The organism is Arthrobacter sp. 'calajunan', from assembly GCF_046940185.1.
Classification (GTDB): Bacteria; Actinomycetota; Actinomycetes; order Actinomycetales; family Micrococcaceae; genus Glutamicibacter; species Glutamicibacter soli.
Genome location: NZ_JBKZDY010000002.1, coordinates 397,877 through 453,892 on the forward strand (window position 1 = coordinate 397,877; position 56,016 = coordinate 453,892).

At 64.3% G+C, this 56,016-nt stretch carries 55 protein-coding genes, 1 tRNA gene, 1 pseudogene and 1 riboswitch (2 of these 58 only partly in view); of the genes and pseudogenes, 21 read left to right on the forward strand and 36 right to left on the reverse strand.

What is annotated here, in order from left to right; genetic code table 11:
- The 4 genes from RF641_RS04355 to RF641_RS04370 all read right to left on the reverse strand — a co-directional run.
- Window positions 1–1,105 carry the 5' portion of an AI-2E family transporter gene (locus tag RF641_RS04355; RefSeq protein ID WP_424572583.1) on the reverse strand. The gene continues 212 nt to the left of window position 1, outside the view, so the window shows 1,105 of its 1,317 coding nt (coding positions 1–1,105); the start codon lies at window positions 1,103–1,105; its stop codon lies beyond the left edge, outside the window.
- 115 nt (window positions 1,106–1,220) lie between these two features.
- Window positions 1,221–2,039, reverse strand: a complete 819-nt coding sequence (locus RF641_RS04360; protein ID WP_047118433.1) for a Bax inhibitor-1/YccA family protein — start codon at window positions 2,037–2,039, stop codon at window positions 1,221–1,223.
- 234 nt (window positions 2,040–2,273) lie between these two features.
- Window positions 2,274–2,358 (reverse strand) — tRNA-Leu (locus tag RF641_RS04365).
- 116 nt (window positions 2,359–2,474) lie between these two features.
- Window positions 2,475–3,842, reverse strand: coding sequence for an NAD(P)/FAD-dependent oxidoreductase (locus RF641_RS04370; protein ID WP_047118429.1), 1,368 nt, complete (start codon window positions 3,840–3,842; stop codon window positions 2,475–2,477).
- A 250-nt stretch (window positions 3,843–4,092) separates the two neighbouring features.
- On the opposite strand from RF641_RS04370, the gene RF641_RS04375 reads away from it, so the two are divergent.
- Window positions 4,093–4,428, forward strand: coding sequence for a hypothetical protein (locus RF641_RS04375; RefSeq protein WP_424572584.1), 336 nt, complete (start codon window positions 4,093–4,095; stop codon window positions 4,426–4,428).
- A gap of 43 nt (window positions 4,429–4,471) precedes the next feature.
- Here the strand turns inward: RF641_RS04375 and RF641_RS04380 are convergent, their stop codons facing one another.
- The 6 genes from RF641_RS04380 to RF641_RS04405 all read right to left on the reverse strand — a co-directional run bounded on the left by RF641_RS04380 (window position 4,472) and on the right by RF641_RS04405 (window position 10,762).
- The gene (locus tag RF641_RS04380; RefSeq protein ID WP_424572663.1) at window positions 4,472–5,857 is read right to left on the reverse strand and encodes a S8 family serine peptidase; all 1,386 of its coding nucleotides are present in this window, start codon (window positions 5,855–5,857) and stop codon (window positions 4,472–4,474) included.
- 154 nt (window positions 5,858–6,011) lie between these two features.
- A complete protein-coding gene (locus RF641_RS04385) occupies window positions 6,012–6,944 on the reverse strand; it encodes a Ppx/GppA phosphatase family protein (protein ID WP_047118427.1) in 933 nt (310 codons plus the stop codon).
- Window positions 6,944–7,642, reverse strand: a complete 699-nt coding sequence (locus RF641_RS04390; protein ID WP_161447893.1) for a DUF501 domain-containing protein — start codon at window positions 7,640–7,642, stop codon at window positions 6,944–6,946. Before RF641_RS04390 ends, RF641_RS04385 begins: the two co-directional genes overlap by 1 nt.
- Window positions 7,643–7,665: 23 nt before the next feature.
- A complete protein-coding gene (locus RF641_RS04395; RefSeq protein ID WP_424572585.1) occupies window positions 7,666–8,568 on the reverse strand; it encodes an FtsB family cell division protein in 903 nt (300 codons plus the stop codon).
- 124 nt (window positions 8,569–8,692) lie between these two features.
- Entirely contained in the window at window positions 8,693–9,973 is a 1,281-nt protein-coding gene (eno, locus tag RF641_RS04400; RefSeq protein WP_053797492.1) for a phosphopyruvate hydratase, read from the reverse strand.
- Window positions 9,974–10,063: 90 nt separating this feature from the next.
- Entirely contained in the window at window positions 10,064–10,762 is a 699-nt protein-coding gene (locus RF641_RS04405) for a MazG nucleotide pyrophosphohydrolase domain-containing protein (RefSeq protein ID WP_047118424.1), read from the reverse strand.
- 121 nt (window positions 10,763–10,883) lie between these two features.
- Here RF641_RS04405 and RF641_RS04410 point away from each other — a divergent pair, with 121 nt between their 5' ends.
- Window positions 10,884–12,374 carry an aldehyde dehydrogenase family protein gene (locus tag RF641_RS04410; RefSeq protein WP_424572586.1) on the forward strand — a complete coding sequence of 497 codons (1,491 nt, stop codon included), beginning with the start codon at window positions 10,884–10,886 and terminating at the stop codon, window positions 12,372–12,374.
- Window positions 12,375–12,480: 106 nt separating this feature from the next.
- Here RF641_RS04410 and RF641_RS04415 read toward each other — a convergent pair whose 3' ends face one another.
- From RF641_RS04415 to RF641_RS04465, 11 genes are all read right to left on the reverse strand, one after another.
- Entirely contained in the window at window positions 12,481–13,689 is a 1,209-nt protein-coding gene (locus tag RF641_RS04415; protein WP_047118422.1) for an adenosine deaminase, read from the reverse strand.
- A gap of 91 nt (window positions 13,690–13,780) precedes the next feature.
- On the reverse strand, window positions 13,781–14,470 hold the full coding sequence (locus RF641_RS04420) for a DedA family protein (RefSeq protein ID WP_047118421.1): 690 nt from the start codon (window positions 14,468–14,470) through the stop codon (window positions 13,781–13,783).
- Window positions 14,471–14,716: 246 nt separating this feature from the next.
- Window positions 14,717–16,030, reverse strand: coding sequence for a thymidine phosphorylase (locus RF641_RS04425; RefSeq protein ID WP_424572587.1), 1,314 nt, complete (start codon window positions 16,028–16,030; stop codon window positions 14,717–14,719).
- Between the two features lie 28 nt (window positions 16,031–16,058).
- A complete protein-coding gene (locus RF641_RS04430) occupies window positions 16,059–16,469 on the reverse strand; it encodes a cytidine deaminase (RefSeq protein ID WP_047118419.1) in 411 nt (136 codons plus the stop codon).
- Window positions 16,470–16,478: 9 nt separating this feature from the next.
- On the reverse strand, window positions 16,479–17,753 hold the full coding sequence (locus RF641_RS04435) for an ABC transporter permease (RefSeq protein WP_424572588.1): 1,275 nt from the start codon (window positions 17,751–17,753) through the stop codon (window positions 16,479–16,481).
- Window positions 17,750–18,958: an ABC transporter permease gene (locus tag RF641_RS04440; RefSeq protein ID WP_047118417.1), complete on the reverse strand. Its 1,209-nt coding sequence runs from the start codon at window positions 18,956–18,958 to the stop codon at window positions 17,750–17,752. The genes RF641_RS04435 and RF641_RS04440 overlap by 4 nt, the downstream gene beginning before the upstream one ends.
- Window positions 18,955–20,502, reverse strand: coding sequence for an ABC transporter ATP-binding protein (locus RF641_RS04445; RefSeq protein WP_424572589.1), 1,548 nt, complete (start codon window positions 20,500–20,502; stop codon window positions 18,955–18,957). The genes RF641_RS04440 and RF641_RS04445 overlap by 4 nt, the downstream gene beginning before the upstream one ends.
- A gap of 116 nt (window positions 20,503–20,618) precedes the next feature.
- On the reverse strand, window positions 20,619–21,707 hold the full coding sequence (locus tag RF641_RS04450; RefSeq protein ID WP_424572590.1) for a BMP family lipoprotein: 1,089 nt from the start codon (window positions 21,705–21,707) through the stop codon (window positions 20,619–20,621).
- Window positions 21,708–21,987: 280 nt separating this feature from the next.
- Window positions 21,988–23,193, reverse strand: coding sequence for an amidohydrolase (locus RF641_RS04455; protein WP_047118414.1), 1,206 nt, complete (start codon window positions 23,191–23,193; stop codon window positions 21,988–21,990).
- 133 nt (window positions 23,194–23,326) lie between these two features.
- Complete coding sequence (gene betT, locus RF641_RS04460) at window positions 23,327–25,459, reverse strand: choline BCCT transporter BetT (RefSeq protein WP_053797485.1); 2,133 nt, start codon at window positions 25,457–25,459, stop codon at window positions 23,327–23,329.
- Window positions 25,460–25,638: 179 nt separating this feature from the next.
- Window positions 25,639–26,754 carry a mannose-1-phosphate guanylyltransferase gene (locus tag RF641_RS04465; protein WP_113606804.1) on the reverse strand — a complete coding sequence of 372 codons (1,116 nt, stop codon included), beginning with the start codon at window positions 26,752–26,754 and terminating at the stop codon, window positions 25,639–25,641.
- A 278-nt stretch (window positions 26,755–27,032) separates the two neighbouring features.
- Here RF641_RS04465 and sdhC point away from each other — a divergent pair, with 278 nt between their 5' ends.
- From sdhC to RF641_RS04485, 4 genes are all read left to right on the forward strand, one after another.
- Entirely contained in the window at window positions 27,033–27,413 is a 381-nt protein-coding gene (gene sdhC, locus RF641_RS04470; protein ID WP_082123805.1) for a succinate dehydrogenase, cytochrome b556 subunit, read from the forward strand.
- A 3-nt stretch (window positions 27,414–27,416) separates the two neighbouring features.
- Window positions 27,417–27,860 (forward strand): succinate dehydrogenase hydrophobic membrane anchor subunit, encoded by a 444-nt coding sequence (locus RF641_RS04475; RefSeq protein ID WP_047118410.1) that lies wholly within the window; start codon window positions 27,417–27,419, stop codon window positions 27,858–27,860.
- 71 nt (window positions 27,861–27,931) lie between these two features.
- Complete coding sequence (gene sdhA, locus RF641_RS04480) at window positions 27,932–29,719, forward strand: succinate dehydrogenase flavoprotein subunit (protein WP_047118409.1); 1,788 nt, start codon at window positions 27,932–27,934, stop codon at window positions 29,717–29,719.
- Complete coding sequence (locus RF641_RS04485) at window positions 29,719–30,501, forward strand: succinate dehydrogenase iron-sulfur subunit (RefSeq protein ID WP_047118408.1); 783 nt, start codon at window positions 29,719–29,721, stop codon at window positions 30,499–30,501. The genes sdhA and RF641_RS04485 overlap by 1 nt, the downstream gene beginning before the upstream one ends.
- A 258-nt stretch (window positions 30,502–30,759) precedes the next feature.
- Here the strand turns inward: RF641_RS04485 and RF641_RS04490 are convergent, their stop codons facing one another.
- The 6 genes from RF641_RS04490 to RF641_RS04515 form a co-directional block, all read right to left on the reverse strand.
- Window positions 30,760–31,278 (reverse strand): 2'-5' RNA ligase family protein, encoded by a 519-nt coding sequence (locus RF641_RS04490; RefSeq protein ID WP_424572591.1) that lies wholly within the window; start codon window positions 31,276–31,278, stop codon window positions 30,760–30,762.
- A gap of 1 nt (window position 31,279) precedes the next feature.
- Window positions 31,280–32,290, reverse strand: coding sequence for a tryptophan--tRNA ligase (trpS, locus tag RF641_RS04495; RefSeq protein ID WP_424572592.1), 1,011 nt, complete (start codon window positions 32,288–32,290; stop codon window positions 31,280–31,282).
- A gap of 9 nt (window positions 32,291–32,299) precedes the next feature.
- Window positions 32,300–33,136, reverse strand: a complete 837-nt coding sequence (locus RF641_RS04500) for an exodeoxyribonuclease III (RefSeq protein WP_424572593.1) — start codon at window positions 33,134–33,136, stop codon at window positions 32,300–32,302.
- 139 nt (window positions 33,137–33,275) lie between these two features.
- Entirely contained in the window at window positions 33,276–33,719 is a 444-nt protein-coding gene (locus tag RF641_RS04505; protein ID WP_424572594.1) for an NUDIX hydrolase, read from the reverse strand.
- A gap of 51 nt (window positions 33,720–33,770) precedes the next feature.
- Entirely contained in the window at window positions 33,771–34,268 is a 498-nt protein-coding gene (locus RF641_RS04510; protein WP_047118404.1) for a hypothetical protein, read from the reverse strand.
- A 68-nt stretch (window positions 34,269–34,336) separates the two neighbouring features.
- Window positions 34,337–35,137: a GAP family protein gene (locus RF641_RS04515; RefSeq protein WP_424572595.1), complete on the reverse strand. Its 801-nt coding sequence runs from the start codon at window positions 35,135–35,137 to the stop codon at window positions 34,337–34,339.
- Between the two features lie 110 nt (window positions 35,138–35,247).
- Here RF641_RS04515 and RF641_RS04520 point away from each other — a divergent pair, with 110 nt between their 5' ends.
- Both RF641_RS04520 and RF641_RS04525 read left to right on the forward strand, forming a co-directional pair.
- Complete coding sequence (locus RF641_RS04520) at window positions 35,248–36,429, forward strand: sensor histidine kinase (protein ID WP_424572596.1); 1,182 nt, start codon at window positions 35,248–35,250, stop codon at window positions 36,427–36,429.
- Window positions 36,410–37,027, forward strand: a complete 618-nt coding sequence (locus RF641_RS04525; RefSeq protein ID WP_424572597.1) for a response regulator — start codon at window positions 36,410–36,412, stop codon at window positions 37,025–37,027. The genes RF641_RS04520 and RF641_RS04525 overlap by 20 nt, the downstream gene beginning before the upstream one ends.
- A gap of 33 nt (window positions 37,028–37,060) precedes the next feature.
- Here the strand turns inward: RF641_RS04525 and RF641_RS04530 are convergent, their stop codons facing one another.
- Window positions 37,061–37,417, reverse strand: a complete 357-nt coding sequence (locus tag RF641_RS04530; protein ID WP_053797469.1) for a VOC family protein — start codon at window positions 37,415–37,417, stop codon at window positions 37,061–37,063.
- Window positions 37,418–37,466: 49 nt separating this feature from the next.
- On the reverse strand, window positions 37,467–38,384 hold the full coding sequence (locus RF641_RS04535) for a LysR family transcriptional regulator (RefSeq protein WP_424572598.1): 918 nt from the start codon (window positions 38,382–38,384) through the stop codon (window positions 37,467–37,469).
- A 99-nt stretch (window positions 38,385–38,483) separates the two neighbouring features.
- Between RF641_RS04535 and RF641_RS04540 the strand changes: the two genes are divergently transcribed.
- Both RF641_RS04540 and RF641_RS04545 read left to right on the forward strand, forming a co-directional pair.
- On the forward strand, window positions 38,484–39,851 hold the full coding sequence (locus RF641_RS04540; protein WP_424572599.1) for an MFS transporter: 1,368 nt from the start codon (window positions 38,484–38,486) through the stop codon (window positions 39,849–39,851).
- Window positions 39,852–40,275: 424 nt separating this feature from the next.
- Window positions 40,276–40,536, forward strand: coding sequence for a GlsB/YeaQ/YmgE family stress response membrane protein (locus tag RF641_RS04545; protein WP_053797467.1), 261 nt, complete (start codon window positions 40,276–40,278; stop codon window positions 40,534–40,536).
- Between the two features lie 113 nt (window positions 40,537–40,649).
- Here the strand turns inward: RF641_RS04545 and RF641_RS04550 are convergent, their stop codons facing one another.
- Window positions 40,650–40,940, reverse strand: a complete 291-nt coding sequence (locus tag RF641_RS04550) for a hypothetical protein (RefSeq protein WP_146955906.1) — start codon at window positions 40,938–40,940, stop codon at window positions 40,650–40,652.
- Between the two features lie 216 nt (window positions 40,941–41,156).
- Window positions 41,157–41,615: a MarR family winged helix-turn-helix transcriptional regulator gene (locus RF641_RS04555; RefSeq protein WP_424572600.1), complete on the reverse strand. Its 459-nt coding sequence runs from the start codon at window positions 41,613–41,615 to the stop codon at window positions 41,157–41,159.
- 303 nt (window positions 41,616–41,918) lie between these two features.
- Here RF641_RS04555 and RF641_RS04560 point away from each other — a divergent pair, with 303 nt between their 5' ends.
- The 3 genes from RF641_RS04560 to RF641_RS04570 all read left to right on the forward strand — a co-directional run bounded on the left by RF641_RS04560 (window position 41,919) and on the right by RF641_RS04570 (window position 44,291).
- Complete coding sequence (locus tag RF641_RS04560; protein WP_424572601.1) at window positions 41,919–42,380, forward strand: hypothetical protein; 462 nt, start codon at window positions 41,919–41,921, stop codon at window positions 42,378–42,380.
- Between the two features lie 237 nt (window positions 42,381–42,617).
- Window positions 42,618–42,956, forward strand: a complete 339-nt coding sequence (locus RF641_RS04565; RefSeq protein ID WP_424572602.1) for a hypothetical protein — start codon at window positions 42,618–42,620, stop codon at window positions 42,954–42,956.
- 948 nt (window positions 42,957–43,904) lie between these two features.
- A complete protein-coding gene (locus RF641_RS04570; protein WP_424572603.1) occupies window positions 43,905–44,291 on the forward strand; it encodes a hypothetical protein in 387 nt (128 codons plus the stop codon).
- Window positions 44,292–44,794: 503 nt separating this feature from the next.
- Here RF641_RS04570 and RF641_RS04575 read toward each other — a convergent pair.
- Both RF641_RS04575 and RF641_RS04580 read right to left on the reverse strand, forming a co-directional pair.
- Window positions 44,795–44,926: pseudogene (locus tag RF641_RS04575) on the reverse strand (bifunctional methylenetetrahydrofolate dehydrogenase/methenyltetrahydrofolate cyclohydrolase); the annotation flags it as partial.
- Window positions 44,927–44,987: 61 nt separating this feature from the next.
- On the reverse strand, window positions 44,988–45,908 hold the full coding sequence (locus RF641_RS04580) for a LysR substrate-binding domain-containing protein (RefSeq protein WP_424572604.1): 921 nt from the start codon (window positions 45,906–45,908) through the stop codon (window positions 44,988–44,990).
- Between the two features lie 111 nt (window positions 45,909–46,019).
- Here RF641_RS04580 and RF641_RS04585 point away from each other — a divergent pair, with 111 nt between their 5' ends.
- The 4 genes from RF641_RS04585 (at window position 46,020) to RF641_RS04600 (ending at window position 50,349) form a co-directional block, all read left to right on the forward strand.
- A complete protein-coding gene (locus RF641_RS04585; protein WP_424572605.1) occupies window positions 46,020–47,282 on the forward strand; it encodes a cytochrome P450 in 1,263 nt (420 codons plus the stop codon).
- A gap of 23 nt (window positions 47,283–47,305) precedes the next feature.
- A complete protein-coding gene (locus RF641_RS04590) occupies window positions 47,306–47,629 on the forward strand; it encodes a 2Fe-2S iron-sulfur cluster-binding protein (protein WP_424572606.1) in 324 nt (107 codons plus the stop codon).
- A 2-nt stretch (window positions 47,630–47,631) separates the two neighbouring features.
- Window positions 47,632–48,864, forward strand: a complete 1,233-nt coding sequence (locus tag RF641_RS04595) for an NAD(P)/FAD-dependent oxidoreductase (RefSeq protein WP_424572607.1) — start codon at window positions 47,632–47,634, stop codon at window positions 48,862–48,864.
- An 87-nt stretch (window positions 48,865–48,951) separates the two neighbouring features.
- Window positions 48,952–50,349 carry an MFS transporter gene (locus tag RF641_RS04600; protein ID WP_052772260.1) on the forward strand — a complete coding sequence of 466 codons (1,398 nt, stop codon included), beginning with the start codon at window positions 48,952–48,954 and terminating at the stop codon, window positions 50,347–50,349.
- Between the two features lie 90 nt (window positions 50,350–50,439).
- Here the strand turns inward: RF641_RS04600 and RF641_RS04605 are convergent, their stop codons facing one another.
- Window positions 50,440–51,300, reverse strand: a complete 861-nt coding sequence (locus tag RF641_RS04605; protein ID WP_424572608.1) for a bifunctional methylenetetrahydrofolate dehydrogenase/methenyltetrahydrofolate cyclohydrolase — start codon at window positions 51,298–51,300, stop codon at window positions 50,440–50,442.
- 40 nt (window positions 51,301–51,340) lie between these two features.
- Window positions 51,341–51,417: riboswitch (ZMP/ZTP riboswitch) on the reverse strand.
- Between the two features lie 90 nt (window positions 51,418–51,507).
- Between RF641_RS04605 and RF641_RS04610 the strand changes: the two genes are divergently transcribed.
- The 4 genes from RF641_RS04610 to RF641_RS04625 all read left to right on the forward strand — a co-directional run bounded on the left by RF641_RS04610 (window position 51,508) and on the right by RF641_RS04625 (window position 54,794).
- Window positions 51,508–52,560 carry a flavin-containing monooxygenase gene (locus RF641_RS04610; protein ID WP_424572609.1) on the forward strand — a complete coding sequence of 351 codons (1,053 nt, stop codon included), beginning with the start codon at window positions 51,508–51,510 and terminating at the stop codon, window positions 52,558–52,560.
- A 230-nt stretch (window positions 52,561–52,790) separates the two neighbouring features.
- On the forward strand, window positions 52,791–53,315 hold the full coding sequence (locus RF641_RS04615) for a hypothetical protein (protein ID WP_424572610.1): 525 nt from the start codon (window positions 52,791–52,793) through the stop codon (window positions 53,313–53,315).
- Window positions 53,316–53,393: 78 nt separating this feature from the next.
- Window positions 53,394–54,236, forward strand: coding sequence for a formyltetrahydrofolate deformylase (purU, locus tag RF641_RS04620; protein WP_424572611.1), 843 nt, complete (start codon window positions 53,394–53,396; stop codon window positions 54,234–54,236).
- A 39-nt stretch (window positions 54,237–54,275) separates the two neighbouring features.
- A complete protein-coding gene (locus RF641_RS04625; protein WP_424572612.1) occupies window positions 54,276–54,794 on the forward strand; it encodes a gamma carbonic anhydrase family protein in 519 nt (172 codons plus the stop codon).
- A gap of 20 nt (window positions 54,795–54,814) precedes the next feature.
- On the opposite strand, the gene RF641_RS04630 is transcribed toward RF641_RS04625, so the two are convergent.
- Both RF641_RS04630 and RF641_RS04635 read right to left on the reverse strand, forming a co-directional pair.
- Complete coding sequence (locus RF641_RS04630) at window positions 54,815–55,672, reverse strand: GyrI-like domain-containing protein (RefSeq protein WP_424572613.1); 858 nt, start codon at window positions 55,670–55,672, stop codon at window positions 54,815–54,817.
- A gap of 268 nt (window positions 55,673–55,940) precedes the next feature.
- Window positions 55,941–56,016, reverse strand: partial view of a DUF4259 domain-containing protein gene (locus RF641_RS04635; protein ID WP_424572614.1) — the 3' portion only. Its footprint extends 341 nt past the window's final position; the window shows 76 of its 417 coding nt (coding positions 342–417); the start codon falls outside the window, past its right edge; its stop codon occupies window positions 55,941–55,943.

A 56,016-nucleotide genomic window follows, 5' to 3' on the forward strand; every position in this document is an offset into this window, starting at 1 on the left:
CCAGCAGCGGCACGGCGAACAGGGCTCCGGCGATATTCGCCACCATGGTGCCTCCGGCCACGGACAGCACCACGGCCAGCGGGTGCAGGCTCACGGCCTTGCCCATGATCAGCGGCTGCAGGATGTGCGATTCAGCCTGCTGCACCAGCAGCACGATAGCCAGCATGATCAACGCATTGACCCAGCCGTTGGAGACCAGCGCGAGCAGCACGGCCAGTGCTCCGGTGACCAGCGCGCCGACCACCGGGATGAAAGAGCCGATGAACACCAGCACGCCCAGCGGCAGGGCCAGCGGGACACCCAGGAAGAATGCGCCGAAGCCGATGCCCAGCGCGTCGATCAGCGCCACCAGCATCTGCACCCGCACGTAGCGCACCAGCGAGGACCAGCCCCGGGTCAGCGCCCCGTCCATGGCGGGCCTGGCGCGGCGCGGCAGCAGGTTGATCAGGAACAGCCCAACCCTGCGCCCGTCCAGCAGCAGGAAGATCAGGCAGAAGAGCGTCAGCAGGACCCCGGTGAGGATCTGGCCCAGCGCCGAGCCCCAGCTGATGGCTTCGCTCAGGATGTTGCTTGCGTTGCCGCGCAGCTCGGTGAGGGCGTCGTCCAGCACGGTTTGCAGGTCGTCATTGGTCAGCTGCAGGGGACCGTTGAACAGCCAGTCCTGGATCTGCTGGATGCCGGTCAGCGCTTGCGTCCACAGGTCGGCGAACCCGGCGCCAAGGCGCTGGCCCGCGATCGAAAGACCGGCCGTCACCAAGGCCAAGAAGCCGATCAGCGTGATGCCCACGGCCAAGCCGTGGGGCACCGCGAGATTGGCGTGCAGGATCTTGACGACCGGCGACAGCAGACTGGTCAAGAGCGCGGCAACCATGACGGAGATCAGCAGCAGCGAGACCTTGGACAGCAGCCAGAAGACCACCCCCAGCGCGGCGACGATGATCAGCAGGCGCCAGGCCCAGCTCGCCGCCAGGCGCACCCCGTACGGCAGGTCCTCGGCCGTGCGCAGGTCCAGCGACTCGACGGGGACCACGGCGGGCTGGGCGGACTTCAGGGTCGGCAGGTTGCCTCGCAGACGGCGCAGACGCTCTAACCGATTACTTTTCATGTCCCTACGCTACCGCGCCGAGTGCACGCCGATGGATTCCATGTCCAAATTGTGACAAAAAACAAGGACCAGTACCCGATATGGGCACTGGTCCTCGAAATCTAATTCAATATGGCTACTCGTCGCCACGCAGGATTGCCAGAATGCGCAGAATCTCGGTGTAAAGCCAAACCAAGGTCACCGTCAGACCGAAGGCGCCGCGCCAAGCCATGATGGCCGGGGCACCCTGCTTGGACAGTTCCTCGATCATGGTGAAGTCCGAAACCAGCGCGTAGGTGGCCAGCAGGATCGCCAGCACGCCGATGATCAGGCCCAGCGCCCCGCCGCCGGCGCTGCGCAGGCCGAACATGCCGTCGACGACGCCGGTGAGCATGAGCACCATGTTCAGCAGCGAGAAGACGACCATGCCGATCATGGCGACCATGAACATCTTGTTCAGCTTCGGGGTCATGCGGTACTTGCCCGAGCGGTACAGGGCCAGGGTCACGCCGGCTACGGCGAAGGTGGCGACCACTGCCTGGATGGCAACGCCTGGGTACAGACCGTCGAGGAACTGCGACAGGCCACCGAGGAACAGGCCTTCGGCTGCCGCGTAGAGGAGGATCAGCGCCGGGGAAGGCTTCTTCTTGAAGGCGTTGACCAAGCCGAGGACGAAACCGACCAGGGCGCCGGGAAGCATCAGGGCAGGAACCACCCAGCCAATGGCCGCGCCGATCACCACAAGGCCGAGGGTGAAAATGGTCTTGTTGATGGTGTCGCCGATGGTCATGCGACCCATGTCGGCGCTGGTGGCGGCCGGCTGCTGGTACATGTTGTCCAGCTGCTCGGCGCTCAGGTTGGCGGTGTCACGGAATCCAACCGGAGCACCGGGCTTGGTGGCCCATGCGTCGGCCTGGTTCTTCGAACCAAAGATTGGGTTGCCGCTCAAGATTATTCCCCCGTAGGTTGTCTGGTCAGTAGGCAGGCAGTACGAAATATTGCTGTTCTTAACAGTATTGATAATTGCTGTGAATCTGCTCAGTCAAAGGGATGATTTCAGCCTTTGGAGACCGAAATTTCTACTCCATGAGCGAAAATACCGGATTGGGCCGCGGGACGGCCGCAGAGGCTGCGCTTGGATGCACTAAAGCTCCGGCCGCCCTTGCGGGAAGTCCGGAGCTTTCAAATGTGGTGCCCCCAGTGGGACTCGAACCCACAAGCCTTGCGGCAGCTGATTTTAAGTCAGCCGTGTATGCCAATTCCACCATAGGGGCAGGACTCTAAAATCCTACGCGATCGATTCGGGAAACGGGAAATTGCCCGGCACGCAGGTTGGGGACCGCCTGCAAGGCGATCCCCAACCCGTGATTCGATCATCGGCCGCGAAGTGCTACTTCTTCGGCTTGGCGGTTTCCTCGAAGGCGGTGCGCGGTGCTTCGAGGTTGTTCAGCTGCAGCGCGTCGCGGGTGAAGAACCAGGCAACCATCCAGTCGCCGACCACGCGGAACTTGCGCTCGAAGGTCGGCATGGCCATGCCGTGGTAGCCGCGGTGGGCCATCCATGCCGGCCAGCCCTTGAGCTTGATGCCGACGACCTTGGCAACACCCTTGTTCTTGCCGAAGCCTGCCACGGCGCCGAGGTTCTTGTGCTTGTATTCCTTGATGCGGCCAACGCCGTAGCGGGCTGCGTACAGGTTCTTTGCCAGCAGCTTGGCCTGGCGCACGGCGTGCTGCGCGTTCGGCACGCAGGTGCCGTCCGGCAAGCCGCCGGTGACGTCCTTGACTGCCGAAACGTCGCCGGCTGCCCAGGCGCCTTCCAGCGCATCGCCATTCGCGTCCTTGATGCGCAGGTCGGTGCGGGTCTCGATGCGGCCGCGCTGCTCGATCGGGAAATCGGTGGAGCGGACCATCGGGTTGGCCATGACGCCGGCGCACCAGATCAGGGTGTCCGAGTAGAAGGCGTCGGCCGGGGACTTGTCGGCCATGTTGATCAGCTGCAGGTAGCCATCGGTGGCGTCGGCCAGCGAGGTGTTCAGCAGGACCTCGATGCCGCGGCTGCGCAGGTGCTCGACAACCCATTCGGCCTGCTCGGCGGTCACTTCAGGCATGATGCGGCCCATGGCCTCGACCAGCACGAAGCGGACTTCGCTCTGCTGCACGCGGTCGTTCAGGCTAACCAGGTGGCGTGCCATGTCCTCGAGCTCGGCGATGGTCTCGATGCCGGCGAAGCCGCCGCCGACCACCACGAAGGTCAGGGCGCGCTTGCGGGCTTCAGGATCAGTCATGTTCGAAGCCGACTCGATGCGCTCGGCAACCTTGTTGCGCAGCGCGATGGCCTCTTCGATGGTCTTCAGGCCGATGCCCTGCTCGGCCAGGCCGGTGATCGGGAAGGTGCGGGTGACCGCACCGGCAGACATCACGACATCGGTGTATTCAAGTTCGTACTCTTCGCCGTTGACCGGAGCAATGACGGCCTTCTTGCTGGCGTGGTCGATGCTCAGCACGCGGCCGTTGATCAGCTCGGAGTGCTTGAGGTGCTGACGGTGAGAGACCACGACGTGGCGCGGTTCGATCTGGCCGCCTGCAACTTCCGGCAGGAACGGCTGGTAGGTCATATATGGGTTCGGGTCGACCACGGTGACGATGCCGCCGTGGGACTTAACCTTCTTCTGCAGATTCATCGCAACGTACAGGCCAACATAGCCACCGCCAACGACGAGAATGCGAGGACGCTTCTGGGAGCTTTCGATGATCGACATACTGTCGATTCTACGCGGATTTTCGGAGTTAGTGAAAATATTCACTAACTAAATACGTATGTTTAATCACGTAACCGTCGCGCGTCCGGACACGGTGAGGAGCATTCGCCATGGCAGCCGGTGATCAGGGTTCGGACTCCGTGTTTTTCGCGGCTGTTTCACTGCCCGAAAGCGCCGTCCCGGCAAGCTGGCGGACGGCACGCTGTGGGGCCGCCAAGCCGAGGCGCGGCGGAGGTGCAATGGTTGGGGCATGCGCGTATTCCGAAGGTTCCTGGTTTGGCTGGCGGCCCTGCTGACGCTGCTGGGAGCTGCCGCCAGCGTGATCATGTTCCTCCAGCCCTGGCGCAGCTGCCCGGAGATCGATGACAGTTCCGCCGGCTGCCCCGCCACCGAAAGCGACCTCGCGCTGCTGGGGCTGGCAGTTGCCGCAATGCTGATCGGGCTCGTCCTCTGGATCGCCGCCGTTCCCCGGCACCAGAGGATCACCGGTGAATTCGCGGCGCCTTTCGGGGCGCTTCCGGCGTCACCGGCCCCGGGTGCCCCGCCCGTTTCTTCCAAACTGCATTCCGCGGACGAAAAGCAATGAAGAGGCAAATGACCCGGCGTCCTTGCGGACACCGGGTCATCATCTACTTCTCGTCCTCGGGAATATCGTCGAACAGGTCGCGTCCCTCATTGGGCTTGCCGACCGGCAGGTCGCTGAGCTTGGCCGAGTGCACATGGGCTGTCAAGGCCTGCTTCCGGGCCCTGGAGCCGACCTGCACACCGCCGATGACCAGCACCAGCAGCAGGATCAGCGATCCGCCGATGACCAGCACCGGCTGCAGCGCCGGGGTCGAGGTGTCCGGGGCGATCGGTTCCGGAGCCGCCACCTGCTTCAGGTCCGACTTCTCCTTGGAAACGCCCGGGTCGGGCACGTCCGAGGCCTGGTCGCTATTGCGGCGGTGCACCCGGATCCATTCGGCGATGGTGCCCAGCGGATTCTCGCTGACCGCCGGGACGTCCGCATTCACCGCGGCGTTCGCATCGATGATGCCGTAGCCGTAGAGGTTGTCGACCCCGTCGGCACCGGTGTCCTTGGCGGTCTTCAGGATGCGGTTGATGACCTGCTCCGCGGGCATGTCCGGGTACTTGGAGCGGATCAACGCCGCCACGCCCGCCACGAGCGGCGCCGCGCCGGAGGTGCCCGACCAGCGGGCGTAGCCGTTGTCCGGCAGCCCGCCGACCAGCTTCTCCGCCGGGGCCGCCACGCCGATGGAGATGCCCTCCGTGGAGGAGTCCTGCGAGGCCTTGCCGTTCTCGTCGACGCCCGCGACGGTCAGCACCCCCGGGATCGTGGCCGGCGCGCCGACCTGGTTCATGCCGCCGGAGCGGTTGCCTGCGGCGGCCACGACAACCACGTCGCGCTCCTCGGCGTACTTGAATGCTTCGTCCCAGCTTTCGGGCCAGGCCGGGCTGGTGGAGCCCAGGGACATGTTGATGACCTTGGCTCCGGAGTCCACGGCGTACTTCACCGCCTTGGGGATCTGCTGCTCCACGGAAATGCCCGACGGGTTGCCGTCGCCCATCCACAGCGACACGGACAGCAGCTCGGCCTTGGGCGCCACGCCGAGCACCCCGTCCTTGCCGCCGGTCAGTGCCGGGACCCTTTCGTATTCGGGTTCCTCCGGGACGTCCTTGTCATCTTCCTCGGCGGTCTTCTTGGCCTGTTCCCAAGCCGACTTCAACCGCTGGTTCTCTGAGGTGACCCGGTCGATTTCCCCCTGGTTGTTGCCGCGGCCGGCCAGCAGGGTGGCCACCAGGGTGCCGTGCTCGCTCATCACGCCGATGGGCTTATCGCCCTTGGCACCCCCGGCCCCGGACATGTCGGCGCCGCCCACCACGGCTCCCTTCAGGTCGCGGTGGCTCGTGTCGATGCCGGTGTCGATGACGGCGACCTTCACGCCCTCGCCCTTGGTTTCCTTCTGCGCCTCGGTAACTCCCAGCGACTTCAGCCAATATTCGGCGTTGCGCATGTCGTCGGCCTGCGCCACGGAGCTGGGCAGCAGGAACGCGAAGGCCAGCAGGGTCGCGAGCAGGGCCGAAACGGCGGTGCGCGCGCCGGCCGGGCGGCCGGAACGTACTGGTTGTTTCAAGGTCATCTCCTGCCCTGTCTTGCCTGCGGTGTAATCAAGCGCGCTGCGCGGCAGAGGCCGCGATGCCGTCGAGGATGTCGTGCTCCGAGGCGACCAGCAGCATCTCGCGGTGTCCGCTGGCGCGCTCAAGGTAGTCCAGGATGCGCTCGACGATGACCGCCCCGGCCTGGATGACGTCCACGCGGCCCGGATGCATGAAGCCCAGCGCCTGGCGCTGCTCGCGGGTGTAGGAGAGCATCGAGGCGGTGGCCTGGCGCATCTGGGCGAAACTCAGCTCGGCTCCGTGGATGGCCGCGGAATCGTACTGCCTCAGCCCCAGCGCCTGCGCGGTGAGGGTGGTGCAGGTGCCTGCGACCATGATCACCGCGTCGACCTGGCTCACGTCCACCACGCCGTCCAGGGTCTGCAGGGTCGAATCCAGGAATTCCAGGCTCTGTCGCGAGCGCAGCCCATCGAGGTGGAAGCGTTCGGTCACGCGCACGCAGCCCATGTCCAGGCTTGCGGCCGCGAGCGGACCGCTCTGGTCGCCCAGCACGAACTCGGTGGATCCGCCGCCCAGGTCGATGACCAGCACCTGCCCGGGTTTGCCGGCGCGCACCGAGGCGGCTCCGGCGAAGGACAGCTGGGCCTCCTCCTGGCCGCTGATGACCTCCGGCTCGACGCCGAGGATCGAGGTGATCTTGCTGGTGAACAGCTCGCGGTTCGAGGCGTCGCGGGCGGCGGAGGTGGCCGCGAAGCGGATGGCCTGGACCTGGTGCTCGTCGCACAGCTTCTTGTATTCCTTGACCGCCGCGAAGGTGCGCTCCAGGGCTTCGGGGGCGAAGGCGCCGGTGGCGTCCACTCCCTGGCCCAGGCGCACGACGCGCATGGTGCGCACCACGTCGCGCAGCTCGCTGCCATCCGCGGCGACGTCGGCGATCAGCAGGCGGATGGAGTTGGTCCCACAGTCGATACCGGCGACGCGCATCACTTCTGCTCCCCGGCGTTCTGCGCGGCCTCGCGGGCCGCGCGCTTCGCGGCGCGTTCGGCGCGCTTGACGGCCGGGTCGACCTTTTCCTGGGTCTTCACGTGGCGCGAACGGTCCTGGCTGGGGGCCTGGCCCTCGGTGTCCCAGGCGCCCACGCAGAAGCACTTGTCCTTGGTCCACCATGGCGCGATGGCTTCCAGCGCCTCGTCGCCCAGCGGGTTCACGCCCTCGCCGGCGGCCAGCGAATGGCCCACCAGCACGTGCAGGCACTTCACGCGCGTCGGCATGCCGCCGGCCGAGACGCCGGCGATCTCCGGCACCGCCCCGGTGCCCGAACGCTCGCCGATGGCGTCGCGGTTGGCCAGGTAGGAGTCGTGGGCCGCGGCGTAGGCGGAGGCCAGCGGCGCCTCGGCGGCCAGGCGATCGTTCATCTCGTTCATCAGCCCGGCGGCTTCCAGCCGCGACACGGCGGAGGTGATCACCGGGTGGGTCAGGTAGTAGGTCGTCGGGAACGGAATGCCCGAGGAAAGCCGCGGCGCGGTGGTGGCGACCAGCGGGTTGCCGCACACGCAGCGTGCACCGATTTCCACCACATCCCGCACCGGACGGTTCAGCTGGCGGCTGAGGGTGTCCAAGTCCTGCTCGCTGGGTACTCGTCCGGCGGCGTCCAGGGCTTCGCGGATGGGCTGTTCAGTCACGTTTCGTCTCTTTGCGTCGTCGGTCAGTCTGTTGCGGAACGGGTGATCGAGTCGATGAGCGCATCGACCCAGGGCAGTTCCTGGCGCACTTCGTAGGTGCTGCCGTTGCCGGATTCGGCGCTCTGGTCTTCGGGCTTCTCGCCAACAACCATGTAGAGCTTCTCACCGGGCATCACCAAGTTTATCCGCTCGCGGGCCTGCTGCTTGATATACAGCGGGTCATCCCACCGGGCAATCTCCGCTTTCAGCTCGTCGCGCTGCGCTTCCATCGCCGCGATGGAAGCGCGCAGCTCGTTGATCTGCGCCATCTGGGTGCGGTAGTAGTTCACCGTGGGAACCAGCATGACCGCGAAGAAGGCGAAGACCACGATCAGCGCGGCGATGCGTCCGGAGAAGCGGTGGGCTGCCACCGGTTCGCCCTGCTGGACCGGCGCCTGCGGCTCGGGCTTCTGGCCCGGCTTGCGGCGCACTGCCATGGAGAACTTGGCCCGGTCTTCGCGGCGCCGCTCGTTCTGCTTTTCCTTGGCGCGCTCGCGCAACGGACGCTTGGAACCCTCGGGGTGGGCGGCGCGCTGGGAGGCAGGGGCGCCCGGTTCCTCGGGTTTGGCGCGGCGGCCGGCCGGTGCTGCCGGTTTGCCGGCGGCAGGCTTGGCGGCCGAAGGCTTGGAGCTGCCGGGCTTGGAGCCACCCGGCGTCGAATGGGACTGCGTGGACCGCGAGGGGCTGGGAAGCTTGCGGACCTTCGGCGCGGACGCGGGGCGTTCGGTGTCCCGCACGATATGCAGTGCATCGGTCGCCGGTTCGGCCTCGGGGGCCGGCGCCTGGCCGGCGGCGGCCCGGTTCGCGGCCTCCGGGAATTCCAGCGGCTTGCCCTGTCCCTGGTGAGGGGTGTTCCTTCGTGGCATGCGCGGTGGTCGCTGGGCCATATTCCCCCATTCCCCAAGGTGTTCTGCAAGTGGTACATCCGTGGAAAATCCACGATATCTCCATTAAATAACGAAAAGCCCGCCGGTATCCACTACCGACGAGCTTATTCGCTTTAGCTGGTGATTAGCTGTTGAAACGCGGGAACGCGCTCTTGCCAGCGTAAACTGCCGAGGCGCCGAGGTCTTCCTCGATGCGCAGCAGCTGGTTGTACTTGGCCACGCGCTCGGAGCGGGCCGGGGCACCGGTCTTGATCTGACCTGCGTTGGTGGCCACGCAGATGTCCGCGATGGTCACGTCCTCGGTCTCGCCCGAACGGTGCGAGGTGATGGTGGTGTAGCCGGCACGCTGGGCCAGGGTGATGGCGTCCAGGGTCTCGGTCAGGGTGCCGATCTGGTTAACCTTCACCAGCAGCGAGTTGGCGGTGCCCTTTTCGATGCCGTCGGCCAGGCGCTGCGGGTTGGTCACGAACAGGTCGTCGCCCACCAGCTGCACCTTGTCGCCGATGGCGTCGGTCAGGGTCTTCCAGCCGTCCCAGTCGTTCTCGTCCAGCGGATCCTCGATGGAAACCAGCGGGAAGTCGGCAACCAGGGCTGCGTAGTAGTCGCTCATCTGGGCGGCCGTGCGAGCTTCGCCTTCGAACTGGTAGGCGCCGTTCTCGTAGAACTCGGAGGAAGCGACGTCCAGGGCCAGGGCGATGTCCTCGCCCGGGGTGTAGCCGGCGCGCTTGATGGCCTCGGTGATCAGTTCCAGTGCCGCGCGGTTGCTCGGCAGGTTCGGCGCGAAGCCACCCTCGTCGCCCAGGCCGGTGGACAGGTTCTTTTCCTTCAGCACGTCCTTGAGGTTGTGGTACACCTCGACGCCCCAGCGCAGGCCCTCGGAGAAGGACTCGGCGCCCAGCGGGGCGATCATGAATTCCTGGATGTCCACATCGGAGTCGGCGTGCGAGCCGCCGTTGAGGATGTTCATCAGCGGAACCGGCAGGACGTGGCCGTTCGGCCCGCCCAGGTACTTGAACAGCGGCAGGTTCGCGCTGACTGCGGCGGCGTTGGCCACGGCCAGCGAGACACCCAGGATGGCGTTAGCGCCGAGCTTGGACTTGTTGCTGGTGCCGTCCAGATCCAGCATTGCCTGGTCGATGGCACGCTGGTCGGTGGCGTCAAGGCCCTCCAGCTCGTCAGCGATTTCCTCGATGACGGACTCGACTGCGCCCAGTACACCCTTGCCCAGGTAGCGGCTCTTGTCACCGTCGCGGCGCTCTACTGCCTCGAACTGGCCGGTGGAGGCGCCGGATGGAACGGCGGCGCGGCCGTGCGAACCATCGGTGAGCAGGACCTCGACCTCAACGGTCGGATTGCCGCGGGAATCAAGGATTTCGCGCGCGTGAATGGCGTCAATCAATGCCATGAGTATGGACTCCTTGTAGAAAGGGGTGGTCAATGGGCTGGCCAGCCAGCGGTCGCTGAGTGACCGTTGGCGCCGTTGCCTGTCTCTAGCCTAGCGCTTTGAACCTGATTCAGGCGACGATGTTTCGTCCGCCTTCACCCCATAGCTGCGCTGCAGCTGGTCGCGGAGCACCGATTCCGCGTCCAAGCCCAGCTGTTCGGCGCGCGCCGTGAGCGCCATCAGCTCGGCGGCGAGGCTGCGTTCATCGACCACGCGGCCGCGCACCTCGGGACTGATCCGGTGTTCCCCGGCGGCCGGGGAATCCGCCCTGGTATGGCGGTCAAGCAGCTTCTGCGCCAGCGTTAACGAGGGAAGGCCGGCAGGCAGGCCGGCGTTGCGGCGCACCCGCGGGGCGCCGCCCCGCTCGGCCTGCTTGGCCGCGTCCCAGACCCGGATGATTTCATCGACGTCGCTGACGACGTCCTGGCGGACATTCCCCTGGGCATCGAAAACATGGCGATTGCGGCGCAGCAGCTTGGCGTCCAGGGTGGCTGCGACCTCCTCCAGCGTGAAGCTTTCCTGCTCCTCGGCGATGAGCGAATGCAGCAGGATCTGGAAGAACACGTCGCCCAGTTCTTCCTTGAGCGCCGGCGCGTCCCCCGCTCCGATGGCATCCAGGACCTCGTAGCTTTCCTCGATCAGGTAGGTGCGCAGCGATTCGTGGGTCAGCGCCGCAGTCCACGCGCATTTCTCGCGCAGGGTGCGCACGGTCTGGATCAGGTGGTCCATGGAAGTTCTCTCGCTGGGCATGCATTCATCCTATCCCCGCGGAATCGGCCCCTGACAGGGCCGGAACACCGCCGCCTGTAATGAGCGTTACATCCGGGCTAGCATTGCGTTAAGCCTCACCCTCCAAGCCAAAGGACTGACCATGACCGTGCAGGAAACCGAACGCCCAGCCTTCCTTGCGAAGCTGCCCTCCTCGTTGTTCATCAACGGCCAGTGGGTACAGGGCACCTCCGCCTCCACGCTGATCTCTTCCAATCCCTTCGACGATGCGGTGCTTGCCGAAATCCGCCAGGCTTCCACCGCTGACGTGGACGCCGCCTACCAGGCCGCCGCCGAGGCCCAGTCCGCATGGGCTGCCCTGCCGCCGGCCGCCCGCACCGCCGTGCTGGAAAAGGCCGCCGACTACCTGCAGGCCAACTACAAGGACATCCTGACCCTGCTCAGCGCCGAGTCGGGTTCCGCGCAGCTGAAGGCCAACATCGAGTTGGGCGGCACCATTGCCGCGATCCGCGAAGCGGCAACCTTCCCGTCCCGCGTGCACGGGAAGATCATGCCCTCGAACTTCCCCGGCAAGGAGAACCGCGTCTACCGCGAGCCGCTGGGTGTGGTCGCGGTGATCAGCCCGTGGAACTTCCCGATGCTGCTCTCCGCCCGCTCGGTGGCCCCGGCCCTCGCGCTGGGCAACACGGTGGTGCTTAAGCCCGCCTCCGACACCCCGCTCTCCGGCGCCCTCGTCCTGGCCAAGGCCTTCGAGGAAGCTGGGGCGCCGGCCGGCGTGCTGAACGTGCTGGTCGGTTCCGGCTCGGAAATCGGCGACTACTTCGTCGCCCATCCGGCCCCCTCGCTGGTGTCCTTCACCGGCTCCACCGAGGTGGGGCAGAATGTCGGCAAGATCGCGGTGACCGGCGAGCACATGAAGCGCGTGGCCCTGGAGCTCGGCGGCAATGCGCCGTTCGTGGTGCTTCAGGACGCGGACCTGGAGGAAGCGGTGAAGGCGGCGGCGCTGGGCAAGTTCCTGCACCAGGGCCAGATCTGCATGGCGATCAACCGGATCATCGTGCAGGCGCCGGTCTACGACGAGTTCGTCCAGAAGTACGCGCAGCTGGTGTCCACCCTGGGCTTCGGCGATGCGGCGGAGCGCAAGAACCTGATCGGCCCGGTCATCAACGACGCGCAGCTGGCCTCCGTCACCGCCAAGATCGAGCAGGCCCGGGCCGAGGGAGCCCGCGAGGTGCTCTCCGGGGCGATCCAGGGCCGGGTCATCCCACCGCACGTTTTCGCCGACGTGACCCCGCAGATGGAGCTGTTCCGCGAGGAGATCTTCGGACCCGTGGCGGGCATCGCCAAGGCGGACAGCGAAGAGCATGCGCTCGAATTGGCCAACGACACCCGCTACGGGCTGTCCAGCGCGGTGTTCACCCGCGACGTCGAAAAGGGCGTGCGCTTCGCCCGCGGCATCAAGGCAGGAATGACGCACATCAACGACATCCCGGTGAACGACGAGCCGCACGTGATGTTCGGCGGCGAGAAGAACTCCGGACTGGGCCGCTTCAACGGCGAGTGGGCCATCGAGGAGTTCACCACCGACCATTGGGTGGGCGTGCAGAGCACTCCCAAGAAGTACCCGTTCTAGAAATTGAACAGCTGGAAATTGAACATTTAGAGATTGAACAAGGCAGCCTGCCCGGAATGATCCGGGCAGGCTGCCTTGGTGCTGCTGTGCTCAGCAACTGGCGAGGCTAGTTTTCCTCGTAGTCCTCGTCATCGAAGTCTTCATCGTCGTCATCTTCGTCGTCGCCGTCCAGCAGGTGGTCGTAGAAGTCGTTGATGTACTCGACGAGCAGTTCGCGCATCTCCAGCGGCACGAAGGCCGCCTCAGCGGCGTTCAGGGTCAGGTCCAGCAGGTCTTCAAGGTCGTAGTCGAAGGCCTCGACCAGCAGCTCGAACTCGTCCGACAGGGTGGTGCCGGACATCAGGCGGTTGTCCGGAGAGATCGTGACGTTGAACCCGGTCTGCACCAGCAGGTCGATCGGGTGCGATTCGATGCCCTCGCCGAATTCGGCGGTAGCCCCGGTCTGCAGGTTGGAGGAAGGGCAGATTTCCAGCGGGATGCCGCGTTCGCGCACCCAGTTGGCCACCGGGCCCAGCGAGACCAGGCCGGTGTCCTCGCCGACTTCCTCGCCGTCCTCATCCACGCCGCCGAACTCGATCTCGATGTCCTCGGCCACGCGCACGCCGTGGCCCAGGCGCTGGGCGCGGCCCACCAGGATGGCGTCCTTGATGGAGTCCAGGCCCGCGGCTTCGCCCGCGTGCACGGTGGTCGGGAACAGATTCTCGGCCAGCAGGTCGAAGGCTTCCTTCATGCGCGAAGGCGGGAAGCCCTCCTCGGCGCCGGCGATGTCGAAGCCGACCACGCCGTGGCCGCGGTGGCGCAGCGCCAGCTTGGCGATCTCCACGCCGTTGTCGGCATGGCGCATGGCGATCAGCAGCTGGCCGACCTGCATCGGGTGGCCTTCGCTGTTCAGTTCTTCGCAGGCCTGGTCCAGTCCTTCCTGCACGGCGTCCACGACATCGTCCAAGCTCAGGCCCTGGCGCTGGTGCTGTTCCGGGGCGTAGCGGACTTCGGCGTAGATCACGCCGTCCTCGGCCAGGTCTTCGACGAACTCGCGGGCCACGCGGATCAGGGCCTCGCGGGTCTGCATTACTGCAAGGGTGTGCTCGAAAGTTTCCAGGTAGCGCGGCAGCGAGCCGGAATCGGCCGATTCACGGAACCAATTGCCCAAAGCCTCGGCATCGGTTGCGGGCAGCTCGTGCCCAGCCTCTGCGGCAAGCTCGATAATGGTCGACGGGCGCAGACCACCGTCGAGGTGGTCGTGCAGAGAAACTTTTGGCAGGTCCCGGAAGTCGAACTCGGGATCGTAGGCAGCATGAATCATTTCTTCAGTCACACCATTGAGCCTAGTCGCATTTCGGGCTGACTGATAGCCACCACGGCTGAAGTTCTGGACACATCTTGTCGACGGCTACCGGCCCCGGAGGTTAAATCTCCGGCTGCTCACCCGGAGGCACGGTTTGGATAGCTTTTCCCAACGTCCCGCCGCGCTTCGCGGCCAGCTGGCGCAGCTTGCGGCGGTGGACCCGCTCCAGCACCCGGCTGACGATCTTGTCGATGACGTAGCCGAGCACCACGGCGATGACCACTGAGACGCCGATGCCCAGCAGCTTGTTCTCCGAGAGCCAGTTGCCGGCCAGCGCGCCGATGCCCACGGAGTAGGCGCCCCAGGTGATGCAGCCGATGACGTCGAAAAAGGTGAAGCGGTGGTAGGAGAAGCCGGTGGCCCCGGCCGTCATGTTCACCGCGACGCGTCCCAGCGGGATGTAGCGGGCGGTGAAGATCAGCAGCGCGCCGGAGGTTTCCAGCTTGCGGGTGGCGAAGTCGAGGATCTTCTTGGCCCGGCCCTTTTGCATCCACCCGTACTGCCGGTAGCCGATGCTCCGGCCGATGCGGAAGGTGATCTGGTCACCGATGATCGCCCCGGACACGCCGATCACGAAGATCAGCAGCAGGTTGGGGCTTCCGGTGCTGATGCCCACGGCGGCCAGCGACACCAGGAAGGTTTCGGAGGGGACGACAGGGAAGACCCCGTCGATGAGGCAGAAGGCAAAGAGCAGCGGCAGGATCCACCATGCGGTGGCCGCATGCATGATCGCTTCGTTGACCAATTCCATCGGTGGGTGTATCGCTTCCTCGCTGCACGCGGTGGCTCGCTGCCGCGCTCTTAGTCCATTCTCCACCAGAATCCCGCCGGCGCGCACCCTACCAAGGTCGTGATTTGCACCGGACACTTCTCCATCCCGGGGATGAGTTGAATCTTTTAACGCCCGGAGGCTTCCTCGAGTTCCTTGGGCCCAGCGTGGCTCCGGTTTAGACGCCGACAGCCGCCCCCGTGCGGGGGCGGCTGGCGGTTTGGCAGGCTACTTCGCGGCGATGCGGTCCAGGATCAAGCGCATGTCCGGGCGGTCGCTGTCCGCGCCGATCAGGATGGAGCGCTGCACCAGTTCGATGGCGCGCTCCATCTTCTCCGGGGTGTCGGTCAGCAGCGTGGCGATCGGCTCCCCGCGGCGCACCAGAGCTCCGGGCTTGACGTGCAGCCGCACGCCGGCGCCGGCCTGCACCGCGTCCTCCTTGCGGGCGCGCCCGGCGCCCAGGGTCCAGGCGGCCAAGCCGATGTCCATGGCATCCAGCTTCAGCAGCACGCCCTCCGCCGCGGCCAGCACGGTGTGCGATTCGCGGGCCACCGGCAGCTTCGCGTCCGGGTCGCCGCCCTGCGCTAAGATCATGGCACGCCACTTGTCCATGGCGCGGCCGTCGTTCAGCGCCGCACGCACGTCCACGTCGCGGATGCCGGCGCCGGCGAGCATCTCGGTGGCCAGGGCCACGGTCAGCTCGATGACGTCTTCCGGACCGCCGCCGGCGAGCACCTCGACGGACTCCTGGACCTCGATCGCGTTGCCCGCGGTGAGCCCCAGCGGGGTGTCCATGTTGGTCAGCAGCGCCACGGTGTTCACTCCGGCGTCGGTGCCCAGGTTCACCATGGTCTCGGCCAGCTCACGGGCCATGGACTCGGTCTTCATGAACGCGCCGGAGCCCACCTTGACGTCCAGCACCAGGGTTCCGGTGCCCTCGGCGATCTTCTTGCTCATGATCGAGGAGGCGATCAGCGGAATCGCCTCCACCGTCCCGGTCACGTCGCGCAGCGCGTAGAGCTTCTTGTCCGCCGGGGCCAGCCCGGCGCCGGCGGCGCAGATGACCGCGCCAACGGTGGAGAGCTGGGCGAAGAGCTCCTCGTTGGACAGTTCCGCGCGCCAGCCCGGGATCGACTCGAGCTTGTCCAGGGTGCCGCCGGTGTGGCCCAGCCCGCGGCCGGAGAGCTGCGGGACGGCCACGCCGAAGCTGGCCACCAGCGGGGCCAGCGGCAGGGTGATCTTGTCCCCCACGCCTCCGGTCGAGTGCTTGTCGGTGGTCGCCAGGCCGCGTCCGGCCGGGTCGGCCAGGGTGGAGAAGTCCATGCGTTCGCCGGTGTTGATCATGGCGTTGGTCCAGCGGGAAATCTCCGCGCGGTGCATGCCCTGGAAGTAGATGGCCATGTTCAGCGCGGCCATCTGCTCCTCGGCGATGACGCCGCGGGTGTACGCGTCGATGGTCCAGTCGATCATCTCGTTGCTCAGCTCGCCGCCGTCACGCTTGGTGCGGATGACTTCGACGGCGCTGAATTGTTCGGCAGCCATGGGTGGGGCCTTTCGTTCTGTTCTCTGGTCAGTCGATGATGTTGTGCGGTCCGAAGGCGTCCGGCAGCAGCTGGTCCATGCCCACGATCCCGGAGGCGGTCTTGATCCTCAGGTCGGGCCCGCGATGCTCGAAGAGCAGCTGGCGGCAGCGGCCGCACGGGGTGATCAGCTCCAGCGGGCCGTCCTTGAGCTGACCGAAGCACACGAAGTAGTCCAGCGTGCCGCCGCCGGTGGCGAACAGCTCGCCGAGCATGGAGCATTCTGCGCACAGGGTCACCCCGAAAGCGGCGTTTTCGATGTTGCAGCCGGAAACCAGCCGCCCGTCGCTACTCAGCGCCGCGGCGCCGACCCGGAAATTCGAGTAGGGTGCATAGGCCTTGGACAACGCGGCCGCGGCCGCAGCTTCAAGCTGCGACCACGGCGCGGTGGTGTTATTCATGGGAACGGGTCATTCCTTCACATAGGGATCGCCCACGGCGGCGGGGCCGCGCGAGCGTCCCACCAGGCCGGCGACCGCGAAGATCGTCACCAGGTACGGCATCATGGCCATGAACTGGCTCGGCACCGGGGTGCCGATGATCGTGAGCATCACCTGCAGGTTGTCCGCGAAGCCGAAGAGCAGCGCCGCGGCGAACGCGCCAAGCGGGTTCCAGCGTCCGAAGATCACCGCGGCCAGCGCGATGAAGCCGCGGCCGCCGGAGATTTCCTTGGTGAAGGAGTCGATGGCGACCAGGGTGAAGAACGAGCCGCCGATGCCGGCGACGATGCCGCCCAGGGTCACGTTCCAGAAGCGGGTGCGGTTGACCTTGATGCCCAGGGTGTCGGCGGCCTTCGGGTGCTCGCCCACGGCGCGCACCCGCAGGCCCCAGCGGGTCTTGTACAGGCCGAACCAGACCAGGAACACGGCGATGTACATCAGGTAGCCGATCACCGACTGCTTGAACAGGATCGGGCCAATCACCGGGATGGCAGACAGGCCCGGGATCGCGATGGTCGGCAGGTGCACCGGCGAGTTATACAGCTCCGGATCCTCCTGCATCACGGTGGTGAACAGGAAGCCGGTGATGCCCGAGACCAGCACGTTCAGCACCACGCCGACGATGATCTGGTTGACCAGGTACTTGATGGAGAACAGCGCCAGCACCAGGGAGACCACCGCGCCGGCGAGGCCGGCGGCGACCAGGCCCGCGAAGGCGTTCTGCGTTACCGAGGCCACGATGGCCGCGGTGAACGCGCCGCCCAGCAGCTGGCCCTCGATGGCGATGTTGACCACGCCGGAGCGTTCGGAGAGCACTCCGGAGAGCGATCCGAAGACCAGCGGCACCGCCAGCACCACGCCGCCGGCCAGCAGGCTGGCCAGGGAGATGGAGTTGATGTTGGCGCCGGAGACGACCCAGATCAGGAACGCGAGCACAAACAGCACCGCGCCCACCGCGACGGCCCAGACCGGGAGCACCCGGCCCTTGGCCCGCAGCATCCAGGAGTAGGCGGCCAGCGCCGCCAGCAGCACGCCGATGGCGATGTTCGAGGCGCGGCCCGGGAAGACCAGGTCGGGCAGGGAGAACGCGTCTCCGGCGGAGGTGAGCGAGAAGCTCGCGGTCTGCGAGTTGCCCAGCAGGCCGAAGCTGACCAGCACGATGACTGCCAGCACGCTGAAGATGATCGGGGTCTTCTTGCTCGGAAGCACCGAGATCGCTGACGTCGAGGGAAGCGTGGCGGTCACTTGGCACCTGCCTTAATCGATTCGGTAGCGCTGGTGCGCTTCTTCTTGCGGTTCAGTCCGAAGATCGCCTTGACCAGCGGAGGAGCCGCGATGAACAGCACGATCAGCGACTGGACAACCAGCACGATGTCGATCGGGGTGCCGGTGGTGATCTGCATGTTGACCGCGCCGGCGCGGAAGGCGCCGAAGAGCAGGCCGGCGAAGAAGGTGCCCCACGGGGTGGAGCGGCCCAGCAGCGCCACGGTGATGGCGTCGAAGCCCAGCGAGCCTGCCACGCCTGCGGTGAGCACCTTCTCGGTGCCCGCCACCTGCGCCACGCCGGCGGCGCCGGCCAGCGCGCCGGCGAAGGCCATGGCCAGGATGGTGGAGCGGGCCACGTTCACGCCGGCGGTCCGCGCGGCGTCCGGGTTGTGCCCGACGGCGCGGAACTCGAAGCCGATGGTGGAACGGTTCAGCAGCCAGGCCACCCCGATGGTCAGCAAGATGGCCATCAGGAAGCCCAGGTGCAGGCGTGAGCCGGGCAGCGAGGGGAAGATCGCGTTGGCGTCCAGGATCGGGGAGATCGGGTTGGTCTCGCCCGGGCGGCGGAACGCCTCGGTGTTCATCAGGAAGTCCAGCAGGTACAGCGCCACGTAGTTGAACATGATCGTCAGGATCACTTCGTGGGCGCCGGTGCGGGCCTTGAGCAGGCCGACCAGCCCGCCCCACAGCGCGCCGCCGAGCAGGCCGAAGACGATCACCAGCAGCAGGTGGACGACCACCGGCAGGTGCCAGGCGAAGCCGACGTAGGCGGCCATGGTGGCGCCGATGATCAGCTGGCCCTGGGCGCCGATGTTGAACATGCCGGCGCGGAAGGCCAGTGCCACGCCCAGGCCCGCGCAGATCAGCGGGGTGGAGACCGTCAGGGTTTCCAGCAGCGGGGCGAAGCCCTGCGAGGAGTTGTAGATGGAGCCGTTGAACAGCGCCACGTAGCTTTCGGTGCCGGCGCTCCACAGTGCCGAGAAGAAGTCCGAGGGGCGGGCGAACAGGTAGCCTGCGGCCTCGCCGACCTTCTCGTCGGTGATCGCGATCAGCAGGCCGCCGATGACCAGCGCGACGATGACGCCCAGCACGGAGACCAGTCCAGGTCCCTGGGTGATGGACTTGAACAGGTCGTTGCCCGGTTTCTTGGGGTCGGGAAGAACAGGCGCCTTGATCTCGCTCACTGTGCTTCTCCTTCCTGGGTGTCGGTGGGTTCGGTGGTCTCCAGCGGCACCGGCTGGGCTTCCACCGGTTCGTTGGCGGAGGTGGCGAAGTCTGCCTGGGCGAAGGCCTCTTCGGCGCTGACGCCTGCCATCATCAGGCCCAGCACCTCGCGGGAGGTGTTGCCCGGCACGATGCCGTTGACCCGGCCCTTGTAGAGCACGGCGATGCGGTCGGCCAGCTCCATGACCTCGTCCAGCTCGGTGGAGCCCACGTCGACGCCGCGCGTGGGCTGGGAGGCGATGAACAGCTTCAGGTCTCGGGACAGCTCGCGGGCCATTACGACCTTCTGCTGGTTGCCGCCGGAGAGGCTGGAGGCCGGGTTCAGCTGGTTGTCGGTGCGCACGTCGAAGTCCGCGATCTGCTTGGTCGCGTTCTTCTTCACTTCGCCCAGGTTCATCGAGATGCCCTTGGCGAACGGCGGGCGGTCGTAGAGGTCCAGGACCAGGTTCTCCTCGATGGTGAACTGCGAGACCAGGCCGTGGACCGAGCGGTCCTCGGGGACGAAGCCCAACCCGGAGCGCAGCACCTGCTTGACCGACTTGCTGACCAGTTCGGTGCCGTCCAGCGAGATCGATCCGGCGGCCACCGGCTGGGTGCCCAGGATGGCCTCGGTCAACTCGGTCTGGCCGTTGCCCTGCACGCCGGCCACGGCGAGGATCTCGCCCTCGTGGATGTCGAAGCTGACCGCATCCAGGGTGGTGGCGCCCAGCTCGTTGACTACGCTCAGCTCGCGCACCTGGAAGCGGGCGGCTCCCGGGGTGGCTGGCTCCTTGTTCAGGTTCAGCTCCACCGCGCGGCCCACCATCAGGTTTGCCAGTTCGGTGGTGCTGGTTTCGGCGCCGACCGAGTCGATGACCTGGCCGCGGCGGATCACGGTGATCACGTCGGAGACCGCGCGCACCTCGCGCAGCTTGTGCGAGATGAACACGATCGAGGTGCCGTTGGCCTTGAGCTGGCGCATGATCTCCAGCAGCTCGTCGGTTTCCTGCGGGGTGAGCACCGCGGTGGGCTCGTCGAGGATCAGCACCTTGGCGTCGCGGACCAGCGCCTTGATGATCTCCACGCGCTGCTGCACGCCGACCGGAAGGTCCTCGACCAGCGCGTCCGGATCCACGTCGAAGCCGTAGCGGTCGGAGATCTCGCGGATCTTCTTGCGGGTGACTTGCAGGTCAAGCACGCCTGCGGCCTTGGTCGCTTCGGCGCCCAGGGCGATGTTCTCGGCCACGGTGAAGACCGGGATCAGCATGAAGTGCTGGTGCACCATGCCGATGCCGGCGGCCATGGCATCACCCGGGCCGTTGAATTCAACTGGTTTTCCATCCAGCAGGATCTGTCCTTCGGTGGGCTGGTACAGCCCGTAGAGGACGTTCATCAGTGTCGACTTTCCAGCGCCGTTCTCACCGAGCAGACAGTGGATTTCGGCATCATCGACGACCAGGTCGATGTCCTTGTTGGCGTAGAAAGAACCGAAGGCTTTCGAGATTCCCCGGAGTTCGAGTTTCACGATTCCACCATCTTCATTGTTCGGTGTGTTGCAGTGGGCAGTCTTAGAGCGCGTCTCCGTTCACCGCTGCTGCGGCGAGCGGTGACGCGCTCTGTGACGTTATTGGCTCAAGACCCTTACTTGGGGCTCGACGGCGATTCGACCTTCAGCTCGCCGGAGATGATCTGCGCCTTCAGCGCCTCGATCTCGGACTTGGTCTCGTCGGAGACCTTCGAGTCGAAGTCGTGGAACGGCGCCAGGGCTACGCCCTCGTTCTCCAGGGTGCCGATGTATGGGGTCGAGTCGAACTCGCCCTTGGAGTCGGCGGTGACCAGGTCCTCAACGGCCTTGTCCATGGTCTTGATGACCGAGGTCAGCATGACGTCCTTGTAGTCAGGAGCGGTCAGGTAGCCGTCGGAGTCAACCCATACCAGCTTGGCGTCCTTGCCGCCGGTGTTGGCTTCCTTGACTGCGGCGCCTGCGCCCTTGCCCACGGGGCCGGCTACTGGCATGATCACGTCAGCGCCGCTGGCGATGAAGTTGCTGGTGACCTGCTTGCCCTTGTCCTGCTTCTCGAAGTCGCCGGTGAAGGTGCCGTCCTGCTTGTCCTTGTCCCAGCCCAGCAGCTTGACGTCCTTGCCCTTGTCCTCGTTGAACTTGGCAACGCCGTCGGCGAAGCCGTCCATGAAGATGGTGACGGTTGGGATCTTGATGCCGCCGAAGGTGGCGACGGTGCCGGTCTCGGAGGAAGCGGCGGCGGCGTAGCCTGCCAGGTAGGCGGCCTGGGCCGTGTCGTAGATCATCGGCTTGATGTTCTTGATCGGCTCTTCGTACTGGAAGTCGACGATGGCGAAGTGCTTGTCAGGATTTTCCTCTGCGGCCTTCTTGGTGGCGTCGCCGAGCAGGAAGCCGATGGTGACGGTCAGGTCGCAGTTGTTGTTCATCATGCCCTGCAGGTTGGTGGCGAAGTCGGCGTTGGACTTCGACTCTGCCTCCTGCATCTTGATGCCGAGGTCCTTCTCGGCATTCTTCAGGCCGCGGTAGGACGACTCGTTGAAGGACTGGTCATCGAATCCGCCGGAGTCCGAGACGATGCAACCGGTGTAGTCTGGGTTTTCGGCCTTCGGGGCCGTTTCTTCCGGGGCCGCGCCACAGGCGGTCAATGCCAAAGCAGAAATGCCGATCATGGCCGCGGCCATGCCGGTCTTGCGCGATACGAAGCGCATCTAATCCTCCAAAAAGTTATGCGAGATAACCGGGAGCCGTGAGGCCTTTCTTCCCACGCAGGGCGCCGTTGCCGATGCCCACCGCACGCGCCTCAGAGGAGCGAACGTTCCCATCGTCTCCATAGCCTATCGGAGATATGTCACTGGTAAAGACGGCAAACATTACAATTCGCTAAATTCCGGAGCGGCATACGGCAAGCGCTTAACGTCAATGCCCAAGTCAGTTCGCCAATTCACGGTGTGACTAGTGGAGTCGAAAAATTATTGGCAAATTCTCCGGTTATTTGGCCCGAATGCCGTTCGCCGCGTCGATTGCCTGCAGCGCGGCCGCGCACATGATCCGCACGCCTACCGCAATGCACCTCTCATCAGGCACGTAGTCGCCGCGGTGCAGGTCGAAGATCTTGCCGCCCGGGGTGCGGGTGCCAAGGCGCAGCATCGCGCCGGGCACCTTCTGGGTCATCCAGGCGAAATCCTCGCCGCCCATGGACTGCGGGGTCAGCTCAATGGAATCGGTCCCGAACTCCTGGCGGGCCGCCGATTCGATCAGCGCGGTTTCGGCCGGGGCGTTGACCACCGGTGGGACGCCGCGGGTGTGCTGCAGCTTGATTTCCACCCCGTACGGCGCGGCGATCTGGCGCACCGCTGCATCCAGCAGCTCCCCGGCTTCGTACCAGACGTCGCCGTCCAGGCAGCGCATGGTGCCGGCCAGGTAGCCGGTGGCGGGAATGGCGTTGGGCGCGCTGCCGGCGTGGATCTGCCCCCAGACCACCGACACGGCCGAACGCACGTCGACCTTGCGGCCGAGCACGGCGGGAACCTGGGTGGCGATCTGGCTCATCGCGAAGACGATGTCCTCGGTCAGGTGCGGGCGGGAAGTATGCCCGCCGCGGCCGTTGACCTCGATGCGGATGGTGTCGCTGGCCGAGGTGATGGCGCCGATGCGGGTGCCGATCTTCCCGGCGTCGATGCGCGGCTCGCAGTGCAGGGCCAGGATCCGCGGGACCTCGTCGAGAATTCCCTGCTCGATGACCGAGACCGCTCCCCCGGGAAGCTTCTCCTCGGCGGGCTGGAAGATCACGCGGATCCGGCCCGCGAGCTGTCCTGCCTGCTGGATGCGGCCCAGCGCAAGCGCGGTTCCCAGCATCACGGTGGTGTGGATGTCATGGCCGCAGGCGTGGGCGATGCCCTCGATGGTCGAGGCGTAGTCGAGCTCGGTTTCCTCCAGCACCGGCAGCGCGTCGATGTCAGCGCGCAGGGCCAGGCGGATGGGGCCTTCACCGACGTCCACGTAGGCTCCGGTGCGTTCCATCTTCACCGGGTTCAGCCCGGCAGAGCGCAGGGCTTCAAGGATGCGTTCGGTGGTTTGGAATTCAGCGAAAGAAAGCTCAGGGTTGCGGTGCAGTTCGCGGCGGAACTCGATCAACTCGGGCGTTAAGGACTCGGTCCAGTCCTTGACCGACCCTAAATTTCCTAATTCACTCACTGAAGACACCTTTCGACAATACGCGTCTTGAGCCTGAGGAAGACAGTTTATCCGTAATGTGGCCGCCAACCGCGAAACACGGGACACGGCGCCGCGGCGGGACGCAACGCTGCGCCGGCCGCCGCGCCGGGTCCTAGGACTCCTCGCGCACGGTGTGCTCGAAGTCCGATTCCCAGCGGGTGGTCATCACCGCTTCGGCGTTGACCTGGCTGGGCTCGTCGGCCTGCAGCTGCCCGTCGAGATAACCCAGGTGCGCCTCGTACTGGTCCAGGATGTCCCCGATCACCTGCTCCTTGCTCAGCCCCATCAGGTCGTAGCCGTGGCTGCCCTCCTGGGAGAACACCTCGATGCGGTAGTAGACGTCGTTGCCCGGAGCCGAACGCGCATACCGGGGCACCGGCAGCTGCACCGGGTAGACCTGGTACTTGAACGGCCGTTCGGCACCCGTGGCCACCAGCAGGTCCAGGGAGGGAAGCTGGAGGTTCGGCACCGGCTCGAGGGTGACTTCCACGTCCGCCCCGCGGCTGCGGAATTCCTCGGCCACCTCGTCCAGCGCCGTCCGGGCAACCTCGTCCAGATAGCGCCGGGCCGCTTTCAGCCCCGGATAGGTCATCGAGCGGGCCAGGCGCTGCTTCCAGCTGCGCCGGTCGTTCACCGAACCCAGCCGGCTGGTCAGCGCTTCGTGCATGGTGTTCTTGTAGCTGCTGGCCAGCGCGGATTCTATGCGCAGCGACTTGAACAGGCCGAGCATGATCAACAGCAGCACAAACGAGAACGGCAGCCCCATGATCACCGTGGCTCCCTGCAAGGTCGGCACTCCGTCCACGAAGAGCATTCCCAGGGTCAGCAGGCCGGTGGCCAGCGACCAGAACAGCCGCACCGGCTTGGAGCCGTCGGCCTGCGGGTCCTTTAGGTGGGAGGTGAAGTTGGCCATGACCAGCGCGCCGGAGTCGGCGCTGGTCACGTAGAACAGCAAGCCGGTGAAGGTGGCGACAGCTGCGGTGAACGGCGCTGCCGGGAACTGTTCCAGCAGGCTGTAGAACGCGCGTTCCGGGGTGTTCATGGCGACCTCGCCGAACGCCTCGTTGCCCGAGCGCACCAGCTGCAGGGCACTGTTGCCGAAGATGGAGATCCACAGCAGGATGAAGGCGAAGGGGACCACCAGCACGCCGGTGACGAACTGGCGGATGGTGCGGCCGCGGGAGATGCGGGCCAGGAACAGGCCGACGAACGGGGCCCAGGCGATCCACCAGGCCCAGAAGAACAGCGTCCACCCGTTCAGCCAGGATTCCGGGCGGTCGTAGGCGAAGGTGTCCAGCGCCATGGACGGGAACCGGGCGATGCTGTCCCCGACGTTGGTGATGATGCCGTCCATCAGGTAGGCGGTGCCGCCGGTGACCAGGATGAAGAGCATCAGCGCGACGCTGAGCAGGACGTTGAGCTCGGAGAGCCGGCGGATGCCCTTCTCCACGCCGGTGAGCACCGAAATGGTGGCCATGACCACGGCGATGACGATCAGGATGATCTGCCAGCTGCGGTTCTCCGGGATCCCGAACATGAAGTGCAGCCCGTAGTTCAGCTGGGCCACGCCGATGCCCAGAGAGGTGGCGATGCCGAAGATGGTGCCGAGCATCGCTGCGATGTCCACGGTGTGCCCCATCCAGCCCGAGGTGCGTTTGCCCAGGATGGGATACAGCGCCGAGCGGATGGACAGCGGCAGGTTGCGGCGGTAGGAGAAGTAGCCCAGGGCCATGCCGATCAGCGCGTACAGCCCCCAGCCGAGCAGGCCGTAGTGGAAGAGCGTCCAGACCATGGCCTGGCGCGCGGCCTCCACGGTGGATCCCTCCCCGGTCGGCGGGGCCAGGTACTGGGTAATCGGCTCGGAGACGGAGAAGAACATCAAATCGATGCCGATGCCGGCGGCGAAGAGCATGGCCGCCCAGGTGAACATGTTGAAGGCGGGCCGGGCGTGGTCGGGGCCCAGCCGGGTCTTGCCGACCTTCGAGACGGCTGCCGCGATCACGAACAGCAGCGCCGCGACGATGATCAGCGTGTAATACCAGCCGAAGTTCCTGCCGATCCAGTCGACGGCGGTGGAAATGGCCAGATCCGCCGAATCGCGGTCGAAGATGGCCCAAAGAGCAATGCCCAGCACCAAAGATGCTGAGCCGAAAAATACCACTTTGTTGATCCGGGTGCGTGGCGTCCCGGGGTTTTGTGCCGTATCGGCATCGGATGAATCGGACTCGCTGTTGGCCGTAGTCATGACTTCAAACATACCAACCGGCCAAGGATCCACCCCGGTTCCGCACAGCAGAAGCACAGGCCGACGTGGCCGACTGCAGTTGCCTTCGGTGTGGTCACGACCCGGTTGGCCAATTTATTCGTGAAACTGGACACGCGCCGGCTTCCCGCACGCTGCGGGAGGCCGGCGAGTGGGCAGGTCTAGAGCACTTCGGTCGCGCCGTCGGCCTTGAGCTGCTCGACGGTTTGCTTGACTTTCTGCGCATGGTCCTTGGTGGTCACCAGCAGCGCGTCGGCGGTGTCGACCACCACGACGTCCTCGATGCCGACCAGGGCCACCACGCGCGGGCGGTCCGAGTAGACGACGCCGGTGGCGCTGTCCGCGTAGACGCGCACTTGCTTATCACCGAGATTGATGATGCCTTCATCCGCGCTGGCCTTGTTCAGCCGTCCGATGGCGGCGAAGTCCCCCACGTCGTCCCAGTTGAACACGCCGGGGATGACCGCCACGTCGCCTGCCGCGGCGGCGGGCTCGGCCACCGCGTAGTCGATGGCGATCTTCGGAAGGCCCGGCCAGATTTCGGCCATGACCTCGTCGCGCGCCTCGGTGTCCCAGGCCTGCGCGATCTTCATCAGGCCCTCGTGCAGCTGCGGCTCGTTGGCCTGCAGGTGCTTGAGCATCAGGCCCACCGGGGCCACGAACATGCCCGCGTTCCAGAGGAAACCTCCACTGGCCAGGTAGCGGCGGGCGGTGTCCTCATCCGGCTTCTCCACGAACTCGACCACGCCGCGCGCGCTCGGGGCGCTGGCCACGTCCAGCTGCTCGCCGGTCTTGATGTATCCGAAGCCGGTGGAAGGGTGGGTCGGGTGGATTCCGATGGTCACGATCTTGCCGCTGGCGGCGGTGTGGATCGCCTCGCCCAGGGCCGCCTGGAAAACCTCGACAGGCTCGATGACTTGGTCAGCTGCGAAGGAGCCCATGATGATCTCCGGGTCGCGCAGCGACAGGATCGCGGCGGCCAGGCCGATGGCCGCGGCGGAGTCGCGCGGCTCCGGCTCCAGGACCAGATCCTCGTCGCACAGCTCGGGCAGCTGGGCGACCACGGCGCCGCGGTGGGCGCGTCCGGTCACCACCATGATGCGGTCGCCGGCCAGCGGCACCAGGCGGTCGTAGGTGGCGCGGATCAGGGTCGAGCCCGATCCCGTCAGATCGTGCAAGAACTTGGGAGCCGATGCACGGGAAAGGGGCCACAGTCGGGTACCGACGCCGCCGGCGGGAATCACGCCGTGGAATCGGGCTAAAAGGTCTGCATTCACGCATTCCAGACTAATTCATTCTCCGGGAAATACCGGCATTGAGAGCGACACCAGCAGGGTAAATAGGCAAGTCCTGCATGACCTAATATTTGGGCCTTAAGAGCCTTTTACCGCATAGACGACACTATTCGGTGAACATACTCACAGGATCGAGACACGAAATAGATTGAGACCCGGCAAGTGGTTTAGACTCGCACAAGGAACGCTCGCACAAGTGCGTCAAATCTCATTGTGTGCAATATACACATGCGCCGTTGCGAGCCTTGGAGGTTAGTTCAGTGTCGAAGACTTCGTCAGGCACCCTATACCGCGGCCATGAAGGCATGTGGTCCTGGGTGGGACACCGAGTCACCGGTGTCGTAATTTTTCTTTATCTACTCGTTCACGTGCTGGATACGGCCCTCGTGCGCGTGGATGCCAATGCATACAACGCAGTAATCAGCACCTACCAGACCCCGTGGATGGCACTGGGCGAGACCGGCCTGGTCGCGGCCATTCTCTTCCACGCATTCAATGGTCTGCGCCTGATCCTCGTTGACTTCTGGAAGCAGGGCACCAAGTACCAGCGCCAGATGCTCTGGGGCGTCATGATCCTGTGGGTCGTCGTCTTCGCAGGCTTCGCCATCCGCCATCTCTCCCTCGCATTTGGAGGACACTAAGCCATGAGCGTCACCATTCCTGCTCCACGCAGCCAGCGCATCGACCCGAAGTACAAGCGCGGTCCGAAGTCCCGCGGCAGCTTCGAAATGCTCGCATGGCTGTTCATGCGCCTATCCGGCGTGGCCCTGATCGTCCTGATCTTCGGCCACCTGATCTCCAACCTGATCGTTGGCGACGGCATCAACGCCATCTCCTTCGGCTTCGTCGCCGGCAAGTGGGCCGACCCGATCTGGCAGTTCTGGGACCTGGCCATGCTGTGGCTGGCCATGCTGCACGGCACCAACGGCGTGCGCACCATCATCAACGACTACGCAGAGAAGCACTCGACCCGAGCATGGCTCAAGGGCATCCTGTACGTCGCGACGATCTTCATCGTTGTGCTCGGCACCCTGGTGATCTTCACCTTCGACCCATGCGTCGCGGGCAGCACCCTGCCACAGTGCTAAAACCCTAAAACCCCCGTTTTAGAGCCGAACTTTTAGCCAGACAGTTTTTTGTAGAAAAGAGAGCATCAAGAATGCAGGTACATCAGTACGACGTAGTCATCGTCGGTGCCGGCGGTGCAGGTATGCGTGCAGCGATCGAATCCGGTCAGCGTGCACGCACCGCAGTGCTAACTAAGCTTTACCCAACCCGCTCCCACACCGGCGCGGCCCAGGGCGGCATGTGCGCCGCACTGGCCAACGTCGAGGAAGACAACTGGGAGTGGCACACCTTCGACACCATCAAGGGCGGCGACTACATCGTCGACCAGGATGCAGCAGAGGTCATGGCCAAGGAAGCCATCAACGCCGTGCTGGATCTGGAAAAGATGGGTCTGCCGTTCAACCGAACCCCTGAGGGCAAGATCGACCAGCGCCGCTTCGGCGGCCACACCCGCGACCACGGCAAGGCCGCCGTGCGCCGTGCCTGCTACGCAGCAGACCGCACCGGCCACATGATCCTGCAGACCCTGTACCAAAACTGCGTCAAGCACAACGTTGAGTTCTACAACGAGTACTACGTGCTGGACCTGCTGATGGTTGAGGAAGAAGCCTTCCGCGAAGACGGCACCGCCTACATGCAGAAGCGTGTTGCCGGCGTCGTCTCCTACGACCTGGCCACCGGCGAACTGCACGTGTTCCAGGCCAAGTCCGTGATCTTCGCTTCCGGCGGCGCAGGCAAGGTCTTCAAGACCACCTCCAACGCCCACACCCTGACCGGCGACGGCATGGGCATCGCGTTCCGCTCGGGCCTGCCGCTGGAAGACATGGAGTTCTTCCAGTTCCACCCGACGGGCCTCGCAGGCCTGGGCATTCTGCTCACCGAGGGCGCCCGCGGCGAAGGCGCAATCCTTCGCAACTCGGACGGCGAACGCTTCATGGAGCGCTACGCTCCGACCATTAAGGACCTGGCCCCACGTGACATCGTGGCCCGCGCCATGGCCAACGAAGTGCGCGAAGGCCGCGGCTGCGGTCCTAACAAGGACTACGTGCTGCTGGACCTGACCCACTTGGAGCCAGAGCACATCGAATCCAAGCTGCCGGACATCACCGAATTCGCCCGCACCTACCTGGGTGTCGAGCCGTTCACCGACCCGGTGCCGGTGTACCCGACCGCGCACTACGCCATGGGCGGCGTGCCGACCAACATCGAGACCGAGGTCCTGCAGGACAACAACACCACCATCCCGGGCCTGTTCGCAGCCGGCGAGGTCGCCTGTGTTTCGGTCCACGGCGCAAACCGCTTGGGCACCAACTCGCTGCTGGACATCAACGTCTTCGGCCGCCGCGCCGGCATCGCCGCCGCCGAGTACGCCAAGACCGCCGACTTCGTCGAGCTGCCGGAGAACCCTGAAGCACTGGTCACCGCCCAGCTGGACGGCCTGCTGAACTCCACCGGCACCGAGAACGTCGCAGAGCTGCGCAAGGCCCTGCAGGAGATCATGGACGCCAACGTCCAGGTGTTCCGCGACGAGACCTCGCTGAAGGGCGCTCTGGAGGTCATCGAGAGCCTGCGCGAACGCTACAAGAACGTGTCCATCCAGGACAAGGGCAAGCGCTTCAACCTGGATCTGCTCGAAGCCGTGGAATTGGGCTTCCTGCTGGACCTGGCGGAGGTCATGACCACCGCAGCGCTGCACCGCAAGGAATCACGTGGTGGTCACTACCGCGAGGACTTCCCGAACCGCGACGATGAGAACTTCATGGTCCACTCGATGTCCTACCGCGACCACAACGCTACTACCGAGGGCATCGCCGGCATCCGCATGGAAACCAAGCCGGTTGTCTTCACCCGTTACCAGCCAATGGAGCGTAAGTACTAATGAGCACCGAACTGCCAGAACCACCATCAAAGATTGAGTTGAAGGCCGGTGTTGGTGGCGGCGGAGAGATCCCAACCTTCAACATCACCCTGCGCGTTCGCCGCTACCTGCCGGAGACCACTGCAGAGGCCTACTGGGAAGACTTCAAGCTGACCATGTACGGCACCGACCGCGTGCTGGACGCCCTGCACAAGGTCAAGTGGGACCACGACGGCTCGCTGTCGTTCCGCCGTTCCTGCGCCCACGGCATCTGCGGTTCGGATGCCATGCGCATCAACGGCCGCAACCGCCTGGCCTGCAAGACCCTGCTGAAGGACCTGGACACCTCCAAGCCGATCACCGTTGAGGCAATCAAGGGTCTTCCGCTGGAGAAGGACCTGATCGTGGACATGGAACCGTTCTTCCAGTCCTACCGCGAGATCATGCCGTTCCTGATCTCCAAGGGCCACGAGCCGACCAAGGAACGCTACCAGTCGGTCGAGGACCGCGAGCGCTTCGATGACACCACCAAGTGCATCCTCTGCGCCGCCTGCACCTCCTCCTGCCCGGTGTTCTGGACCGATGGCCAGTACTTCGGCCCGGCAGCGATCGTCAACGCGCACCGCTTCATCTTCGACTCGCGCGATGATGCAGGCGACATGCGCTTGGAGATCCTGAACGACAAGGAAGGCGTGTGGCGCTGCCGCACCACCTTCAACTGCACCGAAGCGTGCCCACGCGGCATCCAGGTGACCAAGGCTATCGCCGAGGTCAAGCAGGCGATCCTCTCGCGCACCGTCTAAGTACGCGAAGCAAAGGCCCGAACCAGTTTCATGGTTCGGGCCTTTTGGCATTGCTGGAGGAAAGAGCCGTTCCCCGGTCCCCCGCGGGGCCTGAAGTCCGCCGAACCCCTTGCCCGGCAACTGCCACCGCGGGGCACCTGCAACGGCGCCGCCATGCTGCGTGCATGGGCCGAGCCAGAGGCTTGGGCTGCCGAGCAGACCTTCAACGAAAAGAACGCCAGCCTTTGGGCTGGCGTTCTTTTCGTGTGTCGGCGGGCCTTAGCCCAGTTCAATCTCTTCGCTCAGGCTCCACTGCCCGCCGCGGGTGTCGAACAGCTGGATCGAGCTCACCTCGAAGGACAGGCCCACTTGGTCCAGCGCTGCCTGCGCGGCGTCCAGGTTCTCCGGGGGCACGTTCTGCGCAATGGTCAGGTGCGGATGGTACGCGAAGTTCGACTCGTGGCGCAGCGCGCCGGAGAGCAGCCCGCGGTGCAGCGCCCAGCATTCCTCCGCCCCGTCCAGCAGCGGCAGGTAGACCACTTCGCTGGCTGGACGGAAGGTCCGCGCGGCACCCAGCTGCACTGTGAAGCTCGCGGTTTGACCCGCCACCTGGCGCACCTGCGCGGCGGCCTTCTCCCAGGTGTTCAGGTAGGACCCGGACACCAGCGTGATGTGGGGAGCGATCACCTCGGTGTCCGCTCCCCCGAACTCCCGGCGCCAGGCGCGCAGGGTCTCCCGCTGCGGCTGCGGCACCGGGATCACCACGCCCAGCGTGAATCGGGGTTCAAGGTTATCCATGTCAGACACCCAGCGGCGGCAGGAAGCCGACCTTCTGGTAGACATCTGCCACGGTCTTGGAAGCAACCTGTCGGGCCTTCTCGGCCCCGGCTAGCAGCAGGCGGTCCAGTTCCGCCGGATCGTCCAGCAGCTCCAGGGTGCGGGCGCGGATCGGAGCCAGGCGCTCCACCACGGCGTCGGCCACTGCCACCTTCAGGTGCCCGTACATCTTGCCCTCGAATTCAGCGACCAGGTCCGGCACGTGGCGGTCGGTCACGGCGGCCAGGATGTCCAGCAGGTTGGAGACGCCGGGCTTCTCGGCCTTGTCGTAGGCGATCACGGTGTCCGCGTCGGTGACCGCGGACTTGATGCGCTTGGCAATCAGCTTCGGCTCGTCGAGCACGTTGATCAGGCCCGCAGGGGACTCGGCGGACTTGGACATCTTGGAGGTCGGGTTCTGCAGGTCGTAGATGCGCGCGCCCTCCTTCGGGATGAAGGCCTCCGGCACGGTGAAGGTCTGCCCGAAGCGGTGGTTGAAGCGCTTGGCCAGATCGCGGGCAAGCTCCACGTGCTGGCGCTGGTCGTCGCCCACCGGAACGCCCTGCGGCTGGTAGAGCAGGATGTCGGCGGCCATCAGCACCGGGTAGGTGAACAGGCCGACGCTGGCCGCGTCCGCGCCGCCCTTGGCCGACTTGTCCTTGAACTGGGTCATGCGGCTGGCTTCGCCGAAGCCGGTGATGCAGTTCAGCACCCAGGCCAGCTGGGCGTGCTCGGGCACCTGGGACTGCACGAACAGCGTGGACTTCTCCAGGTCGATGCCGCCGGCGATGAACTGGGCGGCGGTCTTGCGCGTGCGGGCGCGCAGCTCTGCCGGGTCCTGGGGCACGGTGATGGCGTGCATGTCGGGGATGAAGAAGAAGGCGTCGAACTCGTCCTGGGTCTTGACCCAGTTGACTAGTGCGCCGAGGTAGTTGCCCAGGTGCAGGGAGTCGCCCGAAGGCTGCATGCCCGAAAGAACGCGGGACTTAGTCATGAAAATTCCTTAAAACTGGTAGTCAACGACCAGCGGTGCGTGGTCGGAGAAGCGCAGGTCGTAGCCTGAGGCGCGGTCAACATGGGACTTGGTGGCCTTGCTGGCCAGCGAAGGGGTGGCCATGTGGTAGTCGATGCGCCAACCGGCGTCGTTGTCGAAGGCCTGTCCGCGGTAGGACCACCAGGTGTAGGGGCCCTGGACGTCTCCGGCCAGTTCGCGGGCCACGTCCTTGTAGCCGACCGAGGAGAAGAAGCCGTCGAAGTAGGCGATCTCCTCATCCATCACGCCGGCGCGCTTGTTGTGGTTCGGCTTCCAGTTCTTGATGTCCTTCTCGGTGTGCACGACGTTCAGGTCGCCCACCACCAGCACATGGTCCTTTTCCGCTGCCAGGGCCGGCAGGTAGTCGGTCATGCGCTGCAGGAAACGGTACTTGTCCTCCTGCTTCTGGGTGCCCAGTTCGCCCGAGTGCACGTAGCAGGAGACCACGGTGAAGGTTTCCCCGTTGACCTCGAAGTCCGCTTCCACCCAGCGTCCGGAGTCGGCGAAGTACTCGTCGCCGATGTTCTGGCGCACGGCCACCGGCTCGACGCGGGAGAGCACTGCCACGCCTGCTCGGCCTTTGTCCTTGGCTTCGGCATGCAGGATGTGCCAACCGTCGCCGATCAGTTCGCGCAGCACCTTGTCCGGTGCGCGCACTTCCTGCAGGCACAGAATGTCGACGTCGCGGGCGGCGACCCAATCTGCCATGTTCTTGCGGTAGGCGGCGCGAATGCCGTTGACGTTGACCGAAGCCACGCGCAGGGCGCCGGCGTTCTTGCTCAGAATTTCCACGCTGGTTGGTATCACCCTTCCAGCTTACAAAATTCGCGTGCTGATTACCCGCTGATCGACTCGTGCCCCTCCGGGAAACGCCGAGTGCGGAGAACGTAGCCTCCCTCCGCGCGGGCAGCTCCCATCAGCCTGCGCGTATCGTCTGGAGTACTGGTTAGTCCAGCCCGGCAGGCGGCGTGAAATCGCCGAACGATCCGATCCCCGGAACGCCGGAGCACAACTGGCCCAGGACATGCAATTCATGCGGGACCACGGGACTAGGCAGCGCCTTCAGGTCGAACCATTGCAGCTCGGCGGCCTTGTCCGGCTCCATCAGCTTGGGCTGGCCGGACCAGCTGGTGCACTGGAAAAAGAAGTCGACGCGGTTCGGGGCTCGGTGCAGCACGGCCAGTGGCTCCAGGCCATCCGGCTCGATGCTCATCCCCAGTTCCTCGAATGCCTCGCGGCAGGCGGCTTGGTGCACGGTTTCCCCGGCCTCGACATGCCCGGCGGCACCGGACGCCCAATGCCCGTCCATGAAAGCGGTTCCGCGGCGCTGCTGCAACAGAATCCGATCCTCGCGCCGGAAGACGACATAGACCACGGGAATCAGATGCATGCGGTCCTTAAAGACATCGAGACGGCCGAAGCCGTCTCGAAAAGTTTGAAATTAACCGATGATTTCGCCGTCAAGCGGCTTGGCCGGCTTGATCATATCCCGGGCGTTGCTCGCGGTCATCTGGATGGTGTCCAGGGCCCGGTCGATCATTTCTTCAGACTCAGGGTTCTTCAGCTCGCGCTGCTCGGCGATGACGCGGGCCTGGACCTGGACGATCTTGAAGGAGTGGTCCAGCTTCATGTCGCGCTGGCTGGTGGCTTCGTCGACCACGACGGTGCCGGCCTGGGCGCGCGGGGTGGCCGCGGCGGTGGCTTCGCGCAGCGAGTTGTTGATCTTCTGCGCTCCGCGCTTGAGGCCGAACATCATGAACCCGGCGAGCAGCAGCCAGCCGGCGGAGATGACGACGACGAACCAGCCGACGATCTCATTTGAATTGGCGGCGAAGATGACCGCCACCAGAAGGACGATGACCATGACCGACATTGCCAGGGTCGATGCGTTGAGGGTGATTTTCCGACCCTGCTTCGCGCTGCTGCCTAGAGGTTCCATGCCTTCAATTCTCGCATCATCCCCGGATGCAGGCCAATCGCACGGCTGTCCTTTCGCCCACAGCGTGGCTATCCCAGCACGCTGCCGACCAGCTCGCGCAGCTGCACCCCGTCCAGGCTGAACCTGATCAGGAAGTACCCGGCGATGCCCACCACCCAGCCCAGCGTCTCCTGCGCGTAGCGACCTAGTTTCCTTCCCGCCGCCTGCAGCCAGTGCTCGATCCGGTCCCCGGCCGCCCTGCGCACACCCACCAGCACCAGCGCCGGAGCGATCATCACCAGGCAGTACCCGGCCAGCACCAGCACCTGCACCCCGGAGCTCCATCCGGCGCCTTGCAGCACACCCATGGCGCCGAGGTAGGGAAGCATGGTGGGCAGTTCAAGCAGCCCCGCCAGCAGGGCCAGCGCCACGACCCCGGTGCGGGTATCCAGCGCGGTGCCCAGCCTCCGGCGCAGCGCCCCGGAAATCTGCGGCTGGCCGGTAGCAGTTTCCTGCAGCCCGCCGGCCTTGACGGTCTCACCGTTTGCGGTCCCGGCCTTGCGCGCCGCGGCGAGCTTCTGCTCGTCGGTGCGGTAGGTCAAGGCCCAGATGATCATCCCCGCGCCCAGGGCCAGCCCCAGCAGCCGCATCATCGGGGTGTCCAAGGATATCCGGGAGTACGCCAGCTGGAAGCCGGAGCGCAGCAGCAGACCGATCGCCCAGTAGAAGCCGGCCAGCAGTCCAAGGTAGAGCAGCACCCGGGGAATCGCCCGGCGGTAGTCGCGGCGCAGCAGCAGCCAAATGGGGATGACCAGGGTGCCGATGCTGGTGGCGTCGATCAGCGCGAGCACCACCAGTGAGGCGGGTGCGGCATTCGTGAAGATGTCCATGCTTCCAGCCTGTCCCGGGTCGCGGCGCAGGGGTATCGGGCAGCAGGACGGCTCGATCTCCCCCTTAAGGCGGATGCCGCGCGGCCCTGCGGATGGGGCATGCTGGAATCATGACGACGTTGATCCGGCGTATCGGCAGCGGCCAGGACGAGCCGGAGACCGCGGGGATGTACCTGCTGCTTGCCGCGGTGCTGCACGCCTTCGGCGTGGTGAACCCGCCGCTGTCCGGGCTGCCTGGCTGGCTCTGGTTCCCGGTGCTGCTGCTGGGTCTGGGCGCCGTCCTGCTGCGAAGGCGCTGGCTGCTGCCCGCTGTGCTGGCCATGGCCTCCTCCGGGCTGGGGTTGCTGGCGCTGGGCAGCATTGCCGGATATTTCATGGCATTCGAGGCGGTCTTCAGCGTCTTCCTGCTCGGCGGGTTGACGTTGCGCCGGATCTCGTTCACGCTCATGTGCTTGGTTTCGCTGGTGATGGCGGTGCTCGCCTGGGATGCCACGCACCTGGCGCAGCAGGTGGTGCTGAGCCTGTTCCTCACCGGCTTCATCCTGTTCACCCCGATGCTGTGGGCGCAGAACGTGCGTACCGCCCAGGACCTTTCCGCCTCGCAGGCCGAGCGTTCCGCGGCGCTGGCCGCCGCCGCCGAGGCACGGGCGGAACGGCTGAGCGCCGAGCACCACGCGGCCCGGATTTCCGAGCGCACCGCGCTGGCCCGCGAAATGCACGACGTGCTCTCCGCCCGGCTCTCCTCCATCGCCCTGCTCTCCGGAGCGGCGCTGGCGGCCGCGCCGGGAAGCGAACCGCTGGCGGCCATCCGCCGCGAAAGCGTGACCGGGCTGGAGGAAATGAGCGAGATGGTGCGCATGCTGCATGCGGGGACCCCGGCGCTGGCGGCGCGGCTGACCGACGTGCCGCAGCTGGTTTCCGAGGCTTCCGAAGACATCGAGCTGGAGTATTCGGTGCCCCACCCCGAGTCCATCCCCGCCGCCGTGCACACCGCCGCGCACCGCACGGTGCGCGAGCTGCTGGTCAACCACGCCAAGCACGCCCCGGGCAGCACTCTGAGCTTGCGTCTGGAGCAGCTGCGGGACCGCGTTTGGATCCATGCCAGCAACCCGGTCCCGGAGCATGCCGGACACGGCTTCGGCAGCGGCATCGGGCTGGAGAGCATCCGAACCCGAGCCCAGGCCGTAGGCGGCAGCTGCGACATTCGCCCCGTCCCCCAGTTCCAGGTTCAGGTCACCCTGCCCACCGACGCCCAGCTACAGGATGGAATCCATGAAGATCCTGCTTGTTGACGACCATTCAACCGTGCGCCTGGGCATCCGCCTGGTGCTGCAGGCGGCAGAGGACCTGGAAGTTGTCGGGGAGGCGGCGGACGGTGCCGCGGCGGTGTCCATGGTCCGGGCGCTCAGCCCAGACGTGGTGCTCATGGACCTTCGCATGCCGGTGATGGACGGCATCGCGGCGACCGCGCAGATTTCCGGGCAGACAAGGGTGATCGTGCTGACCACCTTCGACGATGACGACTACCTCTTTGGCGCCTTGCAGGCCGGCGCCCACGGCTTCTTGCTGAAGACCGCCGAGCCGCAGGCGATCATCGACGCGGTGCGTGCGGCGGGCCGCGGCCAATCCGTCCTGGATCCGCAGGTCACCGCCCGGGTCATGGAACGCGCGCTGGCCGCGGCGCCGCCCGCGGTGCTGCCCGAGGGGCTCACGGCCAGAGAGCGCGAGGTGCTCCAGGGAATCGGCGAGGGACTGAGCAATCCGCAGCTGGCGCAGCGCCTGGGCATCGGGGAAAGCACGGTGAAAACGCACGTGTCGGCGGTGCTTGCCAAGCTCGGGGTGAGCACCAGGCTGCAGGCGGCGAAGATCGCCTACGGAGCCGGAGGCTAGCTAGCGGCGGACGGGTGTGGCAGCGGGGCGCGGCTACCAGCTCACCAGGCAGAAAGGGTGGTCCTGCGGGTCGAGGTAGACACGGAAGGTCTTGGTCCCCTGCCCGGTGCTCCGGGCGCCGAGGTTCAGCACCAGCTCCTCGGCCAGATCGAGATCCTTGACCCTGACGTCGAGATGCATCTGCTGCGGGTGCACATGCCCCGGCCATTCGGGCGCGACATAGGGGCTGACGGCTTGGAACGCGACGGCCGGCCGGTCGGGCGCGTCGCCGATGCTCACCCAGTCAGGGTCGTTGTCGATGCGGACCATGCCCAGCAGCTGCTCGTAGAACGCCGCCAGCGAGTCCGGATCTTCGCAGTCGATCACCAATGCCTGCCATGTGCCAATCATGATGCCTCCTGCGCCCCATTATGCGGGAGCCGCCGGCGCTTGGGTAGGGCTACCAGGAATCCGCCATGGCTTCGCGGCAGTGCTCGATCAGCGCCTGCACCCGGGCCGGTACCTTGACCCCGAGCGGGGTGATCGCCACGACCGAGCTCAGGGAGCTGGGAGCGGTCGGCGACACCGGGGTGTGCAGGTCGCGGAAGGCCAGCGGCTTGCCCTCCAAGGACATCTCGGCGTTGTTCGGGCGGCGCATCAGCAGGCCGTAGCCCAGGCCTCGCCCGACCATCGCGGAGACCAGGATCATCTGCGGCACCTCGGCGATGACCTTGGGGTTCAGGCCCTGCGCGGCGAACAGCTGGAGCACGTATTCGGTGGACGGATCGGATTCGTACATCACCAGCGGCTCGTCCACCAGGTCGGCAAGTTCCAGCGGCCGTTCCAGGCTCGCCAGCGGGTGCTCCGGATGCAGTACCACCTGCATATGCGTCCCGTAGATCTCCTGTTTGTCCATGTCCGGTGGCAGGCCCAGATCGTAGACGAAGGCGACATCCAGGTCCGCATTGCGCAGCGCCGGAAGCAGCGACTCATGGGTGCCCACCTGCACCGAAAGTTCCACCTGCGGGTGGTCGAATCCCTGCATGGTCGAGGGGATCAGGTGCGGGGACAGCGAGGCGAAGCAGCCAAAGCGCACGCGCCCGCGCAGCACGCCTTCCTGCTGTGGGAAGGTGGCGGCCAGTTCCGTAACATCGGAGATGATTTTGCGGGCCATCGCCGAAAAATGCACTCCGGAGGCTGTCAGGGTGAAGCCGTGCGCCTTGCGCCGCAGGCACAGCGTTTCGCCGGCCAGCTTTTCGATGGCGGTAATCGCCTGGGACAGCGCTGACTCGGAAATACGCAGTTCGTCCGCGGCGGATCCAAGGGTCCTATGGTCCGGAAGCTCGGCCATGATTTCAAGATGCCGCATCGTGTACATAAGCCAACCTTCAGAAGTTCTACAGATATTTGAAGTTTACCTTACCTATGTGTGGTGTCACACTGAAGTGATTCACCTCTCCAAGGAGCTGCCCACTTCATGAACGCAAACCAACGGCGCGTCGCGTTCGCCACAGTCATCGGTACCACCGTCGAATGGTACGACTTCTTCATCTACGCCACCGCGGCAGGCCTGGTCTTCAGCCACCTGTTCTTCGAGCCTGCCGGCAAGGACATCGCGCTGCTGATCTCCTTCGCCTCGGTCGGCTTGTCCTTCCTCTTCCGTCCGCTCGGCGCCTTCCTGGCCGGGCACTACGGCGACAAGATCGGCCGCCGCGCCATGCTGGTGCTGACCCTGTCGCTCATGGGAGCTGCCACCACGCTGATCGGCGTGCTGCCGACCTACGAGACCGCCGGGCTGTGGGCTCCGATCCTGTTGCTGCTGCTGCGCATCATCCAGGGCATCTCCGCCGGCGGCGAATGGGGCGGCGCCGTGTTGATGGCCGTCGAGCATGCCGAGGAAGGCAAGCGCGGCCGTTCAGGCTCCTACCCTCAGGTTGGCGTCCCCCTGGGCATGCTGCTGGCCAGCGGCATGATGGCGCTGATGACCGGCGTCATCTCCCCCGGTGATGCATTCCTCGAGTGGGGCTGGCGCGTGCCGTTCCTGGTCTCGATCATCCTGATCGCCATCGGCTTCTTCGTTCGTCGTTCCGTGGACGAGTCCCCGGTCTTTGAGGAGATCGCCGAACACAAGGCGCAGACCAAGGTCCCGATCCTCGTCCTGTTCAAGAAGCACTGGCCGCTGGTGCTCATCGCCGCGCTGGTCTTCGCCGGCAACAACGCCGCAGGCTACATGACCACCGGCGGGTTCTTCCAGGCCTACACTACCGATCCCGAGGGGCCGATCGGCCTGGAGCGCACCGACGTGCTCATCGCCGTGGCCTTCGGCGCCGCCGTGTGGCTGGTCGTGACCCTGATCGCCGGCGTCATGGCGGACAAGATCGGCCGCGTGCGCACCTACCAGATCGGCTTTGTGGTTCTGGCCGCATCGCTGTTCCCGGTCTTTGCACTGGTCAACTCCGGCTCGCTGGGCATGCTCTATCTGGCCTTCGGCCTGTTCTCCATCGGCTTGGGCCTGACCTACGGGCCGCAGGCGGCACTGTACTCCGAACTGTTCCCGGCTTCTGTGCGCTTCTCCGGCGTCTCGATCTCCTACGCCATCGGCGCGATCCTCGGCGGTGCCTTCGCCCCGACCATCGCCCAGGCGCTGGTCCAGGCAACCGGTGGCACGACCGCCGTGGCCGTGTACCTGCTGGTGGTTGTGGTGCTCGCATTCATCGCGGTCTCCCTGATCCGCGACCGCAGCGGCATCGACCTGTCCTTCCACAACCAGGCTGAGCAGGAAGTCGGCGCCCTGGTATTCGACAAGCGCGCCGTCGAAGCCCAGATGCAAGAGGTTTCCAAGTAGCGTTGACCCCCTGTTAGGCGAAAACCCCGTTCCAGCGAATTTGTTTCGCTGGGGCGGGGTTTTCTTTGCCCGGCTTTGCCGGAAAGTGAGCTCGGGAACCGGCGATAGTTTGACGATGGCCTCCGCTAAATCTCAAGGCATGGGGTCGCGGATCCACCCATCGTCCGTAAACACCGTTCATTTGCATGCTTAGTTAGGGCGATCTTCGCTGACGGCACCGTCGGCCCAAGCTGCCGAGACAGATTGACGCATAGCGCCGCATGCGGTACTTGTGGGGATTGTTTCAAAGCTCCTCTTGACCTGCGCCCTTATCAGGGATCATCCAGTTTGGAGTCACGTGCTTGCCGAAGCAGTAGCTTGTAAAACCAGTAGGCTATGACGCTTTCGTTCTAGTCAACCCGCAAGCTAATCGAAGGAGTGTTCGTTGGGTATCTTAGGCTGGATAATTTTAGGATTGATTGCCGGCGCCATTGCCAAGGCCATTAAGCCAGGAGAACAAGGTGGCGGATGGCTCGCGACCTTGCTGCTCGGCGTGGTCGGCGCGGTCGTGGGGGGCTGGATCGGTTCAGCGCTGTTCGATGTCGAAATCGACCGCTTCTGGTCCCTTTCTACGTGGCTGCTCGCTATCGGTGGTTCGCTGATTGTTCTGGTGATCTGGGGGCTTCTTACCCGCAAGCGCGCCTAATTAGTGCCTTCGTAGAGCGGTCCACCATACCATGTGGTGGACCGCTCTTTCGGGTGGATTCTTGAGACAATACCCGCGTCGGGCGGATGGGATGATTAGGCATTCCGAACCGATTAATTGCGTGGCTCGGATTCGGGATCCAGATCCAGAGCCGATTCTGCCTCCCGTGGAAGATCCGAATCCGCAGGTGGAACGTCAGGTTCGTCAGCACTATGCTCGTGCACCGACTCACGAAGACCTTCCACTTCTTCGGCTCGACCGGTCCAGTAGGCGGGCTCGAGGCCGAAACCGTTGATTGCCTCCTGCGCCATCCTCTTGAACCCATCCCGATGGTCTTCCAAAGCGTTGTTAAGATCTTCGAACTCATCATGACTGAGAGAAACATCAAGACGCTTACGTGGCATTAGCTATCACTCCATTCTTCCAGAACGAGTTGAATTTACTATTTTCCTAATCTACGTTCCTGAACTTGAGACCAAGGGCGACCGTCAGATTTTCATCAGGAACGAGACGGTAGAAGCTGAAATCGAGGTCGCACCCCCAGGTGGATCTTGTGGCTTCCACGCCGGTCTGCGGCGTCGGGATTCCGGTTGTTTCCCAACCTCCATGCGACCCTCGGACTACCGCAGATGATCCGAAGCCGAGGAAGCTGACTTCATATCAGATGTCCGATCTGACAACGAGGAGGAAGCAACGGCGGATTCGCGGGTCTGGATCTGTTCCGCTTCGTCGGCTTCGACGCTTCGGATCATGGCTGCCAAGAACTTGGCCGCCCCAATCCGCTCGTCAGCGGTCAGAGTGTTCACTGCATCCATCATGCGCTCATGCATCTTGTGCAGGGTTCCGCGAACTTCGGAATCACTGTATTCGGTGGGCACAATCCCCACCGAGCGGCGATCGGCAGGGTGGACAATGCGCTCGGCGTACCCGTCGCGGCACAATCTATCTATCAACACCGACACGGATGCATTAGAGATGCCCAGCTCTTCGGCAAAATCCCGTTGACGCGGAATCACCCCCTTGCGATGCTCACCGAGCAGGAATCGCAGAGCGGACATATCGGTTTCGTTCATTCCCATGGACCCACGCGTTTTGGCCCGCATCTTGCGTTCCGACTCCCGATACCTGCGCATCAGGTTCAACAGATCAACGGCCCCTGGCACCGTGGTAGCCGTGTCATACCAATATCCACTTGCTCCATAACTACTCATGAGAATTCCCTCCGCCGGGTACGAACTCATCGCTCGTACCTCCCGATGCTCCTTCCTCGCCATTGCCTGCGGTCAGCTTGCCTAATCAAAAAATTATAATGTAACCTAGCTAATAGTTAGCCTGTCTACAGATATTCTACTACGAAACAGCTATCAATACCGGAGTGAATAATGAAAGAATCCTTAGCAGTTCCAGTAGATCCCTCGACGCATCCTGCCAATGCATGGGCGGAGCGGATGCAGCAGATTGCCGCTTTCGGATCACACGAGTGCCGGAGCAAAGATGCGGTTCATTCGGCTATATGCACCATCACCGGGACCCCGGATCAATTGGTCTTGAACCTGGCATGCACCGCGAAAAGCGAAGACAATGTTTCTGAGCTGATGCAATACGTGAATGACACGCTGTTGCCACAAATGGAGAACTCCCTGGGCATCCAGTTCGAAGTCCGCAATCTACAATTTGCGGTCGCCGGCAAAGAAAACCTAGCGCTTCCCTCGGAACCTCTGGACGTAGCTTTGCATCCGCAGCAAGATTGGCTGGAACAGCCATTCATCGCCCCTTCGCTAACCCCAACAGGCGGTCTCGATTTTGGCCGGGGTGGAACACCGTCGGACCTGAGCATCGCCTAATCAGTGCAGTATCCGTTGCCCGCCAATGCGGCAGCGTCGAAAGTTGGGGCTATTTTTTGAGTTCCGCTTACGGAGGTTTCCACCTCCTCATCACTTATCAAATCAGCAGTGCAGGAAAGGGAAGTATCTTAAATGCCAGGTCGAATCGCTAGAACCCAGACAGCTGTCCGAGTCGCTGATTTTCTCGCCACCCGCGAAGGCAAAGCTCATCTGTCGAATTATGGATGGGAGCCGGGCATGCCCATCGTGATGACCCAGCCGAACGAATCACTCACCGACGCGATGGGCATGGTTTCCATCCACGGACGTGATGTTCTGGTAGCGATGATCAACCCCGAGACAGAGGAACTGCAGCTGCTTTATGTCACGACGCCGCAGCCAGCGCTGAAAGTCAAGCAGCCGTCACCTTCCAAGTGCACCACAGGGGAGTTCTTCAACGAACTGGACTCATCCCGCGTGATGGAATTTCGCGTGAAATTCTGGAAGCACACCGCGGTGGCCCACTTGATCCCGTCCTGCCCGCAGATGCAAGCGCAGCGTGCGACGTCTACCCGCTACTCACTGCCGACACGTTGAATGACTCCAACATCGGGCACCTCTGCTAATTCGAGGTAATCAAGCTTCGGTCCCGGCTCTTGCTCTGCTCCACCGATCAGTTCATGGTGCTAGGCACGGGCTGGGATCGGACCGGAGTTCCCTCCCTAAAGGCTTGCGGGCGAAGCACCGCCCTCTTCGATCGCAGTCGGAATCATCCAGTTCTTGTGTGGCGCCGTGGGCTCTATCCAAGTCAGCGGGTACCAGTCCTCGGCGTGAACATCGCGCAATTCCGTCTGCCTAATTGAGATGTTCTGAATCCAATTGGGCTCGAATGGATTGACCCGGGCCGAGATCCCAGCGCATTGCTTGGTCCAGCGCGGCGGGTATCCAATGTGTGAACTTGGGGCCGGCTGCGGGGCTCCAGCACGGCTGCCAGTCGAAATGGTTTGGGATCCAGCCGTGCCACCGCGATCCGGACAGTGCCGTCGTACGGAGTAGTCCCTGACGAGGCATCCCGTAAGATGGATAGCCTGCCAAGAGCACGGGTAGCAAGATTCCTGCGGTCCGTGGTCAAATTGGTCCGGGTACCTTCTGCCAGTCCGCTTACCCCGCAGACGCCATTGTTCCGTGCCTTCGCACCCCCAGGACCAAGGTCTCGGAGCAATTAGAGACTGGGCAAACTCTGGGTACCCCCGCTATGTTCACGGGGTATTCATTGCCGCCCATGACCAAAGGGTATCTATTAAAGTGAAAGACGCGTACAGTCCAAAGGACACTCCGCGATAATATCCGTGGCCTGCTTTGCCATCAGGACAACCACTTTGACTCATTGCGGTGTGGCTCCTCGGAGATACCGGAAGAGCTACAAAGCGGAGGTTAGCCATGTCAACCCACGAACTACGAACCCACACAGCCGAGCACGTCAAACACATCCTCGGATCCCGCCAGGCACGCATCCATCTCGCCTCCTACGGCTGAAGGGAAGGAATGCCCATCGTGCTGGCTGAGCCGCACGAACTCGTTGATGATGTGATGGGCCTCGTTTCAGTCCATGGACGATCCGTACTGATTGCAATCTATGACATCACGGCCGACGACTTGAGCTTCTGGTTCGTCTCGGTGCCCAATCCGGCTCTGGAGAATGTACCGGTAGAAGCCAAGGGCCAAGTGATGAGCCAATTCATCGCCAAAGGCACGCCTGTAGGCGCGAGGACTTTCCGGGTCAGGTACTGGGCGCACAGCGCGATCACCTTTGAAATTCCGTGCTATGTGCGTAGCGACAGGGACTACGAGACCTCGTACAACACCCGTCCGGGCGCCTTGGGCAAACCGGATGCTGAACGTTCGCTGGATGATCCAGACCTTATGAACTGAGCTGCCCCACTGGATGTTAATCTGGTCTTGTTTATAACTGAAAGAAGCCCTTTCGCATTGAAGCATCCCGCAGTCATCGTGGGATGCTTCAGTGTTTAACTCCTGGACTCCCGCCTGCCAGCATCAGGCACCAGTGGCATGATGGCTGGCCAGTGTCTCGACGTTCGCAATAATCACTACGCCGCCAAGAATTCAGCGGTCGGCTTCGGCGCATGCATGCTCTCAAATCGCCGTCCCTCCCGAATCCAGTCCGGCAAGCCAAAGCAAAGACCCAACTCAGGGCCTATGAATTGTCTGAGCTACGTCGCCCATGCGTAGTAGGCGGATGCGCGGCATCGCCCTTGGGGAGGCTGACCTCGACGCTCCTCGTCCAATCCCGAGCTACAAGTTCCTGCAGTTCATTGGCTTGAACGGGGAGGACTTTTTCGACCCTGCCAAGATCGTGGATGAATGAAGGCCGGCGGTCCCGTTCGGGACATCCGCCGGCCATCACCCGTGAACTTCTAGTTCGCGGCGTTGCGCTCCGCGGCTTCCACGACGTTGTTCAGCAACATCGCGCGGGTCATCGGGCCCACGCCGCCCGGGTTCGGGGAGATCCAGCTGGCAACCTCGTACAGGGCCGGGTCGATGTCGCCGCACCCTGCCGTGTACGCCCGATTTCCGGCATACCGCTGCTATCCCGCTAGCAGTATCGGCTCAGAGGCAGCTACGGGCAGGTTTGGTGGAATACAGTTCCAGTGCCAGCGAGTGCATGGCAGTTGCAGCCTTGGACGGTTGCACTGCAAGGGAGCGGACCATGGTGATGCGTACTTTCCTGGCCACCGGATGGATCGAGCGCACGGCGAGGGGCAAACCTTCATATGAGACATCTGCTGCAGGCCGTTGAACCAGGACCGCGTAGCCCAGTCCCCTCGCGACCATCGATCGAGTGACCTCGAAATCCGCAGTTCGGTAGCGGATCCACGGGCTGACCCCGGCCGCTTCGAATAGTGCCTCGGTGTGCTCCCGGCTGGGCGGGACATCCAGCAGGATCATCGGTTCCTTCGACAACTGCGCCAGCGAAACCTTGGGGGCCCGAGCGAGCTCATGGTCCGAGGGAAGCAGCACGTTCGGCTCGGTTGTATACAGAACCGTTCGTTCGATTCCCTCGGGCAAGCCGAAGTCGTAGACAAAGGCCAAGTCCAGCATGCCGTTGGCGAGCCGGTGAAATATTTCCTGCTGCGTCCCGGCAAAAAAGTCGACTTCCACCTGGTTGAATCTGGAACTGTATTCAGCCAGCAGCTCTGGCAGCACGGTGGGAGCGAGGGAAGAGTAGCAGCCCACCCGCACCCGACCGGCAAGCAGCGTGCCTGCGCCATTGGCCATCTCCTGTAGGTCGCTGGAGGCCTGCAGAATTCCCTGGGCCTCTTCAAGCACGTACTTGCCGGAAGGAGTAAGGCTCACCCCATGCGCTTTTCGACGAATGGTCAGTTGCGTATTCAGTATGCGTTCCAGTTCATTGAGCGCGCCTGTGATTGCAGAGGCGGACAGGTTCAATTGCTCGGCTGCCGCCGCGATGGATCCGCCCTGGCCGACGGCGGCGAGGCATTCAAGCTGTCGAAGGGTAAAACGTTGCACGAAACCTCACTAGAACCGTGGATATTGAACGAATATAACCATTTTACCCGTGGTTATGTCCTGCCTCACACTTGATACCAAGTTAGCCTTTCAATCCAGGAGCACATTCCCATGAGCCAGACACCGGCCACCTGCCCGTTCACCGGGGCGCAGTCAGCGCAGACCGTCACCGCGGCTGTCGAGACCTCGACTGGCGAAGGACGCGAAGCTCCGGTTGCGGATTGGGTGAAAATCTCCGACCTCTACACCAATCCTTTCCCGATCTACCAGCGCATGCGCGAAGAAGCTCCGGTGCACTGGGTACCGGAAGTGAACCGGTACATGGTGACTTCGTACAGCGCCTGCCACGAAATCGAGCAAAACGAGGCGCTCTTCTCCGCCGACGAACGCAATTCCTTGATGAAGCGTTCGATGGGTCATTCAATGCTGCGCAAGGACAACCCGGAGCACCAGGTCGACCGCGATTCCTACGGCGCAACCCTTCGCCCGGCCACCATCAAGAAGCACTGGAACGACATCTTCGCTGCCAACAACGAAAAGTACCTGGCTCAGCTCGTCACCAAGGGCCCCGGCGCCGACTTTGTATGGGACTACGCGGCCCCCTACACCGCGGAGAACCTTCGCCTCATTTGCGGCTTCCACAATTCCACGCAGGCGGACATGCAGCGCTGGAGCCAGACGTTGATCGACGGGACCGGCAACTACGCGGATGATCCAGAGGTCTGGGCCAAGGCTGCCGCATCCTCGGCGGAAGTTGACGCCGCCATCGATGAAATGCTCCCCTACCTCGCCGCCAATCCGGACCGGTCGTTGCTTTCGAATCTGGCGTCACTGCCCATCCCTCTGGAAGCCATCCGAGCGAATCTGAAAATGACCATCGGGGGCGGGCTCAACGAACCGCGCGATGTCCTGGCCACCACAGTGTGGGCCCTGCTCTCCAACCCGGAACAGCTGGATGCAGTGCTGGAGGACCCGGGCCTGTTTTCACGTGCCTTCGAGGAATCGGTGCGTTGGGTGGCACCCATCGGAATGTATCCCCGCGAAACCACGCAGGATCTCGTGTTGGAGGGCATCAAGCTGCCTGCCGGGGCGCGTCTGGGTGTTGTGCTCGGCGCGGCCAACCGCGATCCGAAGGTCTTCACCGATCCCGAGGAGTTCAACATCTTCCGGGAAAAGAAGCCTCACCTGGCCTTCGGCGGCGGAGTGCACTTCTGTGCCGGCACCTGGATCGCCCGCGCGCAGGTGGCGCAAATAGCGCTTCCCGAAGTGTTCCGCAGCCTTCCAAATCTTCGACTGGATCCGCAGTCGGCCAGCATCGATGCCGGCTGGGTCTTCCGCGGCATGACCAAGATGCCGGTCATCTGGGATTCGTAACCACATTCGTATAGGAGCTTTCAATGCCAACCATTATTTTCGAACAGCCCAACGGCACCGCTACCGAGGTCGAGGTCGCTGACGGCGGCAACATCATGCGCGCCGCAGTCTCCAACGGCATTGCCGGAATCGTCGGCGAATGCGGCGGACAGGCCATGTGCGCCACCTGCCATGTCTATGTCGCGCCGGAGGATGCCGCAGGCCTTTCGGACATCTCCGAGGACGAAGACGAAATGCTCGACTGCACAGCCGCAGAACGCACGGAATTCAGCCGACTGGGCTGCCAGGTCCGCCTCGGTGGAGCCACCCAGCAGCTGCGCGTCACCGTGCCCAGCGACCAGGTCTAGCCATGGAACCACGCATCGTCATCATCGGGGCCGGGCACGCGGGAGTGCAGCTGGCGGCTTCCCTGCGCGAGGCAGGACACCGGGGCCCGCTCTCCCTGATAACCCAGGAAACTGAACTGCCCTATCAGCGCCCTCCGCTGTCCAAGGACTATGTTGCGGCGGATGCCGCGTCCGGGCCCCTGGCCCTGCGTCCGGAAAGCTTCTACGCCGAGCACGATATCGATTTGATCCCGGGGGCAAGGGTCGAATCCATCGACAGGGCCACCAGCATCGTCACGCTCAGCACCGGCACCCAGCTGTCCTACGACCGCCTGGTGATCGCCACCGGCGCCCGCAACCGCCCACTTGGCTGTGCCGGAAGCGAGCTGCCGGGAATTTACGGCCTGCGCACCTTGGATGATGCGCGTACTCTCCAGCGCCGGCTGGCCGAGGCGCGCCGCGTGGTAGTCATCGGCGCGGGGTTCATCGGACTGGAGTTCGCCGCTGCGGCCAGGAAGCGCGGGCTGGAGGTCACAGTGCTGGAATTCGCCGCGCGCCCGCTGGGACGCGCAGCATCCGAGCCGCTGTCCGTTTGGTTTGCCGCGGCGCACCGCGGCAGCGGCATCAACCTGCGCTGCAACGAAGGCGTGGAGCGCATCGAAGCGCAAGATGGTCATCTTCAGGTCCTGTCCACTGCCGGACATGGTTACGAGGCAGACCTGGTGGTCTACGGCATCGGCGTCCTGCCCAATACGGCGCTCGCGGCGGATTCGGGGCTGGCCTGCGACAATGGCATCATGGTGGATGCTTTCCTGCGCAGCTCGGATGAACGGATTTACGCCCTGGGCGACTGCGCAAACTTCCCTCTGGCTGCGACCTCGGAGCGGGCGCGGCTGGAATCCGTGCAGAACGCCAATGACCAAGCCCGGGCGCTTGCGCTCACCCTGACCGGCCAGCCAACCGAATACCGCGAGCTTCCCTGGTTCTGGAGCGTCCAAGGCGAACACCGGCTGCAGATCGCCGGGTTGTCCGCGCCAACCGATGACGCGGTGCTGCTGGGCGAGCCGGACACCGGCAAATTCTCCATCGCCCTGTTCCGCGGCGGCGTCCTGGCCGCCGTGGAATCCGTCAACCGTCCCGCGGACCATATTTCCGCCCGAAAACTCCTCTCCAGCGGGACGCCAATCACCATGTCCATGCTGGAAGCGTCGGCCTCCTTGAAGGAGCTTGCCCGAAGCACCCCGATCCCGGCCTGATCCACGGCTGCCATGAACCGGACACTCCCACGAGGAGCCCGATGGTTCGCACTTGCACTGTTCGTTCACACATTCAGAGGTAACCCCGTGAGTACTGTTCCTCCCCGGCAACACGGCGCCACCGCCAGCCAGCGACGAGTCGCTTTTGCCACCATCATCGGCACCACCATCGAGTGGTACGACTTCTTCATCTACGCCACCGCGGCTGGTCTGGTCTTCGCCCACCTGTTCTTCGAACCCGCCGGTTCGCAGATCGGCCTGCTGCTCTCCTTTGCCAGCGTCGGCATCTCCTTCCTGTTCCGTCCGCTGGGTGCATTCCTGGCCGGTCACTTCGGCGACAAGATCGGCCGCAGGGCCATGCTGGTGCTCACGCTGACACTCATGGGTGCCTCCACCACGCTCATCGGCGTGCTGCCGACCTATGAGACCGCCGGCATCATCGCTCCGGTCCTGTTGCTGCTCTTGCGTATCCTGCAGGGTATTTCGGCGGGCGGCGAATGGGGTGGCGCCGTGCTGATGGCAGTTGAACATGCGCCAACGAACCGCCGCGGTCGGGCTGGCGCCTACCCGCAGCTGGGTGTTCCGCTGGGCATGCTGCTGGCCTCGGCCATGATGGCACTGATGACCGGCGTGATCTCCCCCGGCGAGCAGTTCGTGGCCTGGGGTTGGCGTGTTCCGTTCCTGCTGAGCTTCGTGCTGGTCATAGTCGGCTACTTCATCCGCCGCTCGGTCGACGAGTCGCCGGTGTTCGAGGAAATCGCCCAGAAGAAGGCCCAGACCCGGGTACCGATCGTGGTGCTGTTCAAGAAGCACTGGTTGCTGGTGCTGATCGCCGCGCTGGTCTTCGCCGGAAACAACGCCGCTGGCTACATGACCACTGGCGGGTTCCTGCAGGCCTACATGACCGATCCGGAAGGTCCGGTCGGCTTCAACCGGACCCAGGTGCTGCTGGCTGTGTCCTTCGGCGCAGTCATGTGGTTCGTCTTCACTCTGCTTTCCGGCTTGGTGGCCGACAAGATCGGCCGTAAGCGGACCTACCAGATCGGTTTCGTCAGCCAGCTGCTGTGCATCTTCCCGCTGTTCTGGCTGGTCAACACCGCAAGCCTGCCGCTGCTTTACCTGGCCTTTGCGCTGTTCGCGGTCGGGCTCGGTTTCTCCTACGGTCCGCAGGCGGCGCTGTACTCCGAGCTTTTCCCCGCCTCGGTGCGTTTCTCCGGAGTCTCGATCTCCTACGCCTTCGGTGCGATCCTGGGCGGCGCCTTCGCCCCGATGATCGCCACCGCCCTGGTGCAGGCGACCGGCGGCACGGACGCGGTGGCCTGGTACCTGATCGGGCTAACCGCCATCTCACTGGTTGCGGTTTCGCTGGTCCGCGACCGCAGTGGCATCGACCTGTCCATCAGCAACCAGGCCGAGCAGGAAGTGGGGGCGCTGGTATTCGACAAGCGCACCGCGGCGCAACCCGTAGCCCAGGACGCGCTGTAGGTCCAGGAAAGACCGCCGCGCGCGCATACTAGAAAGCCGACAGCCCGCCGGTGATGAACTGGCGGGCTGTAGGTTTTGGTTTTTTCGCGTCTACTTCGCGGCGTTGCGCTCCGCGGCTTCCACCACGTTGTTCAGCAGCATCGCGCGGGTCATCGGTCCCACGCCGCCCGGGTTCGGGGAGATCCAGCTGGCAACCTCGTACAGGGCCGGGTCGATATCGCCGGTGACCTTGCCGTCAACGCGGGAAACTCCCACGTCCAGCAGGATGGCGCCCGGCTTGGCGGTCTTGATCATGTGGGCCGAGCCGGCGGCGGCGATGACCACGTCGGCCTGCGCCAGCAGCTCGTCAAGGTTGGTGGTGCCGGTGTGCGCCAGGGTGACGGTGGCGTTCACGTCGCGGCGGGTCAACAGCAGGCCGACCGGGCGGCCAATAGTCACGCCGCGGCCGACAACCAGCACGTGCTTGCCGGTCAGGTCGATGTCGTGGCGGGCCAGCAGCTCGACGCAGCCCAACGGGGTGCAGGGCAGCGGGGAGGCCATCGGGCGGTTCACGTTGGCGACCAGGCGGCCCAGGTTCATCGGGTGCAGGCCGTCGGCGTCCTTGGCCGGGTCCATGGCTTCCAGGATGACGTCCTGGTCGATGTGCTTGGGCAGCGGCAGCTGCACGATGTAGCCGGTGCAGGCAGGGTTCTCGTTCAGTTCGCGCACCTTGGCCAGCAGCTCGTCCTGGGTGGTTTCCTCCGGCAGGTCCACGCGGATGGATTCGATGCCCACCTCGGCGCAGTCCTTGTGCTTGCCGCCCACGTACCAGGCCGAGCCAGGATCGTTGCCGACCAGAATGGTGCCCAGTCCGGTGCTGTGGCCGGCGGCCTTCAGCTTGGCAACGCGCTCGGTCAGTTCCTGCTTGATGGTGGCCGCGGTGGCCTTGCCGTCGAGAATGCGTGCGCTCACGCTCATCCTTCCGTAGGGGCCCTGTTGCCAAGGCAGGTGGTGTGCGAACCCAGGCGCGCGGCTCCCACGATTAGCTCCCCGGTGGTAGTCCACCAAACGCCAGTCACGGGTTCAATTCTATCCAATGCCCAGCCATAGCCCGTGTGACAACCGCCTCACGCGGAATGAAGGTCCTGCGGAACCGGTTACACGGGTAAGGAGGCAGCAGTGTATTACCAGAACATCGTGATTGGTGCGGGGCAAGCGGGACTGTCCGCCGCATTCCATCTTCAGCGCCGGGGACTGAAGCCCTGGGAGGACTACGTGGTGCTGGATGCCAATCCGGGTCCGGGCGGTGCCTGGCAGCACCGCTGGCGCACGCTGACCCTGGGCAAGACCCACGCGGTGGCTTCGCTGCCCGAGTTCCCCTTCGATAACCAGGACCCGACCCGTCCGGCTTCCGAGGTCGTCTCCGAATACTACGGCGCCTACGAGCGGGAGAAGAACCTGTCGGTGCGCCATAATGCCGAGGTTCGCGCGGTTACCCACGAGGACGGCATCTTCACGGTCGAGCTCGCCGACGGAAGCACGCTGCAGGCGCGCAGCATCATCAACGCGACCGGTACCTGGACCAACCCCAACTGGCCAAGCTACCCGGGCCGATTCGACGGCCCGCAGGTGCACACCAATGGCTTCATCGGCCCCGAGCAGTTCGCCGGCCAGCGCGTGCTGGTGGTGGGCGGCGGCGCCAGCGCCACCCAATTCATCGTGCAGCTGCGCGCTGCCGGCGTGGACACCCTGTGGTCAACCCGCTCCGAGCCGGACTGGCGCACGCCGAGCGCCGACTGGGGCATCCAGGTGAAGCGCGAGGTCAACGAGCGCACCCGCGCGGGCCTGCCGCCGAAGTCGGTGGTGGGCGCCACCGGACTGATGCTGAACCCGGTGATGCAGGCGGCCATCGACTCCGGTGCGCTGGTTTCCCGTGGAAAGATCGACTTCCTAGGCCCGCACAGCGTGCACTTCGAGGACGGCAGCACCGAGCCAATCGACGCCATCCTCTGGGCCACCGGATTCCGCCATGCGCACGACCACCTGCGTCCATTGCATCTGCACACGCAAGCCGGCGGCATCCTGATCGCCGAGGATTCGGTCAGCGCGGTTGAGCTTCCGGGTATGTACTTCGTCGGCTACGGCGCCTCGGCTTCCACGTTGGGCGCTACCCGCGCCGGGCGCAAGGCAGCGGTGGCAGCCAGCAAGTTCCTGGCGGCAGTTCCTGCCTAGTCGGGAACCTCACCGGCGTGTGCGGGGCGGAGCACGTGTCCGATTCCCCGCGTACGCTCCGTCTGAAGATGCTACAAACCCTGGTTCGTCGCTCCACGCACAGCGTCGAACAGGTTCCGAACCAGGCAGGCCGATGACACGGCGTAGCTGGATGGCCGTCTGCATTCTGTGCTGATGTCTTATTTCTGCAAACGATCGACTTTAATTGTTCCTGACTGTAGTCTCCTGAGATGAAAAAACTCAGGAAGGCCAGTGCTTTCTCATTGTTCGTATTCTTGAGCGTTGCCGCAGTTGGCTGCACCGATCAGGCAGATCTAACCGGTGAAACGACAACTGGGGCAAGGCCCACAGCCGTCACCGAAAATGCCGGCAGCGCAAGCCTGGAAAGCGCACCAAAAACTTCCGATATCTTCGAAGCCCAGGCTTCGGTGCTCAAGAACGGCAGCCCGTCATCAGAGATTCGCCAGCAGGTTGCCGGTGCGGGCACCACTTCTTTCGACGTAGAACCGATGCCCCCGGGATACTCCCACCTGGGCGTAGCCGTCCAGTGCTCGGGCACCGGCAAATGGTCTGCCTCCCTCAACGGCGTAGGCGGCAAGGAGGTCTCAAGTGATTGCTCGCTGAACGGCGGAGCCGCAGGGTTGTTTGACATCAGTGACCCGGCTGCCAGCCAAACCGTCACCGTCAACGTGTCTGATGGCACCGATATCTGGGTGACGATCTTCGCCGATTCGCCTGACGAAGCAGACAAATAGCAGCAACACGGGACGCCAGAAGACGTAACCGTAGGCGGCGAATGTGCACGCAGGGCGTTAGACGGTTAACCTCAATGCATGAACAAGTACACCGTCACCCTGTCCTGCGTAGATCGTCCCGGCATTGTCCATGCCATTTCCGGAGGTCTGCTGGGTGCCGGTTGCAACATCACCGAATCCCAGCAATACGAGTCCCCCGAGTCCGGAACCTTCTTCATGCGCATCGAGGTGGCGACCGAGCAGTCCCTGGTGCAGGTGCGCGCGGCGTTGGCTCCTATCCGCGACGAGTTCCACATGTCGCTGCGCGTGGACGACACCGCCGCACGAACCCGAACGCTGATCATGTGCTCCAAGGCCGGGCATGCGCTGAACGACCTGCTGTTCGCCCAGCGCGCCGGCACCCTGGCCATCGATATCCCGGTCATCGTCTCCAACCACCTGGAACTGAAGTCCATGGCCGAGTTCTACGGCGTGGACTTCGTCCACCTGCCGGTCACCCCCTCCAACAAATCCCAGGCCGAGGCCGAGCTGCTGAAGCTGGTTGACGACTACGACATCGAGCTCGTGGTGCTCGCCCGCTACATGCAGATCCTCTCCGATTCGCTGTGCCAGCGCATGGAGGGTCGGGTCATCAACATCCACCACTCGTTCCTGCCGTCCTTCAAGGGCGCCAAACCCTACCACCAGGCCTACGCCCGCGGCGTGAAGCTGATCGGCGCCACCGCCCACTACGTCACCTCGGATCTGGACGAGGGCCCGATCATCGACCAGGAAGTCACCCAGGTGAGCCACGCGCGCACTCCGGAGCAGCTGGTGGCCCTGGGCCGAAGCGTCGAGGGCCGCACGCTGACCCGCGCCGTGCAGTGGCACGCTGAGCACCGCGTCATGCTGGACGGCCAGCGAACCATCGTCTTCTCGTAATAGTCGCAGGGTCCTATCCACCCCTATTACAGTGGTGCCATGACTCACATTATTACCATCGACAGCCATACCCCGCAGGTCGGCCAGGATGTTTTCACCGCCCCTACCGCCACCTTGAGCGGCGATGTGGTGATGGGCGATCGTTCCAGTGCGTTCTACGGCGTTTCCGTGCGCGGAGACTCGGCGCCGATCCGCGTCGGCGAAGGCAGCAACCTGCAGGACAACGTGGTGCTGCACGCCGACACCGGATACCCCTGCACCGTGGGCGCAGGGGTGTCCGTCGGGCACAGCGCAGTGGTCCATGGAGCCGCCGTGGGCGACGGCTGCCTGGTGGGCATGAGCGCCACCATCATGAACGGCTCGGTCATCGGCGAGCAGTCTCTGGTGGCCGCCGGCGCCCTGGTGCTTGAAGGCACCCAGGTTCCGCCGCGCTCGCTGGTGGCAGGCGTCCCGGCCAAGGTGCGACGCGAACTGACCGACGAAGAGGTCGCCGGACTGAAGAAGAACGCCGACACCTACCTTGGCCTGGCCGCCAAGCACCTGGTCGCCAACTCCTGATCCGTTGCGGGCCGACTGCCCTACCCGCGTTCCACGGGCAGCCACAGCTCGCAGGTGGCGGTGCTGAAGTCCTCGGACCGCTCAAGCACCGCCACCATGGACGGCCCCTCGCGCAGCAGCCACGGATTCGAGGGGAACCACTGCGTAGCGGTGGAAGCCCAGACTTTCTGCAGGGCCGCAGGGTAAGGACCCGACGTGCGGAACACCGCCCAGGTCCCGGCGGGAACCGTGATGGTATCCAGGTCCTCCGGCTCGGGCCCATCCAGCATCGCGACACCGTGCAGGTATGTCAGTTCAGATCCTTCCCGGTAGTCGGCATCCACCTCCGCGCTGACCTGGAGCAGGCCTGCCGGCTCGGTATTGCCCAATTCCTTGAGCCTGGCATGTTCGGCCAGCGGCAACGAGGTGATATGGGCCTGGATCTGCGGGTTGACCCCTTCATGGATCAACGGCACACGGGCAGCGTGGCCCACCAGCTTGAATTCCGGACGTTCAACAATTCGGGCATCCATGGGGACACTCCCTTCAACGGTCAGGCTGAACCTGAGTATTGGTTGGCTTCGAAGGGGGCCGCCCTCACGGCGGACATCGCCTGGGCCCGCACCGTGCACCGCACGAAACGCCCGGCCGAAAGCCTCTGCCGAGCCGTAGCGCACGGCAAGACCCAGCAGGTCCTGGCTTTCCAGCAGGTCTGCAGCCGCCATCGTTATGCGCCGACGGCGCACGTACTCGGACAGCGGCATTCCTGCCAGCGAAGAGAACATGCGTCGCACGAGGTAGACCGTAGTGCCAGAGCCATCGAGCAACTGGCCAAAATCGATCTCGGCATCGAGGTGGTGCTCGATCTGCTCCATGAGTCGATTCAGAATTCCGATCATGTTCCCACCCTTCACCATCCACTATCCCGAGGGGAAGCACAGTCGCGCCCGACTTTTGCGGTTTGTTCAGGTCAGGTGGGCCGAAGACTACAATCCCGACGATCGCCGATCGCCGGATAACGGGCTAAACAATGAGAACGTAGTGGGCATTGGGAGCTTACCCAGTGCCCACCAGTTCCCTCTAACTCATCGTTTTCGTCACCGATCAGGACGACAAGAAAAACTCACTCACGAACCTGCCGCGGGAGCCGCCCGAGATGCATACAGCTCAGGACAAGCGGGAACGCCAGCGCTCGATTTCGGCGACAAAATCAGCTGATTGTCCCGATTCCGACCACAATTCC

What these genes read in the sequence shown, in the direction of transcription:
- RF641_RS04370 (WP_047118429.1), bottom strand. Translation starts at nt 3,842, where the DNA reads ATGTCGATCATCGAAAGCTCCCAGAAGCGTCCTCGCATTCTCGTCGTT.
- RF641_RS04375 (WP_424572584.1), top strand. Translation starts at nt 4,093, where the DNA reads ATGCGCGTATTCCGAAGGTTCCTGGTTTGGCTGGCGGCCCTGCTGACG.
- RF641_RS04380 (WP_424572663.1), bottom strand. Translation starts at nt 5,857, where the DNA reads ATGCGCAACGCCGAATATTGGCTGAAGTCGCTGGGAGTTACCGAGGCG.
- RF641_RS04385 (WP_047118427.1), bottom strand. Translation starts at nt 6,944, where the DNA reads ATGCGCGTCGCCGGTATCGACTGTGGGACCAACTCCATCCGCCTGCTG.
- RF641_RS04395 (WP_424572585.1), bottom strand. Translation starts at nt 8,568, where the DNA reads ATGGCCCAGCGACCACCGCGCATGCCACGAAGGAACACCCCTCACCAG.
- eno (WP_053797492.1), bottom strand. Translation starts at nt 9,973, where the DNA reads ATGGCATTGATTGACGCCATTCACGCGCGCGAAATCCTTGATTCCCGC.
- RF641_RS04405 (WP_047118424.1), bottom strand. Translation starts at nt 10,762, where the DNA reads ATGCCCAGCGAGAGAACTTCCATGGACCACCTGATCCAGACCGTGCGC.
- RF641_RS04410 (WP_424572586.1), top strand. Translation starts at nt 10,884, where the DNA reads ATGACCGTGCAGGAAACCGAACGCCCAGCCTTCCTTGCGAAGCTGCCC.
- RF641_RS04420 (WP_047118421.1), bottom strand. Translation starts at nt 14,470, where the DNA reads ATGGAATTGGTCAACGAAGCGATCATGCATGCGGCCACCGCATGGTGG.
- RF641_RS04425 (WP_424572587.1), bottom strand. Translation starts at nt 16,030, where the DNA reads ATGGCTGCCGAACAATTCAGCGCCGTCGAAGTCATCCGCACCAAGCGT.
- RF641_RS04430 (WP_047118419.1), bottom strand. Translation starts at nt 16,469, where the DNA reads ATGAATAACACCACCGCGCCGTGGTCGCAGCTTGAAGCTGCGGCCGCG.
- RF641_RS04450 (WP_424572590.1), bottom strand. Translation starts at nt 21,707, where the DNA reads ATGCGCTTCGTATCGCGCAAGACCGGCATGGCCGCGGCCATGATCGGC.
- betT (WP_053797485.1), bottom strand. Translation starts at nt 25,459, where the DNA reads ATGACTACGGCCAACAGCGAGTCCGATTCATCCGATGCCGATACGGCA.
- RF641_RS04475 (WP_047118410.1), top strand. Translation starts at nt 27,417, where the DNA reads ATGAGCGTCACCATTCCTGCTCCACGCAGCCAGCGCATCGACCCGAAG.
- sdhA (WP_047118409.1), top strand. Translation starts at nt 27,932, where the DNA reads ATGCAGGTACATCAGTACGACGTAGTCATCGTCGGTGCCGGCGGTGCA.
- RF641_RS04485 (WP_047118408.1), top strand. Translation starts at nt 29,719, where the DNA reads ATGAGCACCGAACTGCCAGAACCACCATCAAAGATTGAGTTGAAGGCC.
- RF641_RS04490 (WP_424572591.1), bottom strand. Translation starts at nt 31,278, where the DNA reads ATGGATAACCTTGAACCCCGATTCACGCTGGGCGTGGTGATCCCGGTG.
- trpS (WP_424572592.1), bottom strand. Translation starts at nt 32,290, where the DNA reads ATGACTAAGTCCCGCGTTCTTTCGGGCATGCAGCCTTCGGGCGACTCC.
- RF641_RS04505 (WP_424572594.1), bottom strand. Translation starts at nt 33,719, where the DNA reads ATGCATCTGATTCCCGTGGTCTATGTCGTCTTCCGGCGCGAGGATCGG.
- RF641_RS04510 (WP_047118404.1), bottom strand. Translation starts at nt 34,268, where the DNA reads ATGGAACCTCTAGGCAGCAGCGCGAAGCAGGGTCGGAAAATCACCCTC.
- RF641_RS04515 (WP_424572595.1), bottom strand. Translation starts at nt 35,137, where the DNA reads ATGGACATCTTCACGAATGCCGCACCCGCCTCACTGGTGGTGCTCGCG.
- RF641_RS04520 (WP_424572596.1), top strand. Translation starts at nt 35,248, where the DNA reads ATGACGACGTTGATCCGGCGTATCGGCAGCGGCCAGGACGAGCCGGAG.
- RF641_RS04525 (WP_424572597.1), top strand. Translation starts at nt 36,410, where the DNA reads ATGAAGATCCTGCTTGTTGACGACCATTCAACCGTGCGCCTGGGCATC.
- RF641_RS04530 (WP_053797469.1), bottom strand. Translation starts at nt 37,417, where the DNA reads ATGATTGGCACATGGCAGGCATTGGTGATCGACTGCGAAGATCCGGAC.
- RF641_RS04535 (WP_424572598.1), bottom strand. Translation starts at nt 38,384, where the DNA reads ATGTACACGATGCGGCATCTTGAAATCATGGCCGAGCTTCCGGACCAT.
- RF641_RS04540 (WP_424572599.1), top strand. Translation starts at nt 38,484, where the DNA reads ATGAACGCAAACCAACGGCGCGTCGCGTTCGCCACAGTCATCGGTACC.
- RF641_RS04550 (WP_146955906.1), bottom strand. Translation starts at nt 40,940, where the DNA reads ATGCCACGTAAGCGTCTTGATGTTTCTCTCAGTCATGATGAGTTCGAA.
- RF641_RS04555 (WP_424572600.1), bottom strand. Translation starts at nt 41,615, where the DNA reads ATGGGAATGAACGAAACCGATATGTCCGCTCTGCGATTCCTGCTCGGT.
- RF641_RS04560 (WP_424572601.1), top strand. Translation starts at nt 41,919, where the DNA reads ATGAAAGAATCCTTAGCAGTTCCAGTAGATCCCTCGACGCATCCTGCC.
- RF641_RS04565 (WP_424572602.1), top strand. Translation starts at nt 42,618, where the DNA reads ATGCCCATCGTGATGACCCAGCCGAACGAATCACTCACCGACGCGATG.
- RF641_RS04570 (WP_424572603.1), top strand. Translation starts at nt 43,905, where the DNA reads ATGCCCATCGTGCTGGCTGAGCCGCACGAACTCGTTGATGATGTGATG.
- RF641_RS04585 (WP_424572605.1), top strand. Translation starts at nt 46,020, where the DNA reads ATGAGCCAGACACCGGCCACCTGCCCGTTCACCGGGGCGCAGTCAGCG.
- RF641_RS04590 (WP_424572606.1), top strand. Translation starts at nt 47,306, where the DNA reads ATGCCAACCATTATTTTCGAACAGCCCAACGGCACCGCTACCGAGGTC.
- RF641_RS04595 (WP_424572607.1), top strand. Translation starts at nt 47,632, where the DNA reads ATGGAACCACGCATCGTCATCATCGGGGCCGGGCACGCGGGAGTGCAG.
- RF641_RS04615 (WP_424572610.1), top strand. Translation starts at nt 52,791, where the DNA reads ATGAAAAAACTCAGGAAGGCCAGTGCTTTCTCATTGTTCGTATTCTTG.
- purU (WP_424572611.1), top strand. Translation starts at nt 53,394, where the DNA reads ATGAACAAGTACACCGTCACCCTGTCCTGCGTAGATCGTCCCGGCATT.
- RF641_RS04625 (WP_424572612.1), top strand. Translation starts at nt 54,276, where the DNA reads ATGACTCACATTATTACCATCGACAGCCATACCCCGCAGGTCGGCCAG.
- RF641_RS04630 (WP_424572613.1), bottom strand. Translation starts at nt 55,672, where the DNA reads ATGATCGGAATTCTGAATCGACTCATGGAGCAGATCGAGCACCACCTC.